Consider the following 42,005-nt stretch of genomic DNA (forward strand, 5'->3'; position numbering starts at 1 on the left):
GCCCAGGCCGCCGGGCCGTCCTGGCCCCGGCCGCCGTCGCTCTCAGCACCGCCCTGACAGCATCACTCTCCGCCTGTTCGGCCGGAACCGGCACCGCGGCCTCCGGAGTCACCCTCACCTTCTCCTGGTGGGGCAACGACGACCGTGCCCAGCGCACCAAAGAGGCCGTCCGGCTCTTCGAGAAGGAACACCCCGGCGTCACCGTCCGCACGTCGAACTCGGACTTCGGCTCGTACATGCAGAAGCTGGCCACCCAGGCCGCGGGCGGTGGCATCCCGGACGTCGCCCAGCTCGACTACCGGCAGATCTCCCAGTACGCCGGCGGTGGCGCGCTCCGGCCACTGGACAGCGACGTCAGGAGCCAGGCGATCCGTACGGCCGAGATCGACAAGGACTTCCTGCGCACCGGCACCTACGAGGGCAAGCAGTACGCGATGCCCATGGGCCGTGGCGTCACCGGATACGCCTACGACTCCACCGTCTACGAGAAGGCCGGCATTCCCACGCCGAAGCCCAGCTGGACCTGGGAGGACTGGGCGCGGGCCAACGAGAAGGTCGCCGCCCTGGGCCTGAAGGCGCCCGACGGACGCGCCGTGGCGGGCGCCAACGACAACGGTGTCAACGAGGACATCTTCGAGGACTGGCTGCGCGGTCGCGGCGGGCGGCTCTACGCCGGCCAGACGAAGCTCGGCTTCACCGAGGACGACCTCACGGAGTTCTGGACCTTCTGCGACAAGCTGCGCGACAAGGGCTACACCGCACAGGCCAAGGACACGTCGCAGGCCACCACCACCGAGACCAGCCCCATGGGCCGCGGGCTCGCCGCGGCCGACTTCACCTGGGACGCGCCGTTTCCCGGGTACCCGGCGCTGCTCGGTGACCAGGTCCACTTCGCGCCGGTCCCCACGACCGGCGGGAAGCAGGGGGCGTACTTCAAGCCCTCCATGCTCGTCGGCGTCGGGGCGAGCAGCGAGCACCCCAAGGAGGCGACCGCGCTGGTCGACTTCCTCCTCAATGACCCGCGGGCCGGTGACGCCCTCGGCTTCACCCGGTCCACCCCTCCCAACCGGACGCTCGCCACCCGTGTCGGCAAGACCCTCAAGGGGCCGGAGCTGGAGATCTACACATACGCCCAGCGGCTGGAGAAGTACGGACTGGACGCGCCACCGACCGCACCACCGCGGGGCGACGTCGCGATCCAGACCGCCTTCAACCGGGCCTACCAGCGCGTGATGTACGACCTGGCGTCCCCGCGTCAGGCGGCGCGCGAACTCATCGACGAGGCCAACAGGGAGCTGCGGTCATGAGCACTGTGTCGACCAGGGCGCCCTCGCGCGCCGGCCGTTCGGCGGAACCGGCCCCGCCGCCCGGGAGGCGGCGCACCCGCAGGGAACAGCAGTGGCCCGCCTACGTCTTCCTGACGCCGTGGATGCTCGGCGCGGCCGTACTGACCCTCGTGCCGATGGGCGTGTCGCTGTACCTGTCGTTCACGGACTACAACCTGTTCGACCCGCCGAAGTGGGTAGGCCTGCGCAACTACACCGACATGTTCACCGAGGACCCACGGTTCTGGCGCTCGGTCGGCACCACGCTGAAGTACGTCGTGGTCGCCGTGCCGCTCAAGCTGCTGCTCGCGCTCGGGGCGGCGATACTGCTGAAGAACCTCGGCCGTGGCCGTGCCTTCTACCGCTCCGCCTTCTACGCGCCTTCCCTGCTCGGGGCGAGCATGTCGATCGCGCTGGTGTGGCGCGCCCTGTTCAACGACGGGGGTTCCGTCTCCCACGTCCTGAGCGCCGTCGGCATCGACTTGGGCGGCTGGGTCGGCAATCCCGACCTGGCGTGGCTCGTGGTCGTCCTGCTGACGGTGTGGCAGTTCGGCGCCCCCATGGTGATCTTCCTCGCGGGGCTCCAGCAGATCTCGCCCGACCTCTACGAAGCGGCGGCGCTGGACGGCGCGGGCAGGTGGCGGCAGTTCGTCTCCGTCACCGTGCCGATGCTGTCCCCGGTCGTCTTCTTCAACCTGGTGCTGGAGATGATCCAGTCCTTCCAGGTGTTCACCCCGGCCTTCGCCATCAGCGGCGGCAACGGCGGCCCGGCCGACTCGACGATGTTCTACACGCTGTACCTCTACGAGCGCGGCTTCACCGCCTCCCACATGGGCTACGCGGCGGCCATGGCCTGGCTGCTGCTGATCACCATCGGCATCGTCACCCTGATCCTTTTCAGGACCTCCCGGTCCTGGGTCTTCTACGCGGACGAGGAGGGGCGATGAACCTCACCGCCAAGCGGTGGCTGCCGCACACGATCGCCGTCGTGGGCCTGCTCGTCCTGCTGTACCCCCTGGCGTGGCTGCTCGCCACGTCGCTCAAGCCCGCCGACGAGGTGGTGACCAGCCTCGACCTGTGGCCCAGCCATCTGGAGTGGTCGAACTACACGACGGCCATGGACGGTGTCTCCGACGTCTCCGTGACCCGGCTGCTCGGCAACACCCTGCTGATCGCGGTGGGCGCCGTGCTCGGCAACGTCATCTCCTGCTCGCTGGCCGCCTACGCGTTCGCCCGGCTGCGCTTCCGCATGAGCAAGGTGATGTTCGCCTTCATGGTGGCCACGCTGATGCTGCCGCACCACGTGGTGCTGATCCCGCAGTACATCATCTTCAACCAGCTCGGCATGGTGGACAGTTACTGGCCGTTGGTCCTGCCCAAGTTCCTCGCCACGGACGCGTTCTTCGTCTTCCTCATGGTGCAGTTCATGCGCGGACTGCCCCGTGAACTGGAGGAGTCGGCCCGTATCGACGGCTGCGGGGCGTTCCGCACGTACTGGGCCATCACCTTGCCGCTGACCCGGCCGGCGCTGATCACCACGGCCATCTTCACGTTCATCTGGACGTGGAACGACTTCTTCACGCAGATGATCTATCTGTTCTCACCCGACAAGTTCACCATCACGCTTGCCCTGCGCAGCTTCGTCGACCAGTCCAGCACGTCCGCCTACGGACCCATGTTCGCGATGTCGGTGATATCCGTCCTGCCGATCGTGCTGTTCTTCTTCGTGTTCCAGCGCTACCTGGTGCAGGGCATGGCCACCTCCGGACTGAAGGGCTGAGGCGCCATGGCACACGCACCCGCGCTGCCTCCCAGTGACCGCCGGGAGCCCGGCGAGATCTTCGGATCCCGATTCACCCTTTTCGCCGACATGCTGCTCATCGGGCTCCTCACGGGGGTCGCCTGTCTGCCCGTCATCACGGTTCCGGCCGCGTTCGCCGCCGCGTCCGCGACCCTCCGGGACACCGCGGGACGTGGCGCCCCGGCCGGAGCCGGGGTGTACGTCCGCCATCTGCGGGCCCGCCTGACGGCAGGCGCGCTGGCCGTCGGTCTCGTCCCGCCGCTTCTCCTCCTCGTCCTGCTGGTCGACTCCGCCCTGGTGCGCAGCGAACTGCCGGGGGCGGCCGTGATGGCGCCCGCCCTGGCACTCACCACGCTGGGGACCGCGGTGGTGGGACTGCGTGCGACGGCGCTCGGCACTCCCCATCGATGGGCACGCGAGAGCCTGGTCCGCTCGGTCGCCGACCCGCGCGGCTCGCTCCTGCTCGCCGCGGCAGTCGTCCTGGCCGTGCTGCTGGCGTGGGCCATCCCGCTGCTCGTGCCGCTCCTGCCGGGACCGCTCGCGTTCGCCGCCACCGCGGTGGACCTCCGCTCCACCGCGGACGGCTGAACCGGCTCCTCCCCGTCCCCGCCCAAGCACGCTCCACGGGAGAACTTCTATGCCCAGCACCCACCTGAACGCCGCCGGCCATCCGAGGCCGCAGCTCATCCGGGATCCCGACTGGCACGACCTGAGCGGTCCGTGGCGGTTCGCCCACGACGACGCGGACCTCGGCCGGTCCGACCGCTGGATGGACCCGGACAACGCCGAGCCCTTCACCGCGGCCATCACGGTGCCGTATCCGCCCGAGTCCGAGGCCTCCGGCATCGGGGACACCGGCTTCCACCCCGTGCACTGGTACCGGCGCACCGTCGACATGGACCCACCGGCCGCAGGCCGACGCCTCCTACTGCATTTCGGCGCGGTCGACTACCGGGCCGAAGTCTGGCTCAACGGTCAGCCGGTCGGCCACCACGAGGGCGGTCACACGGGCTTCACGTGCGATCTCACCGGCACCGTCCGCGAGGGCGGCGAGCAGGTGCTCGTCGTCCGGGTCGAGGACCAGCCGCTCGACGCCGCGCAGCCCCGCGGCAAACAGGACTGGCGCCGGGACCCGCACGCCATCTGGTACCACCGCACCTCCGGCATCTGGCAGCCGGTGTGGTGGGAGGAGGTGCCAGGGGAACACGTGACCGCTCTGCACTGGACCCCCGAGGTAGCCCAGGCCCGGGTGCGCTGCGAGTTGCGCCTCAGCGAGTGGCCGCGGCGGGCACTCGACGTGACGGTGCGCCTGGCTCTGGGCGACCGGGTGCTCGCCGAGCAACGCGTGCTGACCGAGGCCCAGGAGACGGTGTTCGACATAGCGGTGCCCGCTCTGCGTCACGGGCAGGCGCTGGACGAGCTGCTGTGGAGCCCGGAGCATCCGCACCTCGTGGACGCGACGGTCGTGCTGAGCGACGCGGCGGACCACACTCCGGTCGACCGTGTCACTTCGTACGTCGGTCTGCGCGAGGTCGGCTGGGACGGCGGGCACTTCCTGCTCAACCACAAGCCGTACTTCCTGCGGTTCGCACTGCAACAGGGGTACTGGCCCGGGTCCCACCTCTCCGCTTCGGCCGACGAGCTGCGCCGGGACGTCGAACTCGCCAAGGAGGCCGGGCTCAACGGGCTGCGTGTACACCAGAAGGTGGAGGATCCCCGCTTCCTCTACTGGGCCGACCGGCTCGGCCTGATGCTGTGGGAGGAGATGCCGTCCGCCGACGAGTTCGGCAGGGCCACCGTGCAACGGGTGGTCGCCGAGTGGACCGAGGCGGTCTCCCGTGACCTCAGCCATCCCTCGATCGTCGCGTGGGTGCCGGTCAACGAGTCCTGGTCCGTGCCGAACCCCGCGCTCGTCCCCGCGCAGCGTCACTTCATGGACGCGCTGTACCACCTGACCAAGGCCCTCGACCCGTCGCGTCCGGCGGTGTCCAACGACGGTTGGGAGATCTCGGCCGCCGACATCTGGGGCGTCCACGACTACACCCAGCGCGCGGATGTGCTGCGCGAGCGCTACGGCCACGCCTCGCTGCGACGGGGCGACCTCACCGATCCGTGGCCCGGCCCCAAGCAGCTCCTCCTGGACGGTGTGCGTCACCAGGGCCAGCCCGTCGTGCTCAGTGAGTTCGGCGGGGCCACCTTCGAACCCGCCGAGGGCGCCGAGTGGTTCGGCTACGACACCGTGGCCACGGAGCAGGAGTTCACGGAGCGCCTGGCGGATCTGGTGGGGGCCGCCGTGGACTCCGGACTCGCCGGCTTCTGCTACACCCAGTTCACCGACACGGCGCAGGAGATCAACGGCCTGTTCACGGCGGATCGCCGTCCCAAGATCCCGATGGCCGAACTGCACGCCGTTCTCACCCGGCCCCGACGCGGCTGAGCGTGTCGTGATCCGGGGCCGCTACCCGGACACCGGCCCCGACCCGCTCCGACGCCCGGTTCCGGCGTTATGGCCGCCCGCCCCGGCCGGGTACAGGCTAGGCGGCCCGCCGGGTGCGCCATTGGTACAGTCGCTGCCCCGACCGACGTACCAGGAGGAGGCCGGCGGACCGTGGCGGTGGACGCGCTCGACACCCGCATCCTGCGACTGCTCATCGAGCAGCCGCACACCAGCGTGCGCGAGTACGCAAGGATCCTCTCCATCGCCCGGGGCACCCTCCAGGCCCGTATCGACCGGCTGGAACGGGAAGGGGTGATCACGGGCAGCGGACCGTTCCTCTCCCCGGCCGCGCTCGGCCACCCGGTGCTCGCCTTCGTGCACCTGGAGGTCACACAGGGGCATCTCGACGACGTGGGCGAGGGGCTCGCGGCCGTGCCGGAGATTGTGGAGGCCTTCTCGACCACCGGCGGCGGCGACCTGCTGACCCGGGTGGTCGCCCGGGACAACGGGCATCTGGAGGACGTGATCCAGCGGCTGATCCAGCTGCCGGGCGTGGTCAGGACCCGGACCGAGGTGGCGCTGCGCGAGCGGGTTCCGCACCGGCTGCTGCCCCTGGTCGAATCGGTGGGCAGGGCAGCGGCGGGTGGCCCGGCCTGACCGCCGGCTGCGATCATGCCGCCATGGACTCCTCGCGCGCACAAGGAACTTCGGTCGTCTTCGACCTGGACGGCACACTCGTGGACAGTGAACCGAACGCCTACGAGTCGGCGCGGCTGCTGCTCGCGCGGTACGGGGTGGCGGAGTTCACCTGGGAGCAGAACGCCCGCTTCCTCGGGATCAGCAACCGCGAGGCGCTGACCGTGCTGCGCGCCGAGTACGGGATCGAAGCGCCGGTCGACGAGCTGGTGGCGGGTCAGGACGCCATCTATCTGGAGCTGGCGGCCACCTCGACCGAGGCCTTCCGGGAGATGCGGGTGTTCGTGGAGATGCTGCACGCGCATGGCGTCGCCATGGCCGTGGCGTCGGGTTCGTCCCGGGCCGCGATCGCGGCCGTGCTGAAGGGCACCGGCCTCGACGCATACCTCACCGAGTACGTGTCCGCCGATGAGGTGGCGCGCGGGAAGCCGGAACCGGACGTGTTCCTGGAGGCCGCCCGGCGCCTCGGCGTGGCACCGGCCGACTGTGTGGTGGTGGAGGACGCCGTGCCGGGTGCCGCCGCCGCCCGGGCCGCGGGCATGCGCTGCATCGCGGTGCCGTACGTCGCCGCGACAGCCGGCGATCCGGTGTTCGCCGCGGCCGAGCTGCTGTTCCCCGGCGGTCAGGGCGAGTTCAGTGCCGAGGCCGCGTACGGGTGGCTTTCGGCCGGATCGGCGCCGACCGCGCCCGGCGGTCGAACGGAGGCCGCGCGCCGGATATCCTGATCTTGCTGCGTGTCCCCCACCCCGTCCTGTTCCCGATGAGGTCGCAGCCGCGGCAGTCGAAGCGGTCCTCGACCCGAGACATTTCGAGATAGGTGTGCGCAGGTGCTGGTTGCTGGTCGGTACCGATTGATATCCGCCATCGGTCGTGGCGGGATGGGCGAGGTCTGGCGCGCCACGGACGAGGTCCTCGGCAGGTCCGTCGCCGTGAAGCTGCTGCTGGGCGAGCATGCCGACGAGTCGGCCACTGCACGCTTCCGGCTGGAGGCCCAGACCGCCGCCCGGCTGAGCCACCCGCATCTGGTGGCCGTGTTCGACTTCGGGTCCTGGGAGGACCGGCTCTTCCTCGTGATGGAGCTCGTCGAGGGCCGGAGCCTGGCCGATCTGCTCCTGTCCCAGGAACGGCTGGCACCGGAACAGGTCGCCGGCATCGCGGGCCAGGCAGCGGCCGGACTCGCCGCGGCTCACCGGCAGGGCATCGTCCACCGGGACATCAAGCCCGGAAACCTGATGCTGGACGCGGAGGGCTCAGTCAAGATCGGCGACTTCGGCATCGCCCAGTTCGTCGACGACCCATCGGCCGCGCTCACCACCACCGGACACATCGTCGGCACGAGTCTCTACCTCGCTCCCGAACGGGCCCTGGGCCGCACTGCCGACGCCGCCTCCGACATGTACTCCCTCGGCTGCGTGATCTACCAACTGCTCCTCGGACAGCCGCCGTTCCGCTCGGACACCCCGACCGCCACCCTCTACCAGCACGTGGACACGCCTCCCGTGCCGCTGCGGCAGCGGGGCGTCGACATGTCCGCCGCGTTCGACTCGTACCTCCTCGGCCTGCTGGCGAAGCAGCCCGAGGACCGTCCGACGGCCCAGCAGGTCGCCGACTGGTTCCACAGCGAGGCCTGGCGGGGTCAGGCGGAGCCGCTGCCGATGTACCGGCCCGCTCCCCCGCGCGCACCGGCGGCGCCCTATGCGCCGGCGCCCGCCTCGCCCTCCCACCGCTCCGGTGAGGACACCGGTACCCCGACGACGTATCGGCTGCCGCAGACGGCCGGCAGGGGACGGCGTGCGGCGGGACGGTCCAGGAACGTCCGTCGGCGCAGCACCCGGGAGGCGATAAGACGCCGCCCGAGAGTGGCGAGCGCCATCGCCGGCACGGTCGCCTTCATCGCCGCGGTCTACCTGGGGATGAGCCTGTTCTCCCCCGATTCCAGCTCGGCCACCACCCCGGACAACGGCACCACCAGCAGCGGCCCCGAATCGCCCGCGCAGGACGAGGGCCGGTAGGCCGGTTCCGAGGGCCTCGGGTCCCGCCCGCTACCAGCGGCCGTGAACCGATGTGCGGATGCGGCGGTCGTAGAGGTCACGCACCGCGTCGAGCGTCTGCTGCGGCAGCGGCTCGAGTTCCGCCGCGGCAGCGTTGGCACGGGCCTGCTCCACCGAACGCGCACCGGGGATCACACTGGTGACGCCGGGCTGCTGGATGATCCAGCGCAGCGCGGTCTGTGCCGGGGCCGCCCCCTGCGGAGCGAGCGCGCCGAATTCCGCTGCCGCGGCCACTCCGGTCGCGTAGTCGATTCCGGAGAAGGTCTCGCCCTGGTCGAACGCCTCGCCGTGCCGGTTGTACGTGCGGTGGTCCTCCGGGGCGAAGACGGTCTCCTCGGTGTACTTGCCGGAGAGCAGCCCGGAGGCGAGCGGTACACGCGCGATGATGCCGACCCCTGCGGCGCGTGCGGCCGGAAGCACTTCGTCCAGCGGCTTGAGACGGAACGGGTTGAGGATGATCTGGACACTCGCGACGCCGGGCCGGGCGATGGCGGTCAGTGCCTCGGCGCACGTCTCGACACTCACCCCGTAGGCCGCGATCCGCTCCTCGGCGACCAGGGTGTCCAGGGCGTCGTAGACCGCGTCCGAGGAGTACACGGCGGTCGGCGGGCAGTGAAGTTGCACGAGGTCGAGGGTGTCGACGCCGAGATTGGACCGCGAACGGTCGTTCCAGGTACGGAAGTTGTCCAGGACGTAGTTCTCCGGCACCTGTTCGGCGCGCCGGCCCATCTTCGTCGCGACGAGGACCCCCGCGTCCGGACGCTGCTTCAGATAGCGGCCGATGAGCTGTTCGCTGCGGCCGTCGCCGTACACGTCAGCGGTGTCGAAGAAGGTGACGCCGGACTCGACGGCCGCGTCGAGCACGCCGAAGGCGTCCTCCTCCCCCACCTCTCCCCAGTCCCCGCCGAGCTGCCATGTGCCCTGCCCTACGACCGATACGTCCCGTCCGGTCCTGCCCAGTTCGCGCTTCTCCATGAGGATCATGCTACGTCGGTGCGGTGGGCGCCCGGGGGCTGCCGCCCCCGGGGTCCGGCCCCGCGCAGCCCGGGTCCGGGCCCGGGGCTGCGCGGGCTCGGTCAGCCGGCGGCCCGGCCGAGGTCCGTGAGCAGCCGCAGTTCGTCCTCGGTGAGACGCAGGGCTGCCGCCGCCACGTTCTCGGTGAGGTGATCGGGGTTGCCGGTGCCCGGGATGGCGAGTACGTGCGGGCCGCGCTGGAGCGTCCAGGCCAGCCGGACCTGCGCGGGGGTGGCGTCGTGGGCGAGGGCCACGGCCGACACCGCCTCGCCCTCGGCGGCGAGGGCCGCTCCGGACTCGCGGCCGTCACCGGCGATGGCGTAGAACGGGACGAACGCGATGCCCTGCTCCCCGCAGATCCGCAGCACTTCGTCGGAGTCCGCCCGGCGCGATGCTATGCCGTACCGGTTCTGCACGCAGACGACGGGTGCGATGGGCAGGGCCTCGGCGATCTGGTCGGCGCCGACGTTGGAGAGCCCCAGATGACGGATGAGCCCCTCCTTCCGCAGCTCGGCCAGTGCGCCGAAGCGGTCGGCGATCGAGCGGGGCCCGTTCATGCGCAGGTTCACCACGTCGAGATGGTCGCGGCCGAGCTGACGGAGGTTCTCCTCGACCTGGCCGCGCAGGTCCTCGGGCCGGGCCCAGTCGATCCAGTCGCCGGACGGGCCCCGGCCGGGGCCGACCTTGGTGGTGATGACCAGGTCGTCCGGGTAGGGGCCGAGCGCCCGGTTGATCAGTTCGTTCGCCGAGCGCATCGGCGAGAAGTAGAAGGCCGCCGTGTCGATGTGGTTCACGCCGAGGTCAACGGCCTTGCGCAGCACGGCGACGGCGCGGTCCCGGTCGTGCGGGGCGCGCTCGTCGCTGAACGCCGCGCCGTCCTGAGTGAGACGCATGGAGCCGAAGCCCATCCGGTTGACGGTCAGGTCGCCCAGCCGCCAGGTTCCGGCGGCCGCTGCGGTGGCTGTTCCCGAAGTCATGGGTGAGGTCTTCCTTTTGGTGATGGGCCGAGGCCGGCCACGGTTACTGGAGCGGGAGGCGGGCTTGCATAATTGGCGGACAGGTGATAGAGTTACGGTGGACATTGGCGTGACATGATCATGCACTGCCGGTGGATAATAACGCCGCCCCGCAGATCTGTCCACCCCTTCGCACCCCCTCCGGCACCCGGACCTCTCCGTGCCGTCGAGCCGTTACGAACCTCCAGACCTCTGCGCCGACTCCCGCGCGCACCGGCGCGGTTCAGACGAGCAGGGCGGTCAGCGCGCGGCCTCCTCGCAGGCGGCCGGCGGGTCGCCGTCCGTCATCAGCAGGTCGTCCAGCCTGCGGGCCGGCGGCAACGGCGTCCGGCGGCTGCCGTGTTCGAGTTTGCTGATGGCGGTGTGGTCGTCGCCGACGCGGGCGCCCACCTGGGTATGTGCGAGCTCGGCCCGTCTGCGCCACTGACGTAACCGGACCCCGAAGGATCTCCATGCCTCCACGCCGCCCGGAGCCCGGCGGAGCGGAGCTCGTTTCCCCGGCCATCCGGACCGCCGTCGCACCTGGTCAACGGCGCCGCGCGCGTCACGCTCACGGCTCACGCCCGGAGTATGGCGAGCAACCACGCACCCTGCCCCCGGGGTCGCGGCAAGGTGTCCGGCAACGGGCCCGGCCGTCCCCGGTGCGCGGATTCCCCTGCCGTTCCCGAGTGGCCCCGGGTTGCCTCACGTTGCGGTGGCAACCGCCCGCTGAGCCTCCGTCACTCCATGTGTACGTACCATCATCACCTGAATCAACGCCGCGTCAGATTTTCGGCCTCACGCCGCCGAAGGCATGTTTAATCAGGTCAATCGTGAGCTGTCGGTCATCAACTCTTGTTCTCAACGACAGGCGAACAAGCGGGTGTTGCACACCTATTGACGCGTAGGGAATCAAGGGAGAAGTATCCCCATCGGTCGGAGAGAGCGCTCTCCGGCTTCGTGTCGTGCACCCGTACCGCGACTCAGGAGACATCCCCATGTACGCACCCCCCGTTTTCCACAGACCCGTGGCCTCGACCGGAAGAAGACGCACCGGAGTGCTGGCAGCCGTCGCCGGCCTGGTCGTCTCACTGCTGGCCTTCGCGCCCTCGGCGCCGGCCAGCGCCGCACCGTCGCTGCTCTCGCAGGGCAAGGCGGTGACCGCCTCCAGCGAGGAGAACTACGGCACCCCGGCCACCTCCGCGGTGGACGGCGACAACGGCACCCGCTGGTCGAGCGCCGCCTCCGACCCACAGTGGATCAAGGTCGACCTGGGCTCCGCCGCCTCGGTCAGCCAGATCGCGCTCAAGTGGGAGACCGCCTACGCAAAGAGCTACCGGATCGAGTTCTCCACGGACAACAGCACCTGGAGCACCGCCTACTCGACCACCACCGGGCCCGGCGGCAACGAGACCCTGAACGTCTCCGGCACCGCACGCTACGTCCGGCTGACCGGCACCGCCCGGGCCACCCAGTACGGCTACTCCCTCTGGGAGTTCCAGGTCTTCGGCGGCACCACCGGCGGCGACCCGGGCGGCCCGCAGATCCCGGGCGGCGGCGACCTCGGCCCGAACGTCCTGGTCTTCGACCCCTCGACCCCCGACATCCAGGGCAAGGTCGACGCGATCTTCAGGCAGCAGGAGTCGGCGCAGTTCGGCACCGGCCGCTACGCCCTGATGTTCAAGCCGGGCACGTACAACAACATCAACGCGCAGATCGGTTTCTACACCTCGATCGCCGGTCTCGGGCTCAAGCCCGACGACACCACGTTCAACGGTGATGTGACCGTGGACGCGGGCTGGTTCGGCGGGAACGCCACCCAGAACTTCTGGCGCTCGGCGGAGAACCTGGCGCTCAACCCGGTCAACGGCACCGACCGCTGGGCCGTGTCGCAGGCCGCCCCGTTCCGCCGGATGCACGTCAAGGGCGGACTCAACCTGGCGCCCAACGGCTATGGCTGGGCGAGCGGCGGGTACATCGCCGACAGCAAGATCGACGGCCAGGTCGGGCCGTACTCGCAGCAGCAGTGGTACACGCGTGACAGCTCGATCGGCAGTTGGGGGAACGGCGTCTGGAACATGACGTTCTCCGGTGTCGAGGGCGCGCCCGCCCAGAGCTTCCCGGAGCCGCCCTACACCACGCTGGCGAACACCCCGGTCTCCCGCGAGAAGCCGTTCCTGTACCTGGACGGCAACGACTACAAGGTCTTCGTCCCCGCGAAGCGCACCAACGCGCGCGGCGTCTCGTGGAACGGCACCCCGCAGGGTGAGTCCATCCCGCTGAACCAGTTCTACGTCGTCAAGCCCGGGGCCTCCGCCGCGACCATCAACGCGGCGGTGCAGCAGGGCCTGCACCTGCTGTTCACGCCCGGCATCTACCACGTGGACCAGACGATCAACATCGACCGCGCCAACACGGTGGTCCTCGGTCTGGGCCTGGCCACGATCATCCCGGACAACGGGGTCACGGCCATCAAGGTCGGTGACGTGGACGGCGTGAAGCTCGCCGGACTCCTCGTCGACGCCGGTCCGCAGAACTCCCAGGTGCTCGTCCAGGTCGGCCCCGACGGCGCCTCGGCCGACCACTCGGCGAACCCCACCACCGTCCAGGACGTGTTCATCCGGGTCGGCGGAGCGGGAGCCGGCAAGGCGACCACCGGAATGGTGATCAACAACGACGACACGATCGTCGACCACACCTGGCTGTGGCGCGCCGACCACGGCGAGGGCATCGGCTGGGAGACCAACCGGGCCGACTACGGACTCCAGGTCAACGGCGATGACGTCCTGGCGACCGGACTCTTCGTCGAGCACTTCAACAAGTACGACGTGCGCTGGTCCGGCGAGAGGGGCAGGACGATCTTCTTCCAGAACGAGAAGGCGTACGACGCCCCCAACCAGGCTGCCGTCCAGAACGGCAGCACGAAGGGGTACGCGGCGTACAAGGTCGACGACTCCGTCACCACCCACGAAGGGTGGGGCCTGGGCAGCTACTGCTACTTCAACGTCGATCCGTCCATCCGCCAGGACCACGGCTTCGAGGCTCCGGTCAAGCCCGGAGTGAAGTTCCACGACCTGCTCGTCGTCTCGCTCGGCGGCCAGGGGCAGTACGAACACGTCATCAACAACACCGGAGCGGCCACCTCCGGCACCTCCACCATTCCCTCGAACGTGGTGTCGTTCCCGTGACACGACGGATGAGCTGAGCGAACGGCGCGGGGCCCGGCGGTCGCTGCCGGGCCCCGCGTCGCAGACCGTTACCCGCCGGGCGGATCGTCGAGGGTCTGCTCGGACCAGATGACCTTGCCGCGGTCGGTGTAGCGGGTGCCCCAGCGCTCGGCGAACTGGGCGACGAGGAACAGTCCCCGGCCGCCCTCGTCAGTCGTCGCGGCGTAGCGAAGGTGCGGGGAGGTACTGCTGCAGTCCGACACCTCGCAGATCAGGGCCCGGTCGTAGAGCAGTCGTACGGTGATCGGCTCGGAGCCGTAGCGGATGGCGTTGGTGACCAGTTCGCTCAGGATCAGCTCGGTGACGAACCCCTCCTCGTCGAGTCCCTGGTCGGCGAGCCAGCGGGTGGCCTCCTTGCGGACGCCCGATACGGCCGACGCGTCGGGCGCCACCTCCCACTGGACGCGCCGGGCCGGATCCAGGGTCCGGGTGCGGGCCACCAGCAGGGCCACGTCGTCGCCGGGACGGGTGGGCAGCATGGTCTCCAGCACGTCGTCGCAGGTCTCCTCCGGTGTCCGGTCGCGGCCGGACATGGCCTGGCGCAGCTGCTCCAGACCTTCGTCGATGTCCCGGTCGCGCCGCTCCACCAGGCCGTCCGTGTACATCACCAGCCGACTGCCCTCGGGAACGTCCAGCTCGACCGCCTCGTAGGGCATCCCACCGATACCGAGGGGCAGACCGGCCGGCACCTCCGGGAAGTCGACGGTCCCGTCGGGCAGCACGAGGGCGGGCCCGGGGTGGCCGGCCCGGGCCACCGAGCAGCGTCCGGTGACCGCGTCGTAGATCGCGTAGAGACAGGTCGCCCCGGTGATCGGGACGCCGCCCGCGGCCTGCTCGTCCTGGTCCATCCGGGCGACGAGTTCGTCGAGGTGGCCGAGGAGCTCGTCGGGCGGCAGGTCCAGCGTGGAGAAGTTGTGCACCGTGGTGCGCAGCCGGCCCATGGTGGCGGCGGCGTGCAGACCGTGCCCCACCACGTCGCCGACGACCAGGGCGACCCGGGCGCCGGACAGCGGGATCACATCGAACCAGTCCCCGCCGACCCCGGCCTGGGCCGGCAGATAGCGGAAGGCGACGTCCAGGGCGTTCTGCTCGGGAACCCCGCGCGGGAGCAGGCTGCGCTGCAGGGTCACCGCCATCTCGTGCTCGCGGGCGTAGCGCCGGGCGTTGTCGACGCTGACGGCCGCCCGCGCCACCAGTTCCTCCGCGAAGGACAGGTCCTCGGCGTCGAAGGGCTCCTCGTTCTCCGCGCGCCAGAAGTTGGCCATGCCGAGGATGACGCCGCGCGCGTGCAGGGGCACGGAGAGCAGCGAGTGGAATCCGTACTCCAGGATTCTCGCCGACTGCTCGGGGTCGGCCCGCCGCCACTCCTGGGACGTGGTCAGGTCGGGCACCATCCAGGTGTGGCCGCTGGTGCTGCCGATGACCTCGGGAAGGGTGGGCACGAAGCCGATGACCCGGCCGAGCGGGTAGAGGGGGTGGTCGCGGCCGGTGCCGCAGATGGCGGTGCGGCGTACGTCGATCGCGTCGCCGGAGGGCGGCTCCGGTTCCTCCCCTCGCAGTACCGCGTCGGCGAGGTCGACCGTGGCGCAGTCGGCGAATCCGGGGGCGGCGACCTCCGCGAGTTCCCGCGCGGTCGTGGTGACGTCGAGGGTGGTGCCGATCCGGGCGCCCGCCCGGTACAGGAGCATCAGGCGCTCCCGGACGGTCTCCGCCCGGCCCGTGACGACCTGGAGCTCCGTGGTGTCCCGCAGGGTCGCCACGACGCCGGGCGGTCCGCCGCGCTCCCCCGTGGGCCGGAGGTTGACGGCCAGCAGCCGGTTCCCGGCCGGCCGCACCTCGTCCGTGGCGACCGCGCCGGAGGCCAGCAGCTGTGCGGTACGGGGGTCCAGCCCCAGCTCCGTCACCAAGCGCCCCTCCGCGTCGGCGGGCAGTCCGAGGAGTCTTCGGGCCTCGTCGTTGGCCAGCAGCAGCCGGTGGTCGGCCCCGATGATGAGGACCCCCTCGCGAACCGCGTGCAGTACCGCGTCGTGGTGCTCGTACATCCGGGTCATCTCGGCGGGGCCGAGGCCGCGGGTCTGCCGGCCCAGGCGACGGCTCACGAGGGCCGCGGCGCCGGACGTGAGGACCACCGCCGCCACCGCGGTGCCGATGGCGAACGGGATGCTCGGTTCGGCCACCGCGTTGACGGTCTCGACGGTGATGCCCACCGACACCAGACCGGCGACCGAACCGTCGGGCCGTGGGATGGGCACCACCGAGGCGACCGCGGGACCCCGGCTGGAGACGAAGGTGCGGGTGAGGGAATGGCCGGCCAGCACCTCCTTGTACGGACCGACCACGTGCTTGCCGATCATCGCTGGGTCGGGGTGGGTGTAGCGGATCCCGTCGGCCCCGGCCACCACGATGTACTCCACGTGGGTCCGCTGCCGGATCTGCTCCGTGAGCGGCTGCAGCACGGCCGTCGGGTCCCTGCTGTTCAGCGCCGCCAGGGTGCCGGGCGCCTGGGCGAAGGTCTCCGCGACGCTCAGCGACCGGGACTCCGCCTCGTGCGTGCTGTCGCGCCTGCCCTGGATCACCAGGAAGACGACCGCGGCCGCCACGAGCAGCAGGACGATCCCCAGTGTCATGAAGAAGACCTGTCCGGCCACCGTGCGGACGCTGGAGAGGGAGCGCAGCCTGCGCACCGGTGAGGACCGCCTCATGTCCGGCCCGGAGGGCGGCGCATGCTCGTCACCGCCCGGGCGTCCGTCATCGTGTCGATGCGGCCGCCGGGCGGGGCCTCGGAACCACGCCCGGAACCGACCTGTACCACACACATATTCAGGTTTAACACGAATTACCGGGGCCGGAATGCCGAGCGGAGCCTGTGGCGTGGCACCGTGCCCGGCACCCGGGTTCGCCGGCCCCGTTCCGATCGGGTGACGCGGGTCCCGTCGTCGCGCGCCCGTCAGCCGGCGCCGCCGGGCGCCGGGGATGATCCGGAAATGGTGCCTGGATTCCTGACCAAGGCGGTCGAGCTGCTGCTCGGCCGGGAAGGCCGTTCGCTCCACCTCAAGGCGGTGGGCTGGGCGACGGTGATCCTCGCGCTGACGGTACTCATCGGCTCCTGGGCGGTGCTCATGGCCGAGCGGCACGCCGGGCACGCCACCATCACGACGTACCCCCGGGCCCTGTGGTGGTCGGCGGAGACCGCGACGACCGTCGGGTACGGCGACTTCTATCCGGTGACCCTGTGGGGCCGGATCATCGCCGTCTTCGTGATGGGTGTGGGCATCACGACGTACGGAATGGTCACGGCGGCGCTCGCCACCTGGTTCGTGGGGCGGGAGCAGAGGCGCCGTCACCGGCTCACCGCCGCGGCGGAGGAGACCGCGCGTCATGTCCGGCAGGAGACCGCCCAGCTGCACGAGCGGTTCGACCGGATCGAGCGGATGCTCGCCGACGCGGGCCGCAGGCCGCCGCAGTAGCCGGGGCTCGGTCACGGAACGTGTCCGTCGGCCGACGGACGTGTGAACAGCGTTCCGCCGGGCATACCACCGGTGACCTGAGGAGGTGGTGGCAGTGGGCCGCATCAAGGTTGTCCGGCGTCCCCAGCTTCCGTCACGGCCGCCGCCGCTCGATCTGCGCACTCCGTCCGGGCGTCCGCTGCCGTACTGACCGGCTGCCGGCCCCACCCCGTCCCGCACTCTTGACCACCCTCCCGCGGAGCGGTCCGAACCGGCAGGATGTCGGTGTACAGGGCCGCCTTTCCCGGGCGGCTCCGGCCGTCCCAGGAAAGGGTTCCCTATGCGGGAAGCGCACGCAGACCAGTCCCCGCCGGACGAGGAGTCCGCATCCGGCGGGTCCGAGGAGGCCCAGGTCATCGTGGTGGGCGCGGGGCCGGCCGGCTCGTCCGCCGCCTTCCACCTCGCCAGAGCGGGTGTGGACGTGCTGCTGCTGGAGAAGTCCGACTTCCCCCGGGAGAAGGTGTGCGGGGACGGCCTCACCCCACGCGCGGTGCACCAGTTGATCCGGATGGGCGTCGACATCAACGCACCGGGCTGGACACGGTCACGCGGGATGCGGTGGATCACCGGGGACCGGCAGGTGCAGATCGAGTGGCCCGCGCTGGGCGGATACCCGGACTTCGGTCTCACCCGCAGCCGGCACGACTTCGACGACATCCTGGCCCGCCACGCCGTTGCCGCCGGGGCCCGGCTTCGCACCGGTGTGAAGGTGACGGAGCCGGTGACCGACCGGGCCGGCCGGATCACCGGGGTCACCGCGGTGTCCGGTACGGGACGACCGGTGGTGCACCGTGCGCCGGTCGTGATCGCGGCCGACGGCGCCTCCGCCCGGATCGCCCTCGCCATGGGGCTCCAGCGGGACACGAAGCGCCAGATCGCCACGGCGGCCCGCCGCTACTACCGCAGCCCCGAGCGCTCCCGGGAGGAGTTCCTCGAGCTCTGGGCCGACCTCCGCTTCCCCAGGAGCGACCGCTATCTGCCGGGGTACGGCTGGATCTTCCCGATGGGTGACGGCCGGGTCAACGTGGGGCTCGGCGCGATCCCCCACCGCCGCCACGGCAAACCGGACCTGCGGGCCACCCTGGACCAGTGGCTGGCCCGCACCCCGCCCGAGTGGGGGCTGCGTGAGGAGAACGCCGAAGGACCGGTCCGCAGCGCCGCGCTGCCGCTGGGCCTCAACCGTCATCCGCTGTACACCCGGGGCCTCCTACTGGTCGGTGACTCCGGTGGCATGGTCAGCCCGTGGAACGGTGAGGGCATCGGCCAGGCGCTGGAGGCCGGGGAGGTGGCGGCCGAGAGCGCGGCACTGGCCCTGGCGATGCCCCCGGGCCCTCGGCGGGAGCGGGCGCTGCACCACTACCCGGTGGAGATGAACCGCCGCTGGGGGAGCTACTACCGGCTCGGCAACACGGCCGCCGACCTCGTGTTCAGCCGGTCGGGGTTCCAGCCCGTCCTCAATCGGTACGTGATGGGCTCGCCGTTCCTGCTCAACACGCTGGCCCGGCTGCTCAGCAACCTGACGGACAAGCCATCGCGCGATGTCATCGACCATGTGCTCAACACGGCGGTGCGCCTCGTTCCCGCGCCGAAGGCACGACGGCGCTGACCGGCCGGGCCCTTCGCGCCGGGCGGATCCGGGCGGTCATCTCCCGTACGGATCCGCCCCGGGGGCTCCGAGCAGCTGCCGGCACCAGATCATCTCGGCATCGCTGAGCGGCACTTCGGGGCAGAGCCGTTCCGGATGGCCCGGGGCCGGTCCGGCGGCGGGCGTGGCGTCCGGCTCGTCCGTCGGCGGGATGTAGACCCAGATCCGGCCGAAGGAGACCAGGGCGTACGCGACGGATCGCAGGTAGCGGGCGAGGATGATGCGCATGGCCTCAACCTGCCCACCTTCGCCAAAGCCGCACCAAAGCCGGTGGGCCGCAGCTACTTTCGGCCAATCGACGCAGGTACGCAGTTTCCCCGATGCGCGGACGGGTGCGGTGGCACGAGAGTGGGGGGTATGAGGGGTACGGGAAGTCTGCTGGCCATCAGCGATCTGCATGTGGCGTTCGACGACAACCGGGCGGCGCTGGAACGGCTCCGGCCGGAACACGAGGACGACTGGCTGCTGGTGGCCGGCGATGTCGGGGAGATCGTCGCCGACATCGGCTGGGCGCTCGACCTGCTGAGCCGGCGGTTCGCGAAGGTGGTGTGGGCGCCGGGCAACCACGAGCTGTGGACCCACCGGCAGGACCCGGTGAAGCTGCGGGGCCGCGATCGCTACGACCATCTGGTGGGGATGTGCCGGGACCTGGGGGTGGTGACGCCGGAGGACCCGTATCCCGTGTGGCAGGGGCCGTCCGGCCCGGTCACGGTGGCGCCGTTGTTCGTCCTTTACGACTACACCTTCCGGCCGGCCGGTACGAACACCCGGGCCGAGGCGCTGGGGCGGGCGCACGAGAGCGGCGTCGTGGGCACCGACGAGTCGCTGCTGCACCCGGATCCGTACCCCTCCATCGACGCCTGGTGCCGGGCGCGGCTGGCCCTGACCGAGCGCCGTCTGGCGGCGCTGGCACCCGGTACGCAGACGGTGCTGGTGAATCACTTCCCGCTGGTGCGCGAGCCCACCCGGGTCCTTCGGTATCCGGAGTTCGCGCTCTGGTGCGGCACCGAGGCGACCGCGGACTGGCATGTGCGGTTCCGGGCGCAGACCGTGGTGTACGGCCATCTGCACATCCCCAGGACGACCTGGTACGACGGGGTGCGCTTCGAGGAGGTGTCGGTGGGCTATCCGCGCGAGTGGCGGCGCCGGGGAGCGGAGCCGGGCGGACCCCGGCTGATCCTGCCCGGCCCGGAAGCCGCGGATCCGGTGGCCGTGCCGGGAGTCCCCCGGTGATCGGTGCGCTGCTGCCGCCGGGAGTGGTGAGCGCCGTGGCGTACGACGACCCACCGGAGGCCCGGCTCCACCCGGCGGAGGAGGCCGCGGTGGCCCGTGCGGTGGAGTCGCGCCGCAGGGAGTTCACCACCGTGCGCCACTGCGCCCGGACCGCCCTCAATGAACTGGGCTTCCGTTACGAGCCGTTGGTACCCGGCCACCGGGGTGCGCCGAGCTGGCCGGACGGCGTGGTGGGGAGCATGACGCACTGTGCGGGCTTCCGGGCCGCCGCGGTGGCCCGGGTCGGTGAGCTGGCATCACTGGGGATCGACGCCGAGCCCGCCCTCGCGCTGAAGCCCGGCATGCTGCACTCGGTCTCCCTTCCGGCGGAACGCGAACGCGTTCGCGATCTGGCTGCCACCCGCCCCGAAGTGGCCTGGGACAGGCTGCTGTTCAGCGCCAAGGAGGCGGTGTACAAGGCCTGGTTCCCGTTGACCGGAGTGTTCCTCGACTTCCCGGAGGCCGAGATCCGCCTGGAGCCCGGAGGTACGTTCCGGGCCGCGCTTCTGGTGCCGGGGCCGGTGGTCGGGGGCCGGGCCGTCGGGGTGTTCCACGGACGGTGGGCGGTACGGGGAGGGCTGCTGGCCACCGCTGTCGGGGTGCCTCAGTCCCCCAGGGCCATCAGCAGCACCGACGCGACGCACGGGTTCACGCCCAACTCGCTGTAGAACTCGGCGGATGACATCGACGGTGCGCGGAATCACCCACCGCCACCGGCTTTCGGGGCCGCGGCCGACGGGTCCGTACCGAAGGCACGCAGAAAGGTGTCGACGCCCGCGGCGACGACCTTCCCGACGTCCGCCGGGTCGAGCGGGCGGGTGCCCAGGGCGCTCATCCCGGGCAACTCCTCGTAGACCAGCGCGATGAACTGGTTGGCCGCGCGGCTCGATCCGCTGCGGGACGAGGGGCTGCTCCACGGGCTGCGGCTGTCACAGGCGGGAGTGCCCGTGGAGCTCCACGACTTCCCCGGCGTGTACCACGCGTTCGGCGGTCCGGCGGCCGGGCCGGATCCCGGGGAGCGACAGCCCATCGCCGCGGAACATCTGACGGCGTTGCGGCGGGGGCTGCACTCCTGAAGCCGCCCGCGCGGGGGCTGCCCTCACGTGGTGCGCTCGTCCGCGTCGTCCCACCGGGCGGCCAGCAGCAGGGCGATGTCGTCGGGCCGGTCCGGCGCCTGTCTGGCCCGGCCGATCACGTGGTCCGCCGTGTCGGGAAGTGGGGCGGGGCCGAAATCGGCGATCGTGCCGCGCAGCCGCTCGATGCCGACGTCGATGTCCGTACCGGACTGCTCGACCATGCCGTCGGTGTAGAGGGCGAGCATCTCGCCGGGGGCCAGGTGCAGTTCGGTGACGGGGTAGGTCGCTTCGGCGTCGACACCGAGCACGATCCCGCCCGGGAGGTCCATGACCTCGGCCGTGCCGTCCGCGCGGCGCAGCACGGGCTGCGGGTGCCCCGCCCGCACGGCGTGGGTGCTGCCGGTGACCGGGTCCATGAGGATGTAGCAGCAGCTGGCGAACTGGCCGGGGTCGAGGTCGATGAGGAGCCGGTTGGTGCCGCTCATCACCTCCTGCGGATCGTGTCCGCTGAGTGCGAAGGCACGTACGGCGCTGCGCAGTTGCCCCATGGTCGCGGCGGCCGCGACTCCGTGTCCCTGGACGTCTCCGATGACCAGGGCCAGCCTTCGTCCGGTCTCGATGACGTCGTACCAGTCACCGCCGACGTCCATGCCCTGGGTGCCCGCGAGGTACCGGCCCGCGGTGTCGACGCGGTCGACGACCGACAGCCGGTGCGGCAGCAGGACATCCTGCAGGCCGCGGGCGAGGGCGGCCTCGGCGTCGTAGCGCTGGGCCCGTTGCAGTGCCTGGGCGATGAGGCCCGCCAGTGCGGTCAGGACCGTGCGCTCCTCGGGGCTGAAGCCGCGCGGCTGGTCGAAGCCGAGGATGCAGGAGCCGACGTGCTGACCGGAGGCGATCAGCGGCAGGAAGGCGCGGGCGCCTACCTCGGCGTCCATCGGGATGCCGGGGTAGGCGGCGCTCAGATGCTGCATGGACTCGAAGAAGATGGGGCGGCCGGAGGTGAGTGTCTCGACGCCGGGGATGCGCGCGTCCAGGCCGACGCCGTCGAATCCGTCCAGGAAGCCCTTCGGGAAGCCGGTCTCCCACTCCAGGTAGAGGCGGCCCTCCTTGAGCAGGTAGATGGCGAGCTGTCTGCCGCCGAAGGCGGGCAGCAGTTCCTCGGTGACCACGGCGGACACCTGTCGGGCGGTGACGGCCTCGGTCAGCGCGATGGCCAGCGCGACCGGTCGGTAGAGCGCGGCGGAGCGGTCGGCGGGGGAACCGAGCCCAAGACCCGGTGAGGCCACGGACCCCGGCGTGTAGGAGGGTTCCTCGGTGGGGGTGAGCACGGCCGTGAGGCCCTCGTGACCGGGGTACAGGGAGACCCCGAGCCAGGGGGGAGGGTTGCGCCGGGCGAGGAAGTGGACCGGGTCGTCGGAGATCATCGCGGACCGGTAGTGGTCCTCGTACGCCGGGTTCGCGAACCACGGGAGGACCTCCCACAGCACCCGGCCGACCAGTTCGGACCGGGCGTGGCCGAGGATCTGCTCGGCCAGGTTGTTGAGGTAGGTGATGCGCCCGAAGCGGTCCAGCGAGAAGATTCCCCGTGGCAGCCGGTCGGCCGCCTCCGGGACGACCGGTCCGATGCCGAGGTCGACGAGGAAGCCGGTCAGGTGGCTCGTCTCCCCCGATTCCGTCCCGTTCTCCCTGCGGCCCGAGACCTCCAGCAGGTGCGAGCGGCCGTCGGGGCCGCGCAGCCGCATCCGGCGGACGACGGGGCCGCCGGACCCCGCCGCCTGGCGGGCCAGGGCCCACAGTCCGTACACGTCCTCCGGTGCCAGCTGGACGGCCAGTGCGTCGATCGTGCCCGGGAAGTCCTCGGGCACGGTCCCGAGGATCGCGCAGAGCTCGGTGTCGGCGCCGACGGCTCCGCTGGCCAGGTCCCAGTCGAAACGGCCGATCCGGACGGGCGGCGAGGTGCCTGCGGGCAGCTGCACGGGGAGCGGTTCCTCGTCCCACCGCGGTTTCGTACGGGTGGACTCCAGTTCCGCCAGTGCGGTGGCGAGGCGTTCGGCGACCCCCCGCAGTCTGCGCCGTTCGGGTGTGCCCACCGGTCTGCCGGGGGTCGCGGGGCGCAGCACGGTCAGGACGCCGATCGGTTCTCCGCTGCTGATGACCGGCACGTACAGGGAGCCGAAGGGGAACGGCAGGCCCGCCATCAGCTGTGGGTAGCGGCGCATCGCCTCCTCGGCGTCGGCCAGGTGTACGGCCTGGCCCGTGCGGAAGGCCTCGGCCACCGGGAACGGGCGGTTCACGTGCATGCGCCACCAGGGGCGGAAGAGCGGCCCCGGCAGCCCCGCGAGCACCGCCAGGCGCAGCAGCCCAGGGGTGCGGGAGCGTAGGTAGACGCCGCCCGCCTGGCCACCGGCTGCCTCGACCCCGGTCACGACGGCCTGTGCGAGCACCAGGGACAGTTCGTCGGGCGCCCTGCCGCCCTCCTGGGTCGCGGGCACACTTCCGCCCTCGCTGAGGGGGGTATCCCGGGCGGCGCCGTACCAGGTCACATCCCAAGCATGCTCCCGGACCGCCATGGCCCGCATGTCAGGGGACGAGGACCTTACGACACGAAATGCACCCTTTATACTTGTATGCAACTCTAAAGGTGGCCCGTCGTCCGACATCCGGAGGAACGATCATGGGCAAGAAGCAGAGCCGACAGAACCGTGGCGCCCGCACCGGCGGCCATGAGCAGTCAGCGGCCACGGAGACCAAGGGGCAGACGAGCACCACGCCCGCATCCGAAGCGATGAAGGCGATCTCGGAGCCGGTCTCGCACAAGCGCGAGCGGAAGTTCGGCCACAACTGACGTCCACCCCACGTCCACATCCGACACGTCCGAACGGAGCGGCAGCCGCCATCTGGATGGCGGCGGCCGCTCCGTTCGTGGTCGCACGAGGGCTTCGGGCCTTCAGCGCTTGTCGGTGGGCGGGTTGTCCCCGCCGAACTGGTCATTGAGCTTCTTCTGGGCGGAGTCGACCTGACCGCTGTACTTGTTGTGCGTCTTCTTGTCGATGAAGTCGCCACCCTTCTCGACTCCCTGACGGGCCTGGTCGGGGTGCCCCTTGATCAGGTCCTTGATCTTGTCGAGCATGCTCATGACTGTCCTCCTCATGGAACGCGGACATTCCCAGCATCCATGCGATGCCCCGGTGCCGCACCCCGGGGCGCGGGGCCCCCGATGGGTGACAGGTGCCCGGGACCCGGATAAATTACCCACAGGTAGGTAGTGACTTCTCATGCGGGCACCAGTAGAACTCGTTCCCATTCGACCGAGAGTGAGGCACGTCACATGACGGACTCGACCTTACCCCACAAGGGATCAGGCGGAGTATCGCGACGCAGATTCATCGCTGGAACAGGTTCCATCGTGGGGGCGGCAGCCCTCTCCGGCCACGCCACGGCAGCCCGCGCGGCGGGCCGCGCCACAGCCAAGGTGATCGGCGGCGGCGAGCATGTCCCGGTCCTGGTGATCGGCACCGGCTACGGCGGATCCGTGGCCGCTCTGCGGCTCGCCCGCGCGGGTGTCCACGTCCACATGGTCGAGATGGGGATGTCCTGGGACACCCCCGGACCGGACGGCAAGGTCTTCGCCAACACGACGAGCCCCGACGGCCGCTCGTACTGGCTCCGCACGAAGACCAAGCAGCCCCTCAGTAACTTCCTCGGCTTCCCCATCGACCGGACGATCCCCCGGTACACCGGGATCCTGGACGCCGAGGACTTCAGCGGGATCACCGTCTACCAGGGGCGTGGCGTCGGTGGCGGCTCACTGGTCAACGGCGGCATGGCGGTCACGCCCAGGCGGGAGAACTTCGGCGCCGTCCTCCCCACGGTCAACGCCGACGAGATGTACTCCACCTACTACCCGCGCGCCAACGCGGGCCTGGGCGTCGGCACCGTCGACCCGGCCTGGTTCGACAGCGTCGACTGCTACCAGTACGCACGGGTCGGCCGTAAGCAGGCCCAGCGCTCCGGCTTCCCGTTCGTCTTCGTGCCCGATGTGTACGACTGGGACTACATGGAGCAGGAAGCGGCCGGCACCGTGCCCCAGTCGGCGCTGGCGGGCGAGATCCTCTACGGCAACAACTACGGCAAGAAGTCGCTGCAGAAGACCTACCTCGCCCAGGTCATGGCGACCGGAAACGTCACCATCTCACCGCTGCACAAGGTCACTTCGGTCGCCCCGGCGTCCGCCGGGGGCTACACGGTCGTCATCGACCAGCTCCGCACGGACGGGAGCACCGAGGCCACCAAGACCGTGACCGCCGACAAGGTGTTCTTCGCGGCCGGCAGCGTGGGTACGAGCAAACTGCTCACCGAGCTGAAGGCCACCGGCAAGCTGCCCGGGCTCAACGACGAGATCGGCAAGGGCTGGGGCGACAACGGCAACGTCATGTGCGGCCGCGCCAACCACCTCTGGGACCCGACCGGCGCGGTCCAGTCGAGCATCCCCTGCGGTGGCATCGACAACTGGGCCGCCGGTGGCGCGTTCGCCGAAGTCGCGCCGTTGCCGACCGGGATCGAGACGTTCGCCTCGTTCTATCTGTCGATCACCAAGAACCCCAACCGCGCCCAGTTCTCCTGGAACGCCGCTACGGGCAAGGTCGACCTGAACTGGCAGACCGCGTGGAAGCAGCCGTCCATCGACATGGCCAAGACGATCTTCGACAAGATCAACGCGAAGGAGGGGACGATCTACCGCACCGACCTCTTCGGCGTGTACAAGATCTGGGGCGACCACCTCACCTACCACCCCCTCGGCGGTGCGGTGCTGGACCGGGCCACCGACAACTACGGCCGCCTGCTGGGCCACCCGGGCCTGTACGTGATCGACGGTTCGCTGATCCCCGGCAACACCAGCGTCAACCCGTTCGTCACCATCACGGCACTCGCCGAACGGAACATCGAGAAGATCATCGCCACCGATCTGTGACACCGCCCCCGACACCCGTCCGAGGCGACGGCCCGGCCAGTAGGAGGCGACGGAACCGGCCTCCTACTGGGTTCGCCCCGGGCGACGGCGGACCCGACGGGCCCGGGGCTTCCGGCTCAGTGGCCGGGCAGCACGCACACGGCGTCGAGGCCCAGTACGTGGTTGAGCCGGCCGAACGCCAGCCACGAGCCGATGCTCATGCTCAGCTCGACGATCTCGCGCTGGCTGTAGTGCGCGGTCATCCGGCTCCAGAACTCCTCGTCCAGACCGTGGTGGTCCAGGGCGTACCGCTCGGCGTACTCGGCGGCCAGCCGGGTCCGGTCGTCGAAGGCTCCGGTGGTACGCCACTCGCCCACCGCGTCGGCGAACTCCTCCTCGACCTTTTCGCCGTCCCGCTCGGTGCGCCAGTCGAGGCAGAACAGACACCCGTTGATCTGCGCGATCCGCAGCCGGGCGGCCTCGAACTCCCGCAGACCGAGGGAGGTGTGCTGGTACACGGACAGTGAGAAGTTCGCAGCGGCCATCCCGATGCCGGGGACCATGTCGCCCCACACGTATCCGATCGGTTCCTGGCCCTCGGGTATGTCGATGATCATGGCTGCTTCCTTCCGAGTCTGCCGGCTGCGGGGCGCAGGGGGACGTCGAGTGCGTCGTAGAGTCCGGGCTCCGCCTCCACCAGCCAGTCGATGGCGTTCACCAGCCGGCCGACCGCGGTGGCGTTGCCGCCCGCCGAGCGGTTCTCGCCCTCGTCGGAGGCCTCGACCGTGACCTCGATGCGCGGACGGCCCTCGATGATCACGCGATGGGCTCCGGAGCCGTCGGGCGGCGTGGGCCAGTCCGGGGCGCAGGACGGGTGGATGCGGGTGACGTGCTCGATGACGATGCGCGGTTCGCCCCCGACGATGCCCTGCACCTCGAAGCGGACCGCGCCCTGGGTGCCCGCCTCGAACCGGCCCATCGTGCGGGTGGTCACCGTGGTCTCCAGAGGGCGCCTGGCCATGGTCTCCCGGATGTCGTCGAGCTCCACCTCCAGGGCCCTGGCCATCAGTCGTATCTGTCCACCCCACACCATGGTCGGTACCGAGGCCGCGAGCATGAGCGGCTCGTACTCCATGGGATGTCCCATGCCGATCAGATGGCGGACCGCGTCCGGCTGGTCGTAGGTGGAGTAGTCGAAGATCTCCTGGCAGCGGATCGCGTCGACCGTGCTCCCGAGTCCGCTGATCAGCAGGGGCAGCACGTCGTTGCCCCAGCCGGGGTCGACGCCGGAGACGAACAGGGAGCCGCCGCCGTCGGCGACCGCGGCCAGGACCGGATCGCGCAGTTCGGGCGGCGCGCCGTGCCGGTCGTAGAGCGCGTACAGGGCGGGGGTGACGACCACCGCGCCCGTCCGGACCGCCCTGACGATGTCGGCGAGCGCCTCGTCGGGGCGGATGTCCCCGGAGGCGGCGTACACGACCGCGCCGGGAGCGGTGGCCAGCACCGCGTCGATGTCATCGCTCGCCGCGACGCCCAGATCGCGGCCGAGCCCGCCGAGGTCGCCCGCGTCACGGCCGGTCTTGCCGGGGTCGTGGACGAGCACGTGTGCCAGTTTCAGGGCCGGATGGGCCTCGACGGCGCGGATGGCCGCGCGGCCGACATTGCCGGTACCCCAGACCACCGTGGAAATCATGCGGCGGAGGGTAGCGCGCGGGATGAAAGGTTCATAGTGCCATCGCGCACCCGGTTGCGAGGCCTGCCGGAGGGGGCCGTGGGTTCCGGCGGAGGGGCGGCTCCGAAGGCTCCGGGCGAGGGCCCGGCCGCCTTCCTGGTGTCCGGGCCGCACGCGCGAAGGGGTGGGGCGGAGCCTCACGGCTCCGCCCCACCCCTTCTGCCGACTCACCCCGTGGGCGGAGCCGTGTGATGTCAGTAGGCGCCGAACACGTTGTCGATCGAGCCGTACGTGGCCGCGGCGTAGTTGCACGCGGCGGTGATGTTGGCGACGGGGTCCAGGATGTCCGTCGACGTGCCGGCCACGTGGAAGGCGTCGAAGGTGGGCTGGATGACCTGGAGGAGGCCCTTCGAAGGCGTGCCTGCGGCAGCGTTCGAGTCCCAGTCGTTGACGATCTGCGGGTTGCCGGAGGACTCGCGGATGATGTTGCGGTAGATGCCGTCGTAGCTGCCGGGGATGCCGTTCTGCGCCATCACGGCCAGCGACTCCTTGATCCAGCCGTCGAGGTCGTCGGTGTACGCGGTCGCGGACTGCGCGGGGGCGGTGGCGGCGGTGTTCTCGGCGACGGGGGTGGCCGTCCGCTCCGAACGGTCGGCGCGGCCGGTTCCCTCGGCACGGTCGGAGGACTGCGAGGCGCCGTTCGCGGACTTGGACTCGTCGGCCGGCTTCGACTCGGTCGTCTTCGCCTTCGATTCGGCCTTCGGCGCCGTCTTGGGCGCGACAGCCTCGGACTTGGCGCCGATGGTCAGCTTGAGGCCCGGGTGAATGAGGTCGGGGTTCTGGCCGACGACACTCCGGTTGTCCTTGTAGAGCCGCTCCCAGCCACCGCTGAGGGAATGCCCCTGGGCGATCTTGTAAAGCGAATCGCCGGAGACGACGGAATAGACGGTGGACTCCGCCTTGTGCGCGGCGATTTCCTTCGCAGCGACGGAAGTCGGGGCCGCGGCCTTTTCGGCGACGGCAGCGTGCGCCGGGGCGGCGGAAGCCGATCCGGCGCCGATCAGGGGCAGTGCGAGGACGACTCCACCGGTGCTCACGGCGATGAAACCGCGGGTCAGGGAGGTGGACTTGGAACGACGGTGCTTACCGTTGAAGGGCATGACGAATTTCCTCTCCGCCGCCTGCGAGGTGAGCTGTCGGGTTCGGACTGGAGATGTCCGGCCGCACGTGATGGCGACTTCACCCCTAGCCGGTCCGGATACCGGACCGGCGGCAAAACTGGGTCCCCCGCTCCTGCCGTACGTGAGTGGGTCGGGTTCCCGGACGGCGGCAGGATTCGGCGTTCCATCCGGATTGACGGCGACCGTAAGCGAGAAACACCGACCGAAACAAGCCAGGAATTCCAAATCCCAATTGATCCACAAGATCAATTAAAGGAAATGCTCACATCGGGACCTCGCGACGGAAGTCAACTTTCTTGGCGCAGCAGGGAACCGAAGCCCGACGCCCTGCGTCCGTGGGCGGAAAAGTGATGCTGGCCACTGCGCCCGAAAGGAGCGATTTGGTCAATATTCACCATGTTTGATCCCCCGAAAACACACCCTGAGTGGTCATAACGAGCAGTTCGGATTAATTACCCAATCAGGACATTTGGCAGCACCTGAAAGTCACCCCGTCCCACCGGAGCCCGCCCCTACTCAAGGCCGGAGGCGACCGACAGCCTCCGGCGTGAGATAACGGGCCAGCACATCGAGCGCCTCGGTGACCGCCAGCAGCCGCTGCAAGTCATCGGTGCCGAGCGCGGCGGCCAGAGCCCCGTCGACCGGCGCGGCCCTGACCTCGGCCACGCGTTCCGAGACCTCGGATGCCCGCCGGATCAGCTGCCGCCGGACGTCCGCCGGATCGGGTGCCGTCACGATCGAGCCCGGCTCCTTCAGCCGGGCCACGGCACCCGAGACCCGACTCTGGGGCAGACCCGTGTGCACGGCGATCGAGCTCACCGAGGTGTCCGGATGCCCGAGGAGGTCGCTCGGCACGACGAGGGCCACCCGGGCGCCGACCGCCGCACACCGGCCGAGGCGGGCGGCTCCGGGAGCACCTCCTCGCCGATCTGCATGAGCGAGCCGGCCGACCGCCTCGTGGACCGCTGGACCGTGGTCACCCACGACCGCCGGGACCTCTCCCGCAGCACCCTCCACTCCCCCGGGCACCGCGTCACCATGGCGCAAGCACGCGGACGACGTGCACCTCCTGCCGGCGGAACCGACCGACGAGCCCGCCCTGATGCTCGGGTGCGGCATGGGCGCCGCCATCGGCCTGCACCTCGCGGCCGCCCGTCCCGAGCGGCGCGCACTGCTGGTGACACACGACCCGGTCGCCCCGTCGCTACTGCCGGTCGTGGTCGACGAAAAAGCCGAAGTCGCCGTGACGGCGCGGGGTGAGCGGCATGGGGGTGAGGTCCGGCTCGGTCTCCTGGTGTGCGGGATCGATCCTCACCGCGGTCGTCGAGGCCGAACCCGACCTGGAGGCGCTGCGAACCGCTCCCGTACGGATCGTGCCCGCGGGCGGTGGCACGACGGCGCCTTCGGTCTTCGTCGGACAGTGCGCACAGCGCCTCGCCGGCCTCACCGGCCGGGAAGTCGTGCGGTTCCCCGGCGGACACAACGGCAACACCACGCACCCACGGGCCCATGCGGTCCGGCTGCGGGAGGTCCTGACCGGAGCGTGAGCGCCACCGGCCCCAGGACCCGCCCTCAGCTCTCGCGTCGGAGCCGCGCCGAGAGATGGTGCTGAAGGGGCTGCCCGACCGCCGCGAGGTCATGGACGCACGTGAGCGTGCCGTCGTCCGTAAGGGTGTAGCGGCGCCGGGTGGCACTGACCTCCTTGGCCGTGGGAGCGAGCGCCACCTGATGGGTGGCCAGATCTGCCGAACCGTCGCTCGCACGGCCCGTCAGGATCTCCGCCACACCGGTGGGCTGAGTGATCAGCGCCTCCACCCGCCCGTCCGGCTGCATCCGCCACCAGCCGCTCTCCCGGGCCGACGGTCGCAGCGGGGCACCGTCCGCGTCGAGCAGCCAGGCGCGCGCCTCGTAGTGCAGGAAGGGCCGCCCGTCGTGGCTGAAGGTGACTTCCTGCGCGTACCGGAACTCCTCGGCGAGCGTGGGGTATTCGCCGCTCCCCCGGCCGGTCCAGGTGCCCAGGAACCCGACAAGCGGTGCGAGCAGGGCGTGCGGGGACGGTGATTCGTCCGGTCGGAACGCGTCGGGATAGGGGGACTTGCGGGCGGGGTCGAACATCGTGCGCGCTCCTGGGTCGGGCCGGTGCCGGACGGCAGCCTATGGGCTGCCGGGCCGGTTCGGTCCCGCGGACACGAGAAAACCCCGGTCCGCAATTGCGGACCGGGGTTTTTCCCAGGTATATTGAGTGTTTCTGTGCGCCCACAGAAAAGGCCCCTCATCGGGGGCCGCTAAGAAAGACCATATCCGGCAGGGAGCCATTTTGTCAACTCGGGAAAGCTCCGAATTGCAGAAGGAACAGGAATTCATCGACCGGCTCTACGACCGTGTCGATGCGCTGCGCTCGGTCGCCGCGCAGCACGTCCAGGACGCCCTGACGCCGGTGGGGACCGGCCTGCAGGCCCGTCTGGAACGCGATGTGCTCGTCGGTGAACGCTCAGGTCTGCTGGCTGCCCTCAATGCCGTGGACGGTTCGCTGTGTTTCGGCCGGATCGACCTGTCCGACGGCACGGCGCACCATATCGGCCGTATCGGAATCCGTGAGGACGACACCGCTCGCACACCTTTGCTGATCGATTGGCGCGCACCGGTGGCCCGGCCCTTCTATCTCGCCACCGGCCATACGACCATGGGGCTGCGCCGGCGACGGCACATCACCACCGAGGGGCGTCTGGTCACCGAACTCCACGACGAGATCCTCGACGTCGGGGACCAGGAGCGCACGGGCTTCGAGGATCCGAGCGGCGACGCCGTACTGCTCGCCGCCGTCAACTCCGCGCGCACCGGGCGCATGGGCGACATCGTGCGGACCATCCAGGCGGAACAGGACCGCATCATCCGCGCCCCGCACCGCGGTGTGCTCGTCGTCGAGGGCGGACCCGGCACCGGCAAGACGGCCGTGGCGCTGCACCGCGCCGCCTTCCTGCTGTACGAGCACCGCGAACTGCTCGCCAAGCGGGCCGTCCTGATCGTGGGTCCCAACCCCGCCTTCCTGCGTTACATCGGAGAGGTGCTGCCCGCGCTCGGCGAGACGGGGGTACTGCTCGCCACGCAGGCGGAGCTCTTCCCCGGGGTCCACGCGGACGGCACCGAGACGCCCGGTGCCGCCGCCGTCAAGGGCGGGGAGGCGATGGCGGAGGCGCTCGCCCTCGCCGTCCGCGACCGGCAGCAGCTGCCGGAGCCCGGAGCCCCGCTGATCATCCGGCACGACGACGGGGATCTCGTACTCGACTGGGAGATCGCCTACGAGGCCCGGCAGGCGGCCCGCGACACCCGGCTGCCGCACAACCTGGCCCGCCCGCACTTCGCCTTCCGGATCATCGACGCCCTCACCTCGCAGCTCACCGAGCGCATCGGCGCCGACCCGCACGGCGGACCCAATTTCCTCGGCCCGGACGACATCGCGCAGCTCGGCAGGAACGTCGCACTCAGCAAGGAGGTGCACGCGGCCGTCGACGAGCTGTGGCCGCCCCTCACCCCGGAAGGGTTCCTCACGGACTATCTGGCCGGGCCCGTGTACCTGCCGGACGCGGACGCCGAAGCGATCCGTCGCACGCCCGGTGAGGGAACGTGGACCCCTGCCGATGTGCCGCTGCTCGACGAGGCGGCGGAGCTCCTCGGGGTCGACGACAGCGCCGAGCGCGCCGCCGCGGAGGCGGAACGCCAGGAGCGGATCGCGTACGCGCAGGGCGTGCTGGAGCTGTCGCGCGGCTCGGAGTCGTACGAGTTCGAGGACGAGGAGTCCGAGATGCTCGCCGCGCACGACATCATCGACGCCGAACGGATGGCGGAGCGGCAGGAGGAGGCCGATCACCGCGGTGCGGCGGAGCGCGCCGCCGCCGACCGGACCTGGGCGTTCGGGCACATCATCGTCGACGAGGCGCAGGAGTTGTCACCGATGGCGTGGCGGCTCCTGATGCGCCGTTCGCCGACGCGTTCGCTGACGCTGGTCGGCGACCCCGCGCAGACCTCCGAGGAGGCCGGTGTCGGTGCGTGGGAGAAGATCCTGGAGCCGTACGTGGGCGATCGTTTCGAACACGTCACGCTGAAGGTCAACTACCGTACGCCCGCGGAGATCATGGAGCTGGCGGCCAGGGTCCTGCAGGCCGAGGACCCGTCCTTCGAACCGCCGGGCTCGGTACGGTCCACCGGTGAGGTGCCGTGGACGCGCGAGGCCGGGGAGGATCTGGCGGCCGAGGTCGCGCGGGCGGTCTCGGAGCTGACGCCCGGCGAAGGGCGCCTGGCGGTGATCGCGCCGGCGGCGCTCCACGAGGAGATCGCGGCTCCGCTGGAGGGGGTGACCGCCGGTGCCGAGCCCGATCTGACGTGCCCGGTGGTGCTGCTCGCGCCCCGGCAGGCCAAGGGGCTCGAATTCGACAACGTCCTGGTCGTGGAGCCCGCCCGGTACGGGACCAGCGACCTGTACGTGGCCCTGACCAGAGCCACGCAGCGTCTGGGCATCATCCACCGGGAGAAGCTGCCCGAGTCACTGCGCCGACCCTGACCGATCCGGGCCCCCGGTTCACCCAGTTCACCCGGTTCACCCGGTTCGCCCGTTCCGCGGCTCCTTCGCGGCGCAGGCCGGTCCTGTGAGGCGGAGCTCACGGCTCCTGGAGCGGTGTGGCCGCCTCCAGGGCGACGAAGAGCGCGAAGACCGCGTTCAGGGAGGACAGGGTGGACAAGGCCGACCCCGCGGCAGCGACGAACGCCGCGATGCCCGTGGGGGTGAGCACCGGTGGCCAGCCGCGCTCCGACGGCGCCGGGCCCAGCAGCGCGGCGACCCGCCGTGGGACGGGTCCTGCCGCGGCGAAGGCCGCGACGGTCCCGGTGGCTGACCGGTGGGAGACGATCGCCGCCTTGCCGACGGCCCGGGCCGTGAGCCGCCGGTCGCCGGTGTCGACGGCGGCCTGCTCATCGGCCCAGCGCTCCGTGCTGTACGTGAGCGCCGCGCGCAGCGGGCGCAGCAGCGGGTTGACACAGCCGGCCAGCTGAACGGCGAGCAGCAGACGGTGGTGCCGGCCCGCGAGATGGGCCCGTTCGTGGGCGAGCAGCACTCTCTGCTCGGCCGGCGTCAGGCAGTCGAGCATCGCGGAGGACACCATGATCCTGCCGGGCGAGCCCGGCAGGGCGTAGGCGTAGGGCACACCGTCCGGCAGGACTGCGACCTCGGACGTCGTCGGCAGCCCGGCCAGTGTGCGGCGCGCTCGGGCACGGAAGCTGTAGTGCCGCCACAGGGTGGACGCGCAGGCCACGGCCACGGCCGTGAGCGCGGCGACAGCCGTCTTGCCGGCGATGCGGTCCTGTGGGACGGCCTTCCTGACCTCGTCGTCCGACCAGCTGTCCGGGAGCGGGTTGCCGGGCAGTTGGGCGGTGCCGACCACGACGAGCAGGCCGAGGCACAGGATGGTGCACGAGCCGAGGATCACTGCGACGGTGGCGAGCAGCCTGGCGGCGCTTCGCGGGTGCAGGTGCTGCTCGGTCAGGCGCGCGACGGGCAGCGCCGTGAGCGGCAGGACCAGGGGCAGATAGACGAAGACGCCCATCGGTCAGCTCCCCGGTCGGTCCGTGGACGGGCCGCCGTGGCCCGGTCCGTTCTCGCCGAGCAGTGACCGCAGGAGTTCCTCGTCGTCGGGCGACAGCGCGGACACGAAACTGGACAGCACGGCGTCCCGGTCGTCCCGCTGGTCGAGGAGTCTGCGCATCCGGAAGGCGGTGAGGCCCGCACCGTTCGCCGTCGACTGCCACAGGACCGGGCGCCCCGAACCCGTGCGGGTGACCGCCTCCTTGTCGAGCAGCCGGGTCAGGATCGTGATGACCGTGCTGTACGAGAGGCCGCCGTCGAGGCGCTCCTGGACCCATGCCGCGGTGACGGGTTCGCTCGCCCCGCCCAGCACGGTCAGCACCTGGGTTTCCAGTTCGCCCTGCCCGCGCCGGCGGGAGCGCGGCTCCGCAGGACTGCCGTCCTTCTCTCCGCCCACGAGACGGCCCCTTTCACGCGAGGACCCTGATCCGTTCGTTCAACGGCCGGGCGCCGGGGCATAGTACCCAGCCGACCGGATGCCCCACGGCCCGGCGAAGCCGGGGGCCGCGACCGCCGCAGACAAACTCTACAGTGCTGTAGATTTCAGTTGCTGTCACTCGGTGCCCGCACGGTCACGCGTGGGCACAACGCTGCGTAGAGGGAGAAGACCATGGGTGTGAGCCTCGCCAAGGGCGGAAACGTCTCGCTGACCAAGGAGGCACCCGGGCTGAGCGCGGTCCTCGTCGGACTCGGCTGGGACGTCCGCACCACCACCGGCACGGACTACGACCTGGACGCCAGCGCCCTGCTGTGCGACGAGTCCGGAAAGGTCGGCTCCAACGGGAACTTCGTGTTCTACAACAACCTCAAGAGCCCCGACGGTTCGGTGGAGCACACCGGCGACAACCTCACCGGGGAGGGCGAGGGGGACGACGAGATCGTGAAGGTCGACCTCGCATCCGTACCGGCCGATGTCGCCAAGGTCGTCTTCCCCGTGTCGATCCACGACGCGGAGGGGCGGGGCCAGAGCTTCGGGCAGGTGCGCAACGCCTACATCCGGGTGGTCAACCAGGCCGACAACAGCGAGCTCGCCCGCTACGACCTGAGCGAGGACGCCTCCACCGAGACCGCCATGGTCTTCGGCGAGCTGTACCGCAACGGCGCCGAGTGGAAGTTCCGCGCCGTGGGCCAGGGCTACGCCTCCGGACTCAGCGGCATCGTCGCGGACTTCGGGGTCAGCCTCTGACCCGGTCCGGGTCACCGTCCTGCCGTCCCCCTGCCGAGAGTGGAGCCATGACCGTCAATCTGTCCAAGGGCCAGCAGATCAGCCTCACCAAGTCCGGAGGTGGGGAACTCACCGTCGTACGCATGGGTCTGGGCTGGAAGTCCGCACCCCGCAGGGGGTTCCTCGCCCGGCTGACCGCCCGTGAGATCGACCTCGACGCCTCGGCCGTGCTGTTCGCCGGCACGGCCCCGCAGGACGTCGTCTTCTTCCAGCACCTGACCAGCGACGACGGTTCGGTCCGGCACACCGGCGACAACCGGGTGGGCGGCGCCGGCCAGGGTGGCGACGACGAGTCGATCGTCGTCGATCTGCAGCGCGTCCCGGCCCACGTCGACCAGATCGTCTTCACCGTGAACTCGTTCACCGGCCAGACCTTCGAGGAGGTCGACAACGCCTTCTGCCGCCTGGTCGACGAGACCACCGGGCAGGAGCTGGCGCGCTACACGCTGACGGGCGGCGGGGGCCACACCGCGCAGATCATGGCCAAGGTCCAGCGGTCCGGTGCGGGGTGGCAGATGACGGCCATCGGCACCCCGGCCGAAGGCCGCACCTTCCAGGACCTGATGCCGGCCGTCACAGCACACCTGTAGGGCCCGCCCGCCGGGCCCGTCTTCCGCGTACCGGCCCGTACTCACCACTCCGACCGACTCTGGAGCATTTCGAATGGCACTGTGGGACCGCATCAAGGACTCGGCCTCGACGATGCAGACGCAGCTCAACGCCAAGAAGAACGACCTGAAGAGCGGGGCCTTCCGCGACGCGAGCATGGCCGTCTGCGCCCTCGTGGCTGCGGCCGACGGCTCCATCGACGCCTCCGAACGGCAGCGGGTGGCCTCCCTGATCGCGGGGAACGAGGTACTGCGGAACTTCCCCGCGGAGGATCTGCAGCGCCGGTTCGACGACTACTGCCAGCAGCTGACGGCCGACTTCGGCTTCGGGAAGGTCAGCCTCCTCCAGATCGTCGGCAAGGTGAGCAAGAAGCCCACCGAGGCGCGGGCGGTCATCCAGATCGGCATCGTCATCGGGGGCGCCGACGGCGACTTCGACGACAACGAGCGGGCCGTGGTCCGCGAGGCGTGCTTCGCGGCCGGGATCTCGCCGGCCGAATTCGACCTCTGAGGACTGTCGGCTGAGGGCTGTCGGCCCCAGGGGCTCCCGGCTCACGGCGGGGCGTGCCGGGTCACCCGGTTCGCGGGGGCGTGCCGTCCACGCACGGCACGCCCTCGTGGACCGCGACCGCGTGGTGCTCCTGCCCGCTCCCAGGGGACGATCCGCGACGCGACCCCCCGGCACCCGGTCGCGACGCGGACCGGGGTGTGGGCTCGGGCGCCTTGAAGGCCCGTCCCATCTCCGGTTCCATCGCGAACCTGAAGATCCGCCGCACCGGTGGCGTACACAGCACGGTGATCACCGCGGCGGCGATCAGGGTCAGCCCGATCCGGCCCAGCGGTGTCTGGATCCACGGGGCGTCGTACCAGCCCCAGAAGCGGGACCCCTTGGCGAGAAACCCGTGCAGGAGGTAGCCGTACAGGGTGCCCGCGCCGAGAGCCGTGAACCACATCCGGCGGCGCGGCACCCAGGCGAGGAAGCAGGCGACGAGGACCACCGAGCAGCCGAACATGGCGAGCGTCATGACAGCACCGGTCCAGGCGGGATCCGCCAGTTCCTGGGCACTGTCACGGCGGTAGAACCAGGCGGCGGTCATCCGGGGAGCCGCCCAGTAGGCGAAGACCAGCGCGGCAGCGAGGACCGGCACCGCCAGGACCCGGGCCTCCCGCCGGCGTACGAGCCGGAAGTGCTCGGGCCGCAGGACCAGGCCGAGCACGAAGAACGGCAGGAACTGCAGAACGCGCTGCAGGTCCAGGTCGTCACCGATGCCGGGCGACACCGAGGCCAGGACCGCGATCGCGAGGGAGAGCGGCAGCGGCCACCGGACGATCCGCCACAGGGGCGTGGTCAGCCGCCATACGAACAGAGCGACCAGGAACCACGTCAGGTACCACGGATCGAGCAGACTGACCGGATAGTCCGGGTCGCCACCCGCGGTCCACTTGAAGGCGGTGTACGCGACCTCGAAGATCAGGTACGGCACGGCCACACCCGTGACCAGCCGTCTGATCCGGTTCGGGCTCGCGTCGAAACCGCGCGAGAAGTAGCCGGAGATCACGATGAACGCGGGCATGTGGAACGCGTAGACGGTGATGTACAGGGCGGCCGCCGTCCTGCTGTCACCCCGCAACGGCTCCCATGCGTGCCCCATCGCGACCAGCACGATCGCCAGGTACTTGGCGTTGTCGAAGAACGCGTCCCGCGTTCCGTCGCCACCGGTCTTGGCAGCTGCCACGCGCTGAAGAGGTGCGGACCGGGGCCCTTCGGACTCGCGTTCCATCGTGCCGGTACCGGGATGGCCCGCAGCCGGGCGGTATTCGGACGACCGCGGTGAATCACTCACGGAGTTCTCCCCCCTCAACGATGGAACCCGTGTGCACCATCGCTCGTCTTAGAGGGTTTACGGGAGTGCGGCGACTGCGGAACATTCCCCGCACCGTAGTCATGACTCCCCCCTCCCGTAAACCCGCGCCCACGACGGCCCCTCACGCACCCACAGGCAATGCGTGGCGTATGCACCTTTCGCCCGGATGCCCCTCCCCCCGCGCCCCTTCCGGTCCGGACCGCCGGGTTCCGGGAATCCTTGACACCCCGGAGCAGCAGGAGGAGCATCCTCACGTCGCTGACAACGTTGTCGGAGCGACGCCGTTCCGGAGTGGCCACGGCGCGCCCGCTCCCACCTCGTTGACGGTCCGTCATACACGAAGGGCAGGAACGGTGTCAGACACGCACAACCACCGGACGCGCACCGGACTCAGAGCCATCAGCTCGGTCGCGGTCGCCGCCATGGCCGCGGCGGGAATAGCCGCAACGGCCGCCCCCGCCACGGCGGCCTCCCCGCACGGCACCGTCAGGAATCCCGTGTCGTACGTCAATCCGCTGATCGGCACGTCCAACGCGGGCAACACCTACCCGGGAGCCGTGCAGCCGTTCGGCATGCTGGCCTGGAGCCCCCAGAACTCGAAGGGCAAGCAGGTCTCGACACCCGCGCCCGGCGGCTACCAGTACGACGCGACGAAGATCCGCGGCTTCAGTCTCACCCATCTCAACGGTGTCGGATGCTCCGGGGCGAACGGGGACATCCCGATCATGCCGTACGTGGGTGACGTCGACTCCTCGCCCACCGCGGACACCACCGACGCCAAGTACGCCGACACCTTCTCGCACTCCGACGAGACCGCGTCGCCGGGCTACTACAAGGTCGGCCTGGCGAGTGGCGCCTCCGCCGCGCTCACCACGACCGCGCGGACCGGCTCGGGCAAGTTCGGCTTCCCGGCGGACAAGCCCGCCAGCATGCTCTTCCGCACCTCGAACTCGGAGAGCGGCAGCACCGGCGCCACCGTCAGGATCGACAAGGCCGCGCGGACGGTGACGGGCTCCGTCACCGCGGGCAACTTCTGCGGTCCGCAGAGCGCGAACAACCGCAAGGACCTCTACACGCTGTACTTCACCGCCCACTTCGACAAGGCGTTCGCGAAGGTCGGCACCTGGACGGACGGCGAGGTGAAGGCCGGCTCCACCTCGGCCTCCGGCGGTACGGGGTACAGCTCGTCCGGCAACGCCGTCGAGGGCAAGGGCTCCGGCGCCTACATCACCTTCGCGGACGGCACCACCGAGGCCGGCGCCAAGGTCGCCGTCTCCTACGTCAGCCCGCGGAACGCCGAGGCCAACCTCCGCGCGGAGAACGGGCCCCGCAAGAGCTTCGACTCCGTCAGGGGCCAGGCCGCCGATGTCTGGAACAGGACGCTGAAGTCGGTCGAGGTGGGCGGCGGCACCGACGCCCAGCGCTCCACCTTCTACACCGCGCTCTACCACTCCATGCTGGAACCCACCCTGACCAGCGATGTGGACGGCCGTTACCTCGGCGCCGACCGCGAGCCGCACCGGCTCGCCAAGGGGCAGAAGGCCCAGTACGGCACCTTCTCCGGATGGGACCAGTACCGGGCACAGGTGCAGCTGATGACGCTGCTCAACCCGAAGGCGGGCAGCGACTACGCGCAGTCTCTCTACAACTACGCGGGCCAGCGCGGCGGCGAGTGGGACCGCTGGCTGCTGGAGAACGGCAAGACGAGCGTGATGTCGGGCGATCCGTCCGACGCCGCCCTCGCCGGGATCTACGCGTTCGGCGGCCATGACTTCGACGTCAAGGGCGCCCTGAAGTCCCTCGTCGAGGCGGCCACCGTGCCCACGGCGAACGACTCCGACAGCTCCGGCTGCAACGTCGAGTGCGTGGGCCAGCGGCCCGCGCTCGACAAGTATCTGGAGCTCGGCTACGTGCCGGCGGACAACTGCCACTGCTGGGGCGGCGCGGCCGAGACGCTGGAGGACGCGGCGGCCGACTACGGACTGTCCGAGCTGTCCCGGCAGACCGGGCGGACCGCGGACGCGAAGAAGTTCCTGGACCGCTCGGGCAACTGGACGAACGTCTTCGACGCCAACGCCACCCCGCAGGGCGGCTACATCCGCGACCGCAAGTCCGACGGCACCTGGGCGGGGACCTTCACACCGGGCACCGGCAGCGGCTTCGTCGAGGGGTCCAGCGCGCGGTACACCTGGATGGTCTACTCGGACGTGGCGGGCCTCGCCGGCGCGATGGGCGGCGACGACACGGCGGTGAAGCGGCTGGACGCCTTCTTCCGCACCCCGGACGGGAAGTTCGACTTCTCGGCGAAGGACGACACGCGCTACGACGCGACCAACGAGCCCGACATCAACGCCCCCTACCTGTACGACTACCTGGGGGCCCCGTACAAGACGCAGGAGACGGTCCGCGCGGAGATGGACCAGCTGTGGACCGACACCCCGGGTGGCATTCCGGGCAACGACGACGCGGGGACCATGTCGTCCTGGTACGTCTTCTCGGCTCTGGGGATGTATCCGCAGAACCCGAGCCGGGCCGATCTGACACTGTCCGCACCGCTGTTCCCGCACGCGGTGGTGCACACCGGGCACGGAAAGACGATCACCGTCGACGCGCCCGCCGCGTCCGCGGACAACACCTACATCCACGGCCTGAAGGTCAACGGCCGGACGTCCACGAAGCCGTGGGTGCCCGCGTCGCTCGTCACCCGTGGCGGCAGGCTGGACTACACCCTCGGCTCGACGGCGGACACCACCTGGGGAACCGCGAAGGCCGACGCCCCGCCCTCCTTCCCCGGCGGCGGTCTGAAGTACTTCACCGGCGCCACCCCCGAGCAGCTGAAGGTCGAGCCGGGGTCCGGCAGCGCGGAGACGACGGTCAAGGTGCAGAGCATCGAGACGAAGGCCACCACCGTGCACTGGACGGCGAAGGCGCCGGCCGGTGTCACCGTCACCCCGTCGGAAGGCGATTTCACGGTCCCCGCGCGGGGTTCGGTGAGCGCGAAGCTCAGCGTGTCGGCCGCCGATGACACGGCCGAGGGCCACTACACGGTCCCGGTGACGCTGAAGTCGTCCACGGGCGAGGAGCTGCCGAAGACCTCGGCAGCGGTGACCGTCGCCGAGAAGAACAGCATGCTGTGGAACCGCAACAGCACGGCCATCTCGGCGGACGACGACAATCCGCAGGCCAACTTCGACGGTGAGGGCTGGAGTTACTCGGCCAAGGCACTCGCCGACGCGGGTGCGACAGCGGGCGGCACGGTCTCGTCCGGCGGCTTCGACTTCGACTGGCCGAAGGTGGGTGCCGGGGAGCCGGACAACATCGAGGTGGCCGGAACCGATCCGCAGGTGATGAAGGTCCCCTCCGCCGCCGGGGACACCGAGCTCAGCCTGCTGGGCAGCGCGGCCGAGGGCTCCGCATCCGGCACGGCGACGCTGACGTACACCGACGGCACCACGCAGCAGGCGGAGATCGGTTTCAGTGACTGGACGCTGGGCGGCGGCTCGGAGGAGCCGTCCTTCGGCAACACGGTCGCGGTGCACACCGAGTACCGCGACGTCCAGGGCGGCGGCGCGGACCCGGTGGGCACCGAGGTGTTCTCCACCGCGCCGGTCAAGCTCCAGGCGGGCAAGCAGCTGGCGAGCGTGACCCTGCCGTCCACCACGGAGGGGGGTGTGATCCACATCTTCGCGGTGGCCACGGCCTGAGGAACCGACCGGAACGGGGGGGGGGGGGGGGGGGTGATGCCGCGCCGCCGCGCGCCCGACGCAGGGGACGATCACGACGCAGCGCGGCCGTCGGAGTAGGTCGTTGGACAGCCCCCCTC

Annotated in this window: 38 protein-coding genes and 1 riboswitch; of the genes, 22 read left to right on the forward strand and 16 right to left on the reverse strand. The window is 70.5% G+C overall.

Annotated elements, in window-relative coordinates; all coding sequences use genetic code 11:
* The 8 genes from ACFVJX_RS07770 to ACFVJX_RS07805 all read left to right on the forward strand — a co-directional run.
* Positions 1-1,307, forward strand: a 1,307-nt coding sequence (locus ACFVJX_RS07770) for an ABC transporter substrate-binding protein (RefSeq protein WP_385744053.1), incomplete at its 5' end; no start/stop codon positions are given.
* Complete coding sequence (locus tag ACFVJX_RS07775) at positions 1,304-2,272, forward strand: carbohydrate ABC transporter permease (RefSeq protein ID WP_384132572.1); 969 nt, start codon at positions 1,304-1,306, stop codon at positions 2,270-2,272. The genes ACFVJX_RS07770 and ACFVJX_RS07775, both read left to right, overlap by 4 nt.
* Positions 2,269-3,105: a carbohydrate ABC transporter permease gene (locus ACFVJX_RS07780; RefSeq protein ID WP_384132575.1), complete on the forward strand. Its 837-nt coding sequence runs from the start codon at positions 2,269-2,271 to the stop codon at positions 3,103-3,105. The genes ACFVJX_RS07775 and ACFVJX_RS07780 overlap by 4 nt, the downstream gene beginning before the upstream one ends.
* A gap of 6 nt (positions 3,106-3,111) precedes the next feature.
* Positions 3,112-3,714, forward strand: a complete 603-nt coding sequence (locus ACFVJX_RS07785; protein WP_384132578.1) for a hypothetical protein — start codon at positions 3,112-3,114, stop codon at positions 3,712-3,714.
* A gap of 49 nt (positions 3,715-3,763) precedes the next feature.
* On the forward strand, positions 3,764-5,563 hold the full coding sequence (locus ACFVJX_RS07790) for a sugar-binding domain-containing protein (protein WP_384132581.1): 1,800 nt from the start codon (positions 3,764-3,766) through the stop codon (positions 5,561-5,563).
* A gap of 171 nt (positions 5,564-5,734) precedes the next feature.
* A complete protein-coding gene (locus tag ACFVJX_RS07795; protein WP_384132583.1) occupies positions 5,735-6,220 on the forward strand; it encodes an Lrp/AsnC family transcriptional regulator in 486 nt (161 codons plus the stop codon).
* Between the two features lie 23 nt (positions 6,221-6,243).
* A complete protein-coding gene (locus ACFVJX_RS07800; protein ID WP_384132586.1) occupies positions 6,244-6,984 on the forward strand; it encodes an HAD family hydrolase in 741 nt (246 codons plus the stop codon).
* A gap of 102 nt (positions 6,985-7,086) precedes the next feature.
* Complete coding sequence (locus tag ACFVJX_RS07805; protein ID WP_384132589.1) at positions 7,087-8,271, forward strand: serine/threonine-protein kinase; 1,185 nt, start codon at positions 7,087-7,089, stop codon at positions 8,269-8,271.
* A gap of 30 nt (positions 8,272-8,301) precedes the next feature.
* On the opposite strand, the gene ACFVJX_RS07810 is transcribed toward ACFVJX_RS07805, so the two are convergent.
* The 3 genes from ACFVJX_RS07810 to ACFVJX_RS07820 all read right to left on the reverse strand — a co-directional run bounded on the left by ACFVJX_RS07810 (position 8,302) and on the right by ACFVJX_RS07820 (position 10,925).
* Positions 8,302-9,294: an aldo/keto reductase gene (locus ACFVJX_RS07810; RefSeq protein ID WP_384132592.1), complete on the reverse strand. Its 993-nt coding sequence runs from the start codon at positions 9,292-9,294 to the stop codon at positions 8,302-8,304.
* A gap of 92 nt (positions 9,295-9,386) precedes the next feature.
* Positions 9,387-10,301, reverse strand: a complete 915-nt coding sequence (locus ACFVJX_RS07815) for an oxidoreductase (RefSeq protein ID WP_384132594.1) — start codon at positions 10,299-10,301, stop codon at positions 9,387-9,389.
* A 279-nt stretch (positions 10,302-10,580) separates the two neighbouring features.
* Positions 10,581-10,925: a helix-turn-helix domain-containing protein gene (locus ACFVJX_RS07820; protein WP_384132596.1), complete on the reverse strand. Its 345-nt coding sequence runs from the start codon at positions 10,923-10,925 to the stop codon at positions 10,581-10,583.
* 392 nt (positions 10,926-11,317) lie between these two features.
* On the opposite strand from ACFVJX_RS07820, the gene ACFVJX_RS07825 reads away from it, so the two are divergent.
* A complete protein-coding gene (locus tag ACFVJX_RS07825; protein ID WP_384132599.1) occupies positions 11,318-13,507 on the forward strand; it encodes a discoidin domain-containing protein in 2,190 nt (729 codons plus the stop codon).
* A gap of 68 nt (positions 13,508-13,575) precedes the next feature.
* Here ACFVJX_RS07825 and ACFVJX_RS07830 read toward each other — a convergent pair whose 3' ends face one another.
* Positions 13,576-16,248, reverse strand: coding sequence for a SpoIIE family protein phosphatase (locus ACFVJX_RS07830; protein ID WP_384132602.1), 2,673 nt, complete (start codon positions 16,246-16,248; stop codon positions 13,576-13,578).
* Positions 16,249-16,530: 282 nt separating this feature from the next.
* Here ACFVJX_RS07830 and ACFVJX_RS07835 point away from each other — a divergent pair, with 282 nt between their 5' ends.
* Both ACFVJX_RS07835 and ACFVJX_RS07840 read left to right on the forward strand, forming a co-directional pair.
* Positions 16,531-17,013 (forward strand): potassium channel family protein, encoded by a 483-nt coding sequence (locus ACFVJX_RS07835; protein WP_384132605.1) that lies wholly within the window; start codon positions 16,531-16,533, stop codon positions 17,011-17,013.
* Between the two features lie 319 nt (positions 17,014-17,332).
* Positions 17,333-18,658: a geranylgeranyl reductase family protein gene (locus ACFVJX_RS07840; RefSeq protein ID WP_384132608.1), complete on the forward strand. Its 1,326-nt coding sequence runs from the start codon at positions 17,333-17,335 to the stop codon at positions 18,656-18,658.
* Positions 18,659-18,694: 36 nt separating this feature from the next.
* Here ACFVJX_RS07840 and ACFVJX_RS07845 read toward each other — a convergent pair whose 3' ends face one another.
* Complete coding sequence (locus tag ACFVJX_RS07845; protein ID WP_384132611.1) at positions 18,695-18,925, reverse strand: DUF6059 family protein; 231 nt, start codon at positions 18,923-18,925, stop codon at positions 18,695-18,697.
* A 129-nt stretch (positions 18,926-19,054) separates the two neighbouring features.
* On the opposite strand from ACFVJX_RS07845, the gene ACFVJX_RS07850 reads away from it, so the two are divergent.
* Positions 19,055-19,930 carry a metallophosphoesterase family protein gene (locus ACFVJX_RS07850; RefSeq protein WP_384132614.1) on the forward strand — a complete coding sequence of 292 codons (876 nt, stop codon included), beginning with the start codon at positions 19,055-19,057 and terminating at the stop codon, positions 19,928-19,930.
* Positions 19,927-20,637 (forward strand): 4'-phosphopantetheinyl transferase, encoded by a 711-nt coding sequence (locus tag ACFVJX_RS07855; protein WP_384132617.1) that lies wholly within the window; start codon positions 19,927-19,929, stop codon positions 20,635-20,637. The genes ACFVJX_RS07850 and ACFVJX_RS07855 overlap by 4 nt, the downstream gene beginning before the upstream one ends.
* A gap of 32 nt (positions 20,638-20,669) precedes the next feature.
* Here the strand turns inward: ACFVJX_RS07855 and ACFVJX_RS07860 are convergent, their stop codons facing one another.
* Positions 20,670-20,804 carry a hypothetical protein gene (locus ACFVJX_RS07860; protein WP_384132620.1) on the reverse strand — a complete coding sequence of 45 codons (135 nt, stop codon included), beginning with the start codon at positions 20,802-20,804 and terminating at the stop codon, positions 20,670-20,672.
* Positions 20,805-20,832: 28 nt separating this feature from the next.
* Here ACFVJX_RS07860 and ACFVJX_RS07865 point away from each other — a divergent pair, with 28 nt between their 5' ends.
* Entirely contained in the window at positions 20,833-21,045 is a 213-nt protein-coding gene (locus ACFVJX_RS07865; protein ID WP_384132623.1) for an alpha/beta hydrolase fold domain-containing protein, read from the forward strand.
* Positions 21,046-21,068: 23 nt separating this feature from the next.
* On the opposite strand, the gene ACFVJX_RS07870 is transcribed toward ACFVJX_RS07865, so the two are convergent.
* Complete coding sequence (locus ACFVJX_RS07870; protein ID WP_384132626.1) at positions 21,069-23,624, reverse strand: SpoIIE family protein phosphatase; 2,556 nt, start codon at positions 23,622-23,624, stop codon at positions 21,069-21,071.
* A gap of 95 nt (positions 23,625-23,719) precedes the next feature.
* Here ACFVJX_RS07870 and ACFVJX_RS07875 point away from each other — a divergent pair, with 95 nt between their 5' ends.
* Positions 23,720-23,890 carry a hypothetical protein gene (locus ACFVJX_RS07875; RefSeq protein WP_384132629.1) on the forward strand — a complete coding sequence of 57 codons (171 nt, stop codon included), beginning with the start codon at positions 23,720-23,722 and terminating at the stop codon, positions 23,888-23,890.
* A 102-nt stretch (positions 23,891-23,992) separates the two neighbouring features.
* On the opposite strand, the gene ACFVJX_RS07880 is transcribed toward ACFVJX_RS07875, so the two are convergent.
* A complete protein-coding gene (locus ACFVJX_RS07880; protein WP_384132631.1) occupies positions 23,993-24,181 on the reverse strand; it encodes an antitoxin in 189 nt (62 codons plus the stop codon).
* Positions 24,182-24,373: 192 nt separating this feature from the next.
* Here ACFVJX_RS07880 and ACFVJX_RS07885 point away from each other — a divergent pair, with 192 nt between their 5' ends.
* A complete protein-coding gene (locus ACFVJX_RS07885; RefSeq protein WP_384132634.1) occupies positions 24,374-26,017 on the forward strand; it encodes a GMC oxidoreductase in 1,644 nt (547 codons plus the stop codon).
* 116 nt (positions 26,018-26,133) lie between these two features.
* Here ACFVJX_RS07885 and ACFVJX_RS07890 read toward each other — a convergent pair whose 3' ends face one another.
* From ACFVJX_RS07890 to ACFVJX_RS07905, 4 genes are all read right to left on the reverse strand, one after another.
* Positions 26,134-26,613, reverse strand: coding sequence for a carboxymuconolactone decarboxylase family protein (locus ACFVJX_RS07890; RefSeq protein WP_384132637.1), 480 nt, complete (start codon positions 26,611-26,613; stop codon positions 26,134-26,136).
* Positions 26,610-27,689, reverse strand: coding sequence for a dihydrodipicolinate reductase (locus ACFVJX_RS07895; RefSeq protein WP_384132640.1), 1,080 nt, complete (start codon positions 27,687-27,689; stop codon positions 26,610-26,612). Before ACFVJX_RS07895 ends, ACFVJX_RS07890 begins: the two co-directional genes overlap by 4 nt.
* 233 nt (positions 27,690-27,922) lie before the next feature.
* Positions 27,923-28,828, reverse strand: a complete 906-nt coding sequence (locus ACFVJX_RS07900; RefSeq protein WP_384132643.1) for a transglycosylase SLT domain-containing protein — start codon at positions 28,826-28,828, stop codon at positions 27,923-27,925.
* Between the two features lie 3 nt (positions 28,829-28,831).
* Positions 28,832-29,020: riboswitch (cyclic di-AMP (ydaO/yuaA leader) on the reverse strand.
* A gap of 345 nt (positions 29,021-29,365) precedes the next feature.
* Positions 29,366-29,704 (reverse strand): MarR family transcriptional regulator, encoded by a 339-nt coding sequence (locus ACFVJX_RS07905; protein ID WP_384132646.1) that lies wholly within the window; start codon positions 29,702-29,704, stop codon positions 29,366-29,368.
* 410 nt (positions 29,705-30,114) lie between these two features.
* On the opposite strand from ACFVJX_RS07905, the gene ACFVJX_RS07910 reads away from it, so the two are divergent.
* Positions 30,115-30,396 carry a hypothetical protein gene (locus tag ACFVJX_RS07910; protein ID WP_384132648.1) on the forward strand — a complete coding sequence of 94 codons (282 nt, stop codon included), beginning with the start codon at positions 30,115-30,117 and terminating at the stop codon, positions 30,394-30,396.
* 25 nt (positions 30,397-30,421) lie between these two features.
* Here ACFVJX_RS07910 and ACFVJX_RS07915 read toward each other — a convergent pair whose 3' ends face one another.
* The gene (locus ACFVJX_RS07915) at positions 30,422-30,964 is read right to left on the reverse strand and encodes an FABP family protein (RefSeq protein WP_384132651.1); all 543 of its coding nucleotides are present in this window, start codon (positions 30,962-30,964) and stop codon (positions 30,422-30,424) included.
* Between the two features lie 226 nt (positions 30,965-31,190).
* Here ACFVJX_RS07915 and ACFVJX_RS07920 point away from each other — a divergent pair, with 226 nt between their 5' ends.
* The gene (locus tag ACFVJX_RS07920) at positions 31,191-33,407 is read left to right on the forward strand and encodes a HelD family protein (RefSeq protein WP_384132654.1); all 2,217 of its coding nucleotides are present in this window, start codon (positions 31,191-31,193) and stop codon (positions 33,405-33,407) included.
* A gap of 97 nt (positions 33,408-33,504) precedes the next feature.
* Here the strand turns inward: ACFVJX_RS07920 and ACFVJX_RS07925 are convergent, their stop codons facing one another.
* A complete protein-coding gene (locus ACFVJX_RS07925; RefSeq protein ID WP_384132657.1) occupies positions 33,505-34,446 on the reverse strand; it encodes a M56 family metallopeptidase in 942 nt (313 codons plus the stop codon).
* Positions 34,447-34,449: 3 nt separating this feature from the next.
* Positions 34,450-34,881, reverse strand: coding sequence for a BlaI/MecI/CopY family transcriptional regulator (locus ACFVJX_RS07930; protein WP_384132660.1), 432 nt, complete (start codon positions 34,879-34,881; stop codon positions 34,450-34,452).
* Between the two features lie 213 nt (positions 34,882-35,094).
* On the opposite strand from ACFVJX_RS07930, the gene ACFVJX_RS07935 reads away from it, so the two are divergent.
* The 3 genes from ACFVJX_RS07935 to ACFVJX_RS07945 all read left to right on the forward strand — a co-directional run bounded on the left by ACFVJX_RS07935 (position 35,095) and on the right by ACFVJX_RS07945 (position 36,828).
* Positions 35,095-35,670, forward strand: a complete 576-nt coding sequence (locus ACFVJX_RS07935) for a TerD family protein (RefSeq protein ID WP_384132663.1) — start codon at positions 35,095-35,097, stop codon at positions 35,668-35,670.
* A 47-nt stretch (positions 35,671-35,717) separates the two neighbouring features.
* The gene (locus ACFVJX_RS07940; RefSeq protein ID WP_384132666.1) at positions 35,718-36,299 is read left to right on the forward strand and encodes a TerD family protein; all 582 of its coding nucleotides are present in this window, start codon (positions 35,718-35,720) and stop codon (positions 36,297-36,299) included.
* 73 nt (positions 36,300-36,372) lie between these two features.
* Positions 36,373-36,828 (forward strand): tellurite resistance TerB family protein, encoded by a 456-nt coding sequence (locus ACFVJX_RS07945; protein ID WP_384132669.1) that lies wholly within the window; start codon positions 36,373-36,375, stop codon positions 36,826-36,828.
* Between the two features lie 61 nt (positions 36,829-36,889).
* Here ACFVJX_RS07945 and ACFVJX_RS07950 read toward each other — a convergent pair whose 3' ends face one another.
* The gene (locus tag ACFVJX_RS07950; RefSeq protein WP_384132672.1) at positions 36,890-38,098 is read right to left on the reverse strand and encodes an acyltransferase family protein; all 1,209 of its coding nucleotides are present in this window, start codon (positions 38,096-38,098) and stop codon (positions 36,890-36,892) included.
* A gap of 506 nt (positions 38,099-38,604) precedes the next feature.
* Here ACFVJX_RS07950 and ACFVJX_RS07955 point away from each other — a divergent pair.
* Positions 38,605-41,886: a GH92 family glycosyl hydrolase gene (locus tag ACFVJX_RS07955; protein ID WP_384132675.1), complete on the forward strand. Its 3,282-nt coding sequence runs from the start codon at positions 38,605-38,607 to the stop codon at positions 41,884-41,886.
* Positions 41,887-42,005: the final 119 nt, after the last annotated feature.

Origin of the sequence: Streptomyces sp. NPDC127177 (assembly GCF_042672475.1) — a bacterium.
GTDB lineage: Bacteria > Actinomycetota > Actinomycetes > Streptomycetales > Streptomycetaceae > Streptomyces.

What these genes read in the sequence shown, in the direction of transcription:
- ACFVJX_RS07935 (WP_384132663.1), top strand. Translation starts at nt 35,095, where the DNA reads ATGGGTGTGAGCCTCGCCAAGGGCGGAAACGTCTCGCTGACCAAGGAG.
- ACFVJX_RS07870 (WP_384132626.1), bottom strand. Translation starts at nt 23,624, where the DNA reads ATGCGGGCCATGGCGGTCCGGGAGCATGCTTGGGATGTGACCTGGTAC.
- ACFVJX_RS07880 (WP_384132631.1), bottom strand. Translation starts at nt 24,181, where the DNA reads ATGAGCATGCTCGACAAGATCAAGGACCTGATCAAGGGGCACCCCGAC.
- ACFVJX_RS07785 (WP_384132578.1), top strand. Translation starts at nt 3,112, where the DNA reads ATGGCACACGCACCCGCGCTGCCTCCCAGTGACCGCCGGGAGCCCGGC.
- ACFVJX_RS07845 (WP_384132611.1), bottom strand. Translation starts at nt 18,925, where the DNA reads ATGCGCATCATCCTCGCCCGCTACCTGCGATCCGTCGCGTACGCCCTG.
- ACFVJX_RS07925 (WP_384132657.1), bottom strand. Translation starts at nt 34,446, where the DNA reads ATGGGCGTCTTCGTCTATCTGCCCCTGGTCCTGCCGCTCACGGCGCTG.
- ACFVJX_RS07790 (WP_384132581.1), top strand. Translation starts at nt 3,764, where the DNA reads ATGCCCAGCACCCACCTGAACGCCGCCGGCCATCCGAGGCCGCAGCTC.
- ACFVJX_RS07810 (WP_384132592.1), bottom strand. Translation starts at nt 9,294, where the DNA reads ATGATCCTCATGGAGAAGCGCGAACTGGGCAGGACCGGACGGGACGTA.
- ACFVJX_RS07890 (WP_384132637.1), bottom strand. Translation starts at nt 26,613, where the DNA reads ATGATCATCGACATACCCGAGGGCCAGGAACCGATCGGATACGTGTGG.
- ACFVJX_RS07875 (WP_384132629.1), top strand. Translation starts at nt 23,720, where the DNA reads ATGGGCAAGAAGCAGAGCCGACAGAACCGTGGCGCCCGCACCGGCGGC.
- ACFVJX_RS07955 (WP_384132675.1), top strand. Translation starts at nt 38,605, where the DNA reads ATGGCCGCGGCGGGAATAGCCGCAACGGCCGCCCCCGCCACGGCGGCC.
- ACFVJX_RS07895 (WP_384132640.1), bottom strand. Translation starts at nt 27,689, where the DNA reads ATGATTTCCACGGTGGTCTGGGGTACCGGCAATGTCGGCCGCGCGGCC.
- ACFVJX_RS07815 (WP_384132594.1), bottom strand. Translation starts at nt 10,301, where the DNA reads ATGACTTCGGGAACAGCCACCGCAGCGGCCGCCGGAACCTGGCGGCTG.
- ACFVJX_RS07860 (WP_384132620.1), bottom strand. Translation starts at nt 20,804, where the DNA reads ATGAGCGCCCTGGGCACCCGCCCGCTCGACCCGGCGGACGTCGGGAAG.
- ACFVJX_RS07775 (WP_384132572.1), top strand. Translation starts at nt 1,304, where the DNA reads ATGAGCACTGTGTCGACCAGGGCGCCCTCGCGCGCCGGCCGTTCGGCG.
- ACFVJX_RS07850 (WP_384132614.1), top strand. Translation starts at nt 19,055, where the DNA reads ATGAGGGGTACGGGAAGTCTGCTGGCCATCAGCGATCTGCATGTGGCG.
- ACFVJX_RS07865 (WP_384132623.1), top strand. Translation starts at nt 20,833, where the DNA reads ATGAACTGGTTGGCCGCGCGGCTCGATCCGCTGCGGGACGAGGGGCTG.
- ACFVJX_RS07830 (WP_384132602.1), bottom strand. Translation starts at nt 16,248, where the DNA reads ATGAGGCGGTCCTCACCGGTGCGCAGGCTGCGCTCCCTCTCCAGCGTC.
- ACFVJX_RS07950 (WP_384132672.1), bottom strand. Translation starts at nt 38,098, where the DNA reads ATGGAACGCGAGTCCGAAGGGCCCCGGTCCGCACCTCTTCAGCGCGTG.
- ACFVJX_RS07840 (WP_384132608.1), top strand. Translation starts at nt 17,333, where the DNA reads ATGCGGGAAGCGCACGCAGACCAGTCCCCGCCGGACGAGGAGTCCGCA.
- ACFVJX_RS07900 (WP_384132643.1), bottom strand. Translation starts at nt 28,828, where the DNA reads ATGCCCTTCAACGGTAAGCACCGTCGTTCCAAGTCCACCTCCCTGACC.
- ACFVJX_RS07910 (WP_384132648.1), top strand. Translation starts at nt 30,115, where the DNA reads ATGGGGGTGAGGTCCGGCTCGGTCTCCTGGTGTGCGGGATCGATCCTC.
- ACFVJX_RS07940 (WP_384132666.1), top strand. Translation starts at nt 35,718, where the DNA reads ATGACCGTCAATCTGTCCAAGGGCCAGCAGATCAGCCTCACCAAGTCC.
- ACFVJX_RS07915 (WP_384132651.1), bottom strand. Translation starts at nt 30,964, where the DNA reads ATGTTCGACCCCGCCCGCAAGTCCCCCTATCCCGACGCGTTCCGACCG.
- ACFVJX_RS07835 (WP_384132605.1), top strand. Translation starts at nt 16,531, where the DNA reads ATGGTGCCTGGATTCCTGACCAAGGCGGTCGAGCTGCTGCTCGGCCGG.
- ACFVJX_RS07825 (WP_384132599.1), top strand. Translation starts at nt 11,318, where the DNA reads ATGTACGCACCCCCCGTTTTCCACAGACCCGTGGCCTCGACCGGAAGA.
- ACFVJX_RS07945 (WP_384132669.1), top strand. Translation starts at nt 36,373, where the DNA reads ATGGCACTGTGGGACCGCATCAAGGACTCGGCCTCGACGATGCAGACG.
- ACFVJX_RS07780 (WP_384132575.1), top strand. Translation starts at nt 2,269, where the DNA reads ATGAACCTCACCGCCAAGCGGTGGCTGCCGCACACGATCGCCGTCGTG.
- ACFVJX_RS07885 (WP_384132634.1), top strand. Translation starts at nt 24,374, where the DNA reads ATGACGGACTCGACCTTACCCCACAAGGGATCAGGCGGAGTATCGCGA.
- ACFVJX_RS07800 (WP_384132586.1), top strand. Translation starts at nt 6,244, where the DNA reads ATGGACTCCTCGCGCGCACAAGGAACTTCGGTCGTCTTCGACCTGGAC.